The 56,807-nt window shown below is 49.1% G+C and carries 57 protein-coding genes and 1 pseudogene (2 of these 58 only partly in view); 31 read left to right on the top strand and 27 right to left on the bottom strand.

All coding sequences use genetic code 11. The features are described from left to right. The 20 genes from MLE19_RS11580 to MLE19_RS11485 all read left to right on the top strand — a co-directional run. Positions 1–195, top strand: partial view of a lipopolysaccharide biosynthesis protein gene (locus MLE19_RS11580; RefSeq protein ID WP_240718338.1) — the 3' end only. It extends 1,074 nt beyond the left edge of the window; 195 of the gene's 1,269 nt are visible here — the last part of the coding sequence; its start codon lies beyond the left edge, outside the window; the stop codon is at positions 193–195. Next, a complete protein-coding gene (locus MLE19_RS11575) occupies positions 192–1,136 on the top strand; it encodes a glycosyltransferase family 2 protein (protein WP_240718337.1) in 945 nt (314 codons plus the stop codon). The genes MLE19_RS11580 and MLE19_RS11575 overlap by 4 nt, the downstream gene beginning before the upstream one ends. Before the next feature lie 62 nt (positions 1,137–1,198). Then, the gene (locus MLE19_RS11570; protein WP_240718336.1) at positions 1,199–2,122 is read left to right on the top strand and encodes a glycosyltransferase family A protein; all 924 of its coding nucleotides are present in this window, start codon (positions 1,199–1,201) and stop codon (positions 2,120–2,122) included. A gap of 97 nt (positions 2,123–2,219) precedes the next feature. Next, positions 2,220–3,551, top strand: coding sequence for a lipopolysaccharide biosynthesis protein (locus MLE19_RS11565; protein ID WP_240718335.1), 1,332 nt, complete (start codon positions 2,220–2,222; stop codon positions 3,549–3,551). Next, positions 3,538–4,038, top strand: a complete 501-nt coding sequence (locus MLE19_RS11560) for a serine O-acetyltransferase (protein ID WP_240718334.1) — start codon at positions 3,538–3,540, stop codon at positions 4,036–4,038. Before MLE19_RS11565 ends, MLE19_RS11560 begins: the two co-directional genes overlap by 14 nt. Next, positions 4,035–5,288: a UDP-N-acetylglucosamine 1-carboxyvinyltransferase gene (locus MLE19_RS11555; RefSeq protein ID WP_240718333.1), complete on the top strand. Its 1,254-nt coding sequence runs from the start codon at positions 4,035–4,037 to the stop codon at positions 5,286–5,288. Before MLE19_RS11560 ends, MLE19_RS11555 begins: the two co-directional genes overlap by 4 nt. Further along, positions 5,276–6,244 (top strand): UDP-N-acetylmuramate dehydrogenase, encoded by a 969-nt coding sequence (gene murB, locus MLE19_RS11550; protein ID WP_240718332.1) that lies wholly within the window; start codon positions 5,276–5,278, stop codon positions 6,242–6,244. The genes MLE19_RS11555 and murB overlap by 13 nt, the downstream gene beginning before the upstream one ends. A gap of 135 nt (positions 6,245–6,379) precedes the next feature. Beyond that, positions 6,380–7,399, top strand: coding sequence for a glycosyltransferase family 2 protein (locus MLE19_RS11545; protein WP_240718331.1), 1,020 nt, complete (start codon positions 6,380–6,382; stop codon positions 7,397–7,399). 126 nt (positions 7,400–7,525) lie between these two features. Next, the gene (locus MLE19_RS11540) at positions 7,526–8,722 is read left to right on the top strand and encodes a glycosyltransferase (protein ID WP_240718330.1); all 1,197 of its coding nucleotides are present in this window, start codon (positions 7,526–7,528) and stop codon (positions 8,720–8,722) included. An 88-nt stretch (positions 8,723–8,810) separates the two neighbouring features. Continuing rightward, entirely contained in the window at positions 8,811–9,872 is a 1,062-nt protein-coding gene (locus tag MLE19_RS11535) for a glycosyltransferase (RefSeq protein ID WP_240718329.1), read from the top strand. 15 nt (positions 9,873–9,887) lie between these two features. Next, the gene (locus tag MLE19_RS11530; protein WP_240718328.1) at positions 9,888–11,123 is read left to right on the top strand and encodes a glycosyltransferase family 39 protein; all 1,236 of its coding nucleotides are present in this window, start codon (positions 9,888–9,890) and stop codon (positions 11,121–11,123) included. After that, positions 11,124–12,239, top strand: coding sequence for a glycosyltransferase family 4 protein (locus tag MLE19_RS11525; RefSeq protein WP_240718327.1), 1,116 nt, complete (start codon positions 11,124–11,126; stop codon positions 12,237–12,239). It abuts the gene before it with no gap. Continuing rightward, positions 12,236–12,904: a sugar transferase gene (locus MLE19_RS11520; RefSeq protein WP_240718326.1), complete on the top strand. Its 669-nt coding sequence runs from the start codon at positions 12,236–12,238 to the stop codon at positions 12,902–12,904. Before MLE19_RS11525 ends, MLE19_RS11520 begins: the two co-directional genes overlap by 4 nt. Further along, positions 12,901–13,734, top strand: coding sequence for an aldolase/citrate lyase family protein (locus MLE19_RS11515; protein WP_240718325.1), 834 nt, complete (start codon positions 12,901–12,903; stop codon positions 13,732–13,734). Before MLE19_RS11520 ends, MLE19_RS11515 begins: the two co-directional genes overlap by 4 nt. Next, entirely contained in the window at positions 13,734–14,711 is a 978-nt protein-coding gene (locus MLE19_RS11510; RefSeq protein WP_240718324.1) for a D-2-hydroxyacid dehydrogenase, read from the top strand. The genes MLE19_RS11515 and MLE19_RS11510 overlap by 1 nt, the downstream gene beginning before the upstream one ends. 1 nt (position 14,712) lies before the next feature. Then, a complete protein-coding gene (galE, locus tag MLE19_RS11505) occupies positions 14,713–15,771 on the top strand; it encodes a UDP-glucose 4-epimerase GalE (RefSeq protein WP_306420911.1) in 1,059 nt (352 codons plus the stop codon). 2 nt (positions 15,772–15,773) lie between these two features. Further along, a complete protein-coding gene (gene tviB / locus MLE19_RS11500) occupies positions 15,774–17,042 on the top strand; it encodes a Vi polysaccharide biosynthesis UDP-N-acetylglucosamine C-6 dehydrogenase TviB (RefSeq protein WP_240718322.1) in 1,269 nt (422 codons plus the stop codon). 41 nt (positions 17,043–17,083) lie between these two features. After that, positions 17,084–18,115 (top strand): hypothetical protein, encoded by a 1,032-nt coding sequence (locus MLE19_RS11495; RefSeq protein ID WP_240718321.1) that lies wholly within the window; start codon positions 17,084–17,086, stop codon positions 18,113–18,115. Positions 18,116–18,308: 193 nt separating this feature from the next. After that, positions 18,309–18,500, top strand: a complete 192-nt coding sequence (locus MLE19_RS11490; protein ID WP_240718320.1) for a hypothetical protein — start codon at positions 18,309–18,311, stop codon at positions 18,498–18,500. A gap of 254 nt (positions 18,501–18,754) precedes the next feature. Continuing rightward, positions 18,755–19,774 carry a hypothetical protein gene (locus MLE19_RS11485; RefSeq protein WP_240718319.1) on the top strand — a complete coding sequence of 340 codons (1,020 nt, stop codon included), beginning with the start codon at positions 18,755–18,757 and terminating at the stop codon, positions 19,772–19,774. 352 nt (positions 19,775–20,126) lie between these two features. Here MLE19_RS11485 and MLE19_RS11480 read toward each other — a convergent pair whose 3' ends face one another. From MLE19_RS11480 to MLE19_RS11445, 8 genes are all read right to left on the bottom strand, one after another. After that, the gene (locus MLE19_RS11480; RefSeq protein ID WP_240718318.1) at positions 20,127–21,092 is read right to left on the bottom strand and encodes a sulfotransferase; all 966 of its coding nucleotides are present in this window, start codon (positions 21,090–21,092) and stop codon (positions 20,127–20,129) included. A 581-nt stretch (positions 21,093–21,673) separates the two neighbouring features. After that, on the bottom strand, positions 21,674–22,147 hold the full coding sequence (locus tag MLE19_RS11475; RefSeq protein WP_240718317.1) for a lasso peptide biosynthesis B2 protein: 474 nt from the start codon (positions 22,145–22,147) through the stop codon (positions 21,674–21,676). A 10-nt stretch (positions 22,148–22,157) separates the two neighbouring features. Beyond that, complete coding sequence (locus MLE19_RS11470) at positions 22,158–22,481, bottom strand: PqqD family peptide modification chaperone (protein WP_240718316.1); 324 nt, start codon at positions 22,479–22,481, stop codon at positions 22,158–22,160. Between the two features lie 160 nt (positions 22,482–22,641). Continuing rightward, complete coding sequence (locus tag MLE19_RS11465; RefSeq protein WP_240718315.1) at positions 22,642–22,785, bottom strand: hypothetical protein; 144 nt, start codon at positions 22,783–22,785, stop codon at positions 22,642–22,644. Between the two features lie 538 nt (positions 22,786–23,323). Continuing rightward, complete coding sequence (locus MLE19_RS11460; RefSeq protein ID WP_240718314.1) at positions 23,324–23,467, bottom strand: hypothetical protein; 144 nt, start codon at positions 23,465–23,467, stop codon at positions 23,324–23,326. 100 nt (positions 23,468–23,567) lie between these two features. Then, entirely contained in the window at positions 23,568–25,508 is a 1,941-nt protein-coding gene (locus tag MLE19_RS11455) for an asparagine synthetase B family protein (RefSeq protein WP_240718313.1), read from the bottom strand. Then, on the bottom strand, positions 25,505–27,166 hold the full coding sequence (locus MLE19_RS11450; protein WP_240718312.1) for a cobaltochelatase CobT-related protein: 1,662 nt from the start codon (positions 27,164–27,166) through the stop codon (positions 25,505–25,507). The genes MLE19_RS11455 and MLE19_RS11450 overlap by 4 nt, the downstream gene beginning before the upstream one ends. Before the next feature lie 10 nt (positions 27,167–27,176). Beyond that, positions 27,177–28,112, bottom strand: a complete 936-nt coding sequence (locus MLE19_RS11445; protein WP_240718311.1) for an AAA family ATPase — start codon at positions 28,110–28,112, stop codon at positions 27,177–27,179. 416 nt (positions 28,113–28,528) lie between these two features. On the opposite strand from MLE19_RS11445, the gene MLE19_RS11440 reads away from it, so the two are divergent. The 3 genes from MLE19_RS11440 to MLE19_RS11430 are packed head-to-tail and all read left to right on the top strand — an operon-like array spanning position 28,529 to position 32,954. Then, positions 28,529–29,731 (top strand): nucleotidyltransferase domain-containing protein, encoded by a 1,203-nt coding sequence (locus MLE19_RS11440; protein WP_240718310.1) that lies wholly within the window; start codon positions 28,529–28,531, stop codon positions 29,729–29,731. A 31-nt stretch (positions 29,732–29,762) separates the two neighbouring features. Beyond that, a complete protein-coding gene (locus MLE19_RS11435; protein ID WP_240718309.1) occupies positions 29,763–31,583 on the top strand; it encodes an ABC transporter ATP-binding protein in 1,821 nt (606 codons plus the stop codon). After that, positions 31,584–32,954, top strand: a complete 1,371-nt coding sequence (locus MLE19_RS11430; RefSeq protein ID WP_240718308.1) for an O-antigen ligase family protein — start codon at positions 31,584–31,586, stop codon at positions 32,952–32,954. It begins immediately after the preceding gene. A 55-nt stretch (positions 32,955–33,009) separates the two neighbouring features. Here the strand turns inward: MLE19_RS11430 and MLE19_RS11425 are convergent, their stop codons facing one another. Continuing rightward, positions 33,010–34,320, bottom strand: coding sequence for an esterase-like activity of phytase family protein (locus MLE19_RS11425; protein WP_240718307.1), 1,311 nt, complete (start codon positions 34,318–34,320; stop codon positions 33,010–33,012). A gap of 221 nt (positions 34,321–34,541) precedes the next feature. Here MLE19_RS11425 and MLE19_RS11420 point away from each other — a divergent pair, with 221 nt between their 5' ends. Next, on the top strand, positions 34,542–35,123 hold the full coding sequence (locus MLE19_RS11420; RefSeq protein ID WP_240718306.1) for an NADPH-dependent FMN reductase: 582 nt from the start codon (positions 34,542–34,544) through the stop codon (positions 35,121–35,123). An 84-nt stretch (positions 35,124–35,207) separates the two neighbouring features. On the opposite strand, the gene MLE19_RS11415 is transcribed toward MLE19_RS11420, so the two are convergent. From MLE19_RS11415 to MLE19_RS11405, 3 genes are read right to left on the bottom strand one after another with little or no spacing between them, the layout of a single operon-like run. Next, positions 35,208–35,468 (bottom strand): HigA family addiction module antitoxin, encoded by a 261-nt coding sequence (locus tag MLE19_RS11415; RefSeq protein ID WP_240718305.1) that lies wholly within the window; start codon positions 35,466–35,468, stop codon positions 35,208–35,210. A gap of 14 nt (positions 35,469–35,482) precedes the next feature. Next, positions 35,483–35,767 carry a type II toxin-antitoxin system RelE/ParE family toxin gene (locus MLE19_RS11410; protein ID WP_240718304.1) on the bottom strand — a complete coding sequence of 95 codons (285 nt, stop codon included), beginning with the start codon at positions 35,765–35,767 and terminating at the stop codon, positions 35,483–35,485. Positions 35,768–35,826: 59 nt separating this feature from the next. Then, a complete protein-coding gene (locus tag MLE19_RS11405) occupies positions 35,827–37,335 on the bottom strand; it encodes a YifB family Mg chelatase-like AAA ATPase (protein WP_240718303.1) in 1,509 nt (502 codons plus the stop codon). Positions 37,336–37,544: 209 nt separating this feature from the next. On the opposite strand from MLE19_RS11405, the gene MLE19_RS11400 reads away from it, so the two are divergent. After that, the gene (locus MLE19_RS11400; RefSeq protein ID WP_240718302.1) at positions 37,545–37,880 is read left to right on the top strand and encodes a type II toxin-antitoxin system PrlF family antitoxin; all 336 of its coding nucleotides are present in this window, start codon (positions 37,545–37,547) and stop codon (positions 37,878–37,880) included. Further along, a complete protein-coding gene (locus tag MLE19_RS11395) occupies positions 37,877–38,374 on the top strand; it encodes a type II toxin-antitoxin system YhaV family toxin (protein WP_240718301.1) in 498 nt (165 codons plus the stop codon). The genes MLE19_RS11400 and MLE19_RS11395 overlap by 4 nt, the downstream gene beginning before the upstream one ends. A 13-nt stretch (positions 38,375–38,387) precedes the next feature. Here MLE19_RS11395 and MLE19_RS11390 read toward each other — a convergent pair whose 3' ends face one another. The 4 genes from MLE19_RS11390 to MLE19_RS11375 all read right to left on the bottom strand — a co-directional run bounded on the left by MLE19_RS11390 (position 38,388) and on the right by MLE19_RS11375 (position 43,384). Beyond that, entirely contained in the window at positions 38,388–39,272 is an 885-nt protein-coding gene (locus tag MLE19_RS11390) for an ABC transporter substrate-binding protein (protein ID WP_240718300.1), read from the bottom strand. 128 nt (positions 39,273–39,400) lie between these two features. Beyond that, a complete protein-coding gene (locus tag MLE19_RS11385; protein ID WP_276322425.1) occupies positions 39,401–41,521 on the bottom strand; it encodes a TonB-dependent siderophore receptor in 2,121 nt (706 codons plus the stop codon). A gap of 160 nt (positions 41,522–41,681) precedes the next feature. Further along, positions 41,682–42,653, bottom strand: coding sequence for a helix-turn-helix transcriptional regulator (locus MLE19_RS11380; protein ID WP_240718299.1), 972 nt, complete (start codon positions 42,651–42,653; stop codon positions 41,682–41,684). Positions 42,654–43,042: 389 nt separating this feature from the next. Further along, on the bottom strand, positions 43,043–43,384 hold the full coding sequence (locus MLE19_RS11375) for an accessory factor UbiK family protein (protein WP_240718298.1): 342 nt from the start codon (positions 43,382–43,384) through the stop codon (positions 43,043–43,045). Between the two features lie 360 nt (positions 43,385–43,744). Here MLE19_RS11375 and MLE19_RS11370 point away from each other — a divergent pair, with 360 nt between their 5' ends. From MLE19_RS11370 to glnK, 3 genes are all read left to right on the top strand, one after another. Further along, positions 43,745–44,083 carry a P-II family nitrogen regulator gene (locus MLE19_RS11370; protein ID WP_007112359.1) on the top strand — a complete coding sequence of 113 codons (339 nt, stop codon included), beginning with the start codon at positions 43,745–43,747 and terminating at the stop codon, positions 44,081–44,083. 36 nt (positions 44,084–44,119) lie between these two features. Then, complete coding sequence (locus tag MLE19_RS11365; protein ID WP_240718297.1) at positions 44,120–45,367, top strand: ammonium transporter; 1,248 nt, start codon at positions 44,120–44,122, stop codon at positions 45,365–45,367. Between the two features lie 189 nt (positions 45,368–45,556). Next, positions 45,557–45,895 carry a P-II family nitrogen regulator gene (gene glnK / locus MLE19_RS11360; RefSeq protein WP_007112362.1) on the top strand — a complete coding sequence of 113 codons (339 nt, stop codon included), beginning with the start codon at positions 45,557–45,559 and terminating at the stop codon, positions 45,893–45,895. Between the two features lie 195 nt (positions 45,896–46,090). Here glnK and MLE19_RS11355 read toward each other — a convergent pair whose 3' ends face one another. Beyond that, a complete protein-coding gene (locus tag MLE19_RS11355) occupies positions 46,091–46,867 on the bottom strand; it encodes a ferredoxin--NADP reductase (RefSeq protein ID WP_240718296.1) in 777 nt (258 codons plus the stop codon). 180 nt (positions 46,868–47,047) lie between these two features. Between MLE19_RS11355 and MLE19_RS11350 the strand changes: the two genes are divergently transcribed. Further along, a complete protein-coding gene (locus MLE19_RS11350) occupies positions 47,048–47,974 on the top strand; it encodes a LysR family transcriptional regulator (protein WP_240718295.1) in 927 nt (308 codons plus the stop codon). Positions 47,975–48,007: 33 nt separating this feature from the next. Here MLE19_RS11350 and MLE19_RS11345 read toward each other — a convergent pair whose 3' ends face one another. The 5 genes and pseudogenes from MLE19_RS11345 to phnD form a co-directional block, all read right to left on the bottom strand. Then, the gene (locus tag MLE19_RS11345) at positions 48,008–48,436 is read right to left on the bottom strand and encodes a host attachment protein (RefSeq protein WP_240718294.1); all 429 of its coding nucleotides are present in this window, start codon (positions 48,434–48,436) and stop codon (positions 48,008–48,010) included. Positions 48,437–48,528: 92 nt separating this feature from the next. Further along, positions 48,529–49,338, bottom strand: a complete 810-nt coding sequence (gene phnE, locus MLE19_RS11340; RefSeq protein ID WP_240718293.1) for a phosphonate ABC transporter, permease protein PhnE — start codon at positions 49,336–49,338, stop codon at positions 48,529–48,531. Beyond that, positions 49,332–50,144, bottom strand: a complete 813-nt coding sequence (gene phnE, locus MLE19_RS11335; protein ID WP_240718292.1) for a phosphonate ABC transporter, permease protein PhnE — start codon at positions 50,142–50,144, stop codon at positions 49,332–49,334. Before phnE (MLE19_RS11335) ends, phnE (MLE19_RS11340) begins: the two co-directional genes overlap by 7 nt. Further along, complete coding sequence (gene phnC / locus MLE19_RS11330) at positions 50,131–50,928, bottom strand: phosphonate ABC transporter ATP-binding protein (RefSeq protein ID WP_240718291.1); 798 nt, start codon at positions 50,926–50,928, stop codon at positions 50,131–50,133. Before phnC ends, phnE (MLE19_RS11335) begins: the two co-directional genes overlap by 14 nt. Positions 50,929–51,002: 74 nt before the next feature. Then, positions 51,003–51,994, bottom strand: a pseudogene (gene phnD, locus MLE19_RS11325) (phosphate/phosphite/phosphonate ABC transporter substrate-binding protein). Between the two features lie 174 nt (positions 51,995–52,168). Between phnD and MLE19_RS11315 the strand changes: the two are divergent. Beyond that, positions 52,169–52,762, top strand: coding sequence for a histidine phosphatase family protein (locus MLE19_RS11315; RefSeq protein WP_240718289.1), 594 nt, complete (start codon positions 52,169–52,171; stop codon positions 52,760–52,762). Here the strand turns inward: MLE19_RS11315 and MLE19_RS11310 are convergent. The 5 genes from MLE19_RS11310 to MLE19_RS11290 all read right to left on the bottom strand — a co-directional run. Beyond that, positions 52,759–53,157 (bottom strand): RidA family protein, encoded by a 399-nt coding sequence (locus tag MLE19_RS11310; protein WP_240718288.1) that lies wholly within the window; start codon positions 53,155–53,157, stop codon positions 52,759–52,761. The two genes, MLE19_RS11315 and MLE19_RS11310, sit on opposite strands and share 4 nt — an antisense overlap. A 124-nt stretch (positions 53,158–53,281) precedes the next feature. After that, complete coding sequence (locus tag MLE19_RS11305) at positions 53,282–54,046, bottom strand: amino acid ABC transporter ATP-binding protein (protein ID WP_276322424.1); 765 nt, start codon at positions 54,044–54,046, stop codon at positions 53,282–53,284. Positions 54,047–54,099: 53 nt separating this feature from the next. Further along, complete coding sequence (locus MLE19_RS11300) at positions 54,100–55,200, bottom strand: amino acid ABC transporter permease (protein ID WP_240718287.1); 1,101 nt, start codon at positions 55,198–55,200, stop codon at positions 54,100–54,102. A gap of 15 nt (positions 55,201–55,215) precedes the next feature. Continuing rightward, entirely contained in the window at positions 55,216–56,406 is a 1,191-nt protein-coding gene (locus tag MLE19_RS11295; RefSeq protein ID WP_240718286.1) for an amino acid ABC transporter permease, read from the bottom strand. Between the two features lie 99 nt (positions 56,407–56,505). After that, a protein-coding gene (locus tag MLE19_RS11290) for an amino acid ABC transporter substrate-binding protein (RefSeq protein ID WP_240718285.1) crosses the window boundary here: on the bottom strand, positions 56,506–56,807 show its final stretch. 724 nt of this gene lie beyond the right edge of the window; only the last 302 of its 1,026 coding nucleotides appear in the window; its start codon lies beyond the right edge, outside the window — the gene reads right to left on this strand; its stop codon occupies positions 56,506–56,508.

Raw genomic sequence — 56,807 nt, 5'->3', positions numbered from 1 at the left:
CTACTACATGAAATCGTCAGCGCAGTGATTAGGTTTTCTTTACTGTTGATTGGAGTAATGCTCTGGGATAGCGCGACGATAGCCATCGCACTGTTTAGTGTTGCTAACGTTGCGTGCTATGGCGTATTGATTGGCGTGGTATTGCAAGTGGCAAAGCGTTATACGGCACCCGAGCAACAGGCTAAGCATTCATGAGTAAACCAGGTCACAGTGATCAGCCTCTCGTCTCCATTATTATTCCTTGCTATAACTCAGAAGCATACGTGGCGGAAGCAATAGAGAGTGCGTTAGCCCAAACCTACCCTCATTGTGAAGTCGTGGTGATCAATGATGGGTCGCAAGATGTTAGTGGGGAAGTAATCGAGCGCTATCAAGATCGCGTACGCTATATTCAGACAGAGAATTTAGGCGCCTGCCATGCCAGAAATTTAGGGCTAAGAGCAGCCATAGGCGAAAGAGTCCAGTGGTTAGATGCGGACGATGTGTTACGCCCAAACTGTGTTGAGAATAAGCTCTCAATGAGAAATGGAAACACACCCGACGGAAACCACATTATTCCAATTTGCGATGTGGCGGCTATGCCAGGTGGGACATTGCCCGCCATCTGGAATCGCCCACGCTATGATCTTTTCAGCGGACTAGGCTATGGTACCCCACCGACACCGGCGCCACTTCACTACAAGGCTGATTTACTTGCTATTGGTGGCTTTCGTGAAGACCTTCCCTGTGCTCAAGAGTTAGACCTACACCTAAGACTGCTGGCAAAGAGAAAGTGTGAATTCATTTCAACGGGCGACGTGGGCGTAGATATTAGAACCCACGACAATAATCTTAGTCAGCGCGCGGGCGTTAAGATGCATTATACCGTTCTGCGTATTTTAGAGCACATACAAGCTGACCACATGTTATCCGAGAAACATAAATCAGCCATTGCGCATCAGCGCATCAGAATGAGCCAGCAGTTATGGCGAAAAGGCCATAAATTGGAAGCCCTAGAAATTTATCGGCAAGCAGTAACGACCTTACCAAAAGGGATTCAACCGGGCTATTTTGCGAATGTTGAAGGTTGGGTACTGAAAGCAGTGGGGCTGGAGAAATTTGAAGCACTAAGAGGTTTCATAAGCGCTCTCTTATGAAACCACTCCTCAGTCGGTAAACAGCGCTTCATTCATCGTACGGAATCCTATAAGTTTATTACATGATCCCAGAAGTATGCCTACCAATCACCGTTATAGTTCCGACCTACAATGATGGCGGTTACCTTGGCGAAGCGCTGAGCTCAATTCTGTCGCAATCAACACCTCCTGAGATGCTAGTTGTGGTGGATGATGGCTCAGCTACCGCTGATGCTGAAGAGATAGTCACGGTATTAAAAGCGGAAAAAAATATTCATACCCAGATTGTTTATTTAAAGCAATCCAATCAAGGCCCCTCAGCAGCACGAAATGCAGGGCTGAAATTAGCATTAACACCGTATGTCGCTTTCCTTGACGCTGACGATCGAATGTTGGCAAGCAACCTAGCCACCATGTGGCAAGCCCTTAATGAGTTAGCCGATGACTATTTTGGTGTCTATGGAACCTACTGTGACCTTGAAACAGGAAAACCGTATCCCTTTGCCGATCTTGACGGATGTATAGCGCCAGATAAAGTGGGCAAAAAAGGGGGAGTTGCTGGCGGTGTTCATACGTATTTATTCCGCACCTATCATCTGAAAAGCGTTGGCGGTTTCGATGAAAGCCTGGTTAACAATGAAGATTTTGATTTAATTATTCGGCTGTTGCGAACAGGCTTAAAGTGCAAAGGTAAAGTCACCACTTGCTTTGAAAAACGGAATCGAATGGGCTCGCTCTCTCGTCCGTGGGAGCCTTTGCTAGCATATAATAATACCCTTCGTTTCCTGCAAAAAGCAGAGAAGAGTGGTTATTTTACTGATAAAGAACTTGTTCTAAGAAGGCGCAGCACACAGATGAACTATGCCAAGCTTCTAATGAAGCAAGGAAAAGAAAAAGAAGCAGTCAATATATGGCATGAAGTGTTTAAGATAAAGCCTAGTTCAATTCGTGAGTTTTACCATTGGGTGATTTATCAACGACTACGTTTTGGTAAGAAAATTGGCTAATGCTTTTTTAATAGTTAAAATTGGAAGTGCGTAAGTATTACTTTTAAGACTTTTATTTCTAAGAGTTAAGTAACACAACAAGGGAGTTGGTTGTTTAGTGGGAATACTTAAAAAAATATTGCAAAAAGCCTTTGGCGGCTCTGCAAGTAATGTCTTCAAAGGCATGAAAACGCTGGCAATAGGCAGTGGTATTGCCAAAATAATAGGTATTCTAGCAATACCTATTTTGACGCGTCTCTATAGCCCAGAAGACTTTGGTGTGCTGGCTATTTTCACAGCGATTATCACTATGCTGGCCCCCATCATTACGCTTCGCTATGTATTAGCACTGCCCTTACCACGCCACGATGGTATGGCTTTTAATCTATTGATTTTTTCAGCATGTTTAATGTTATTTACTTGCTTGATAGTCACTATATTCCTATGGGTGTTCGGTGGGTTTATATTGCCGATTTTTTCAATGGAAGTACTTATCCCGTGGTGGTGGCTCATATCATTGGGAATATTGGGCACGGTTAGTTACGAGATGCTGACACTGTGGGCAACTCGCAAACGAGACTATCGTGCGATTTCTAAAACAAATATTGGCCAAAGTATTTTGGGTTCTTTTACTAAGCTCTTATTGGGCGTTTTAGGAATTCATCCTTTTGGCCTTTTGATGGGGCAATTAGTTAATCAAAGTGGAGGTTCTGGATCACTTCTTAAAACATATAATAATGATTTTAAGAAGAACTGGCGACATTTGCGTTGGTCACGCATGCGTAAAATGGCATGGGTGCATAGAGGTTTTCCAATTTACAGAGTGCCCTCGCAGTTTTTGTTGATATTCTGTCAGCAAGCCCCGCTGTTTTTCGCAGCAATAGTCTTTAGCTCAGAAGTGACTGGGCAGTTAAGCCTGGCTTTAATGGCGCTAGTTTTACCATTAAGCTTGATCGGTGGGTCGATGGGTAAGGCCCTCTATGCTGAATCAGCAGCGCTAGGAATTAAAGAGGCAGCCAAAATCCATGAAATGGCCAAAGATGTTCAAAAAAAGCTTCTTATAGTTTCAATACCTGCAGGCCTTTTCCTCTTTTTCTTGGGTGAGACTGTCTTTACACTCGCATTTGGCGATGAATGGATACAGGCAGGCCAATTTGCGTCGGTTCTGAGTTTCTATATTGTATTTCAATTCACGTCGGCTCCTTTAATGCAGCTGATGAATTTACTAGCTAACCAAGCTGCTTTTTTATTAATTAATGCTACTCGCGCCGTGTTAATAGTGCTTACCTTTTATTTGGTTTATGTATTTGATTTAAGTCCGCATGAGTTTGTAGTTTCATACTCATTCTTAATGTCTTGCTTTTATATATATATATCTTTCTACATAATGCGAAGCGTTTACAAGGCAGGATTAAAGTCTTCTAAGGATTTAGTCAATGTTGAAAAATAATATTTACGACTTTGTTAGGTTGTTTATTGGCTCGCCATCTGCTCGCTGCAGAGCTCTTGTTAGATTGATGAATGTTTGTCGCGTCGCTAATTATATGAGGGTCGCAAAGTTTTTTTCTAATCGCTTGAAGGCTAAAGGTTTACATATTTCACATAAGTCGAAAATTGATAGAACGTTAAGTTTGCCTCACCCTATCGCTATAGTAATAGGTGAGGGAGTTGTTGTTAAGAAAAACGTAAGCATATATCAAAATGTCACACTAGGTGGTGCAAGATTAGGTGATGCTAAAGATGGCAATTATCCCACGGTCAATGAAGGTGCGGTTATTTTCGCCGGTGCTGTAGTAGTAGGAAACGTAACACTAGGAAAAAATTGCATTATTGGTGCAAATTCAGTAGTGCTTATCGACGTTCCTGATAATGCAGTATGCGCAGGAGTGCCCGCAAAAATTATTTCAGAAAACACGAAAAGGTTAAGTGATATATGAGCAAATTAAGCGTACATCCTGGAAAGCTAAATGGTTCAGTTAAGCTTTCTGGCGCAAAGAACTCAGCGTTACGGTTGCTCGCCGCGAGCTTGCTATCGTCTGATGAAATTACCTTAACGAATTATCCAGCGCCATTGTTAGATGCGCAAGTTCATGTCGATATGCTTAATCATTTGGGTAAGCAGTGTACTTTGAATGGTGAAGACAGCATTACCATCACAGAGGCCGCTGAAATTAAGAGTACCCTTTCCTGGGAAGGTCGCTCTATCCGCAATACGCTGCTGATTTTAGGTGCTCTCACTACGCGTTTAGGCGTTGGTTCAGTGCCGCTGCCTGGCGGATGTAAACTTGGCGAACGTAAGTACGACTTGCACGTTATGCTCTTAGAGCGATTAGGGGCTCGTGTATGGGAAGAGGGTGACTACCTTTGTGCTGAAGCAAAAGGCGGCCTGGTGGGTGCTGATATTTATCTTCCTATGCGCTCTACCGGCGCCACTGAAAACGCGATCTTATGTGGCACTTTAGCCCGTGGCACTACGCGAATTTGGAATCCCCATATTCGGCCAGAAATTCTTGATCTTATTGCGCTACTGCAAAAAATGGGCGCTAAGATCAAGGTGTTTGGCCAAGAGCATATCGAAATTACGGGTGTGGAAGAACTACACGGTGCTGAGCACAGCGTAATTCCCGATAACATGGAAGCAGTTACTTGGTTAGCGGGTGCGGTTATTAGCGGTGGTGATATTGAAATTCACAATTTCCCACACCAGGATTTAGAAGTTGTGTTGGCACACTTGCGTGCAGCCGGCGCGCAACTTTACAAGGGCGATAACTCACTGATTGTACGAGGCGGGCAATGCTACCCAATTGAAATTAGCACTGGCCCTCATCCCGGTATCAACTCTGATGTACAGCCTATCCTTGCCGCATGGGGCGCTAAAGCGCAAGGCGAGTCACGCATTGTGGATCTTCGCTTTCCGGGCCGCTATGCCTACGCAGAGCAAATGGCAAAAATGGGTGTTAAGCATGAAGTACGTGGCGACATGCTGGTTATTCATGGTTCAGGTGGGCAGTTACAGGGTGCTGAAGTTAAAGCACTCGACTTACGGGCTGGAGCTGCGCTGGCCCTTTGCGGGTTGATGGCAGAAGGCGAAACGATTATTACCGATGCATGGCAAATTGAGCGTGGTTATGTCAATTTTGCTGAAAAATTAGCATCTTTAGGTGTGAGTGCCAGATGGGTAGACTGACACAACAAGCGCTGAATGAACTTGAGAGCCTCTGCCCCGGCGGAATAGAACGCGATGTATCATTGGCGAGCATCAGCCAATGGGGAATCGGTGGAACGGCGGACACCGTCATACGTCCATCGACATCGCAACAGTTAGCGGATCTGCGCCGCTGGTTCTACCAACATGATGTCCATCACCTCACTATTGGCTCCACCAGTAATTTACTGTTTGCTGATGAGGGGCTTCGCGCCCCTTGTATACAGTTAGGTAATCGACTTTCACATGTCAGTATCGATAAAAATGTTGTCCATGCACAGGCTGGTGTATGGGTACCTAGCCTTGCGCGGCAACTGATGTTATCGGGCTTAACGGGGGGAGAGCATATTTGTGGCATTCCCGGCACATTAGGCGGGCTAGTGTGTATGAATGGCGGCAGCCAACGTAAAGGTATCGGCAGTCATGTGGAAAGCATTGAGAGTGTTGGTGTCACTGGGGAAGTGGTGCACCGCGCAGCAAGTGACTGTCGCTTTGCTTACCGTAGCTCTGTGTATCAAACCAATAATGAAGTGATTACCTCGGTCAAACTCAAGTTTGATGACGGGCAAGCTAAGCAGATTCGCCAAGAAATGCTCGCTATTTTGGCTGATCGTAGTCGCAAGTTCCCCCGTAAATTGCCTAACTGTGGTTCCGTCTTTAAAAGCAACCCTGCTATGTATGCTGAGGTGGGTGCTCCAGGGACTATTATTGAAAAGCTAGGGTTTAAAGGGTATAGCATTGGGGATGCTTTTGTATCGCCTATGCACGCTAATTTCATTGTTCATAACGGGCAAGGAATGGCGAAAGACGTCTTGTCGTTAATCAATGAAATTAGTGAAAAAGTACTTTTGGAAACGGGTTATAAAATGGAAGTGGAAGTTATCTATGTGACTCCCAATGGTGTTTTTTTACCAGCTGATCAAGCCGATTCTAAGTAAAATATACGTTTTTTGCTGATTTTATCATTGGTAAAGAAAATATAAAGTTTTGAATTGGTGGGTCGGTGTTGTTTATTGTTGCCATTTTTCCGAGTTAAACATTTACAATTTTTTGCTTAAGGGTAGGGGTTATCTATGTCTCTAGAGCTAGAAAAGACAAAAGTATTGATTGTTTGTGCATGGTACAACCGTGCAGATTACATTAAAGATACCCTGGATTCTCTTTTAAACCAAACATTTGATAATTATAAAATTACGGTGGTAAATGATGGTAGTAAAGATCCTAGAGTAAAAGAAATACTAGATAGCTATAATGACCCTAAATTGACCGTTATCCATCAAGAGAACACGGGGTTCGTAGGTGCTATCAGACGTGCTATTGAAAACACTGATTCTGAGTATATTGCAGTTCAAGGCGCTGGCGATGTTTCCTTTCCTGAGCGAATAAAAGCACAGGTTAATCTGTTAGACGCTGATTCCTCGCTGGGTGTAGTAGGCTGTAAACATAAGAATATTGTTTTCGGTGGCCCGAATGATGGTTACGAATCAACGTCTAAAACTATTAAAGAAAGAGCAACATTAGAAACTTTTTTAAAATTAGGAAATCCTTTTAGTCATGGCGACGTCATGTATCGTCGAGAGCTTTATCAAAAAGTTGGGGGCTACCGCGACTTTTTCAAGTTTGCGCAAGACCGTGATTTGTGGATAAGAATGGCCGCATATTGCGACATGGCCGTTGTTGATGAGCTTCTATACGAGCGTCGGGCATTCTATAGCGATGGCGTTTCTACTGATATCGATAAATTAATACTGCAAAAAGCATTTTCTAATTTTGCCATTCAGTGCCACTACAATAGAAAAACTATGGGTAGTGACTTTGTAGAAAAATATGGTCGGCATGGGGGCATGTTTAGAGATAAAAGTAAGCCCACGTCCGTGTTTATTGCAAAGAAATCGTTAGAGTGTCTTTTTAATAAAGACATTGATCGTGCTTTATATTTATCAAGCCTAGCTATTCAAGAATCCGTGAATTTTACCAGCGCCATTGCTCGATCAATGGCAAAGTTGAGTAGTATGAACTCAGTTTTTAGGCAGTTAATTCAATTTCTGTTAGGCCTTCATAGCTCTTCAAGTAAGTGGACTGTTAGAAGGTGAGCTAAAGTCTGATAATAAAAAAAAGCTAATAAATTTTATTTTAAACTAAGTAAATTTTTATCGATCAGGGTATATTAATGATTTGGCTAGTTACTTCCACCCTTAGTGATCATGAGTAAACTATTTATGACGGAAAATAAAAGCTTAATGATTATTACGCCGAAAACATACAGCGGCGGCGCTGAAAACGTAGCTGCTCGCTTGTCATGCTTTTTCGCGGGCTTCATGAATGTGCAAGTAGTTACTTTTGATGCGTCAAAAATAGATTATGATTACGCTGGCAAGTTGATAGATTTAGAGTTGGGAGACAATAAAGGTGCTTTGGGAAAATTAAGTAGTATTATTCAAGCAGCTTTTAGAATAAAGAAAATTAAAAAAGAAACAAAGCCAACGGCTTGTATTAGTTTGATCGGCCACCCAAATATTTCTAATATATTATCTAAAAATGGCGAGCTGTGTGTGGTTTCGGTAAGAACGTATTTGCGAAAATCGCCGTTTGCATTGAAAAGAATTTTCCAAAAGCTTTATATAAGATTTTTATACAATAAAGCGGATAAGGTTGTGGCGATTTGTGAAGGGGTTAAATACGATCTAATTAATTATTATGGCATCGAAGAGGCAAAGATAGACGTTATTTACCCTTATTTTGATACGCAAGAGATTCAAACTTTATCGTGTGATGAGTTAGAAGACGACGTGGCAGAAATTTTTAGTCATCCGGTCATCATTACTGTCGGGCGTATGACATACGATAAAGGGCATTGGCACCTCATAAAAGCATTTAAAGAAATAAAGCAACGTCAGCCGGAGGCGCGCCTAGTTATTCTAGGTAGGGGCGAGTTGGAAGATGATCTTAAATTACTGGCTAAGTCTACGGGCCTAGAAGAGCATATTCATTTTCTAGGGTATCGTTCAAACCCTTATAAATATATACGCGCTGCTACCGTATTTGCCTTTCCTTCGCTTATTGAAGGGTTTGGAAATGCACTGGGTGAGGCCATTGCCTGTGGTACGCCTGTGGTGGCCGCAGATTGTGACGTTGGGCCTAGAGAAATTATTGCCCCCAAGAGTGATTTTACTAAAAAGGCATCTGAGAATGAGATCCATGAATGTGGAATCTTAGTACCGCCATTTGATGAAAAGTTAAATTTAGATGGTAATGATATAAATGCAAATGAAGAGCATCTAGCAGCGGCGATTATTGACGTGTTAACGAATGCTGAGATGCGTGAAAAAATGTCTGAAGGGGCGAAAGTTCGTGCTGCAAGCTTTGACATAAAAAGCGTTACTAAGCAATGGCGGAATCTTCTTGAGCTACATTAACAGTATAATATTGAAATTATAATTATATCAATTATAGCAAAACGAAGTTTATCAAACGGTTAAATAAATTAATGACCAAGGCAAAAGTATGAGAATTTTACATATTATATCTTCAGCTGCTGCTGGAGGGGCTGAAGTATATGCCAGAGATCTTTCAATTGAGATGGCAAAACGTGGGCATGAAGTGTTTATTGTTTTTCTAGATCGTGCCTCGGAAGCAGGTAGGGACTTATCTTTTGAAAGCTCTTTTTTGAATCAGCTCCAAGAACATAATATTGAATTTGGTTTTATTGGTCAGAAAGCAAGAAAAAATCCATTACTAGGTGTTTTATCGCTACGTAATTTAGTTAAAAAATTTAAGCCAGATGTTGTTCACTCACATTTATATTATGGCGCTGTTTTTGCCTTGTTCTTAACGGGTGTGAAAAGAGTTTATACTCATCACAATATTCGCTTGAGAGCTAACAAGCATATTTATAAGTTGCTCGATTTAAGAATGGACGCTTACATAGGTATATGCGATGCCTGTAAGCGATTATTAGAAGGCGTGACGAAAGGACCTGTTCACCATATAGATAATGGTGTAGATGAGTCTAGAATCGTCAAAAAAGTACAATATATAGAGAGTGACCCTGTAAAGCTGGTGTTTGTTGGGCGCCTGTCGGAGCAGAAAAATATTCGCTTATTGTTAGAGGCAGTTGCTCGTGTAAAAGGGCACAATTTCTTGGTTATGATTGCAGGAGAAGGCGCATTTTTGCCTGAACTTAAAGCGTTAGCAGAATCGCTTGATATTACGTCGAAAGTTCGCTTCCTGGGTAATGTTATCGATGTTAAGTCGCTGTTAAATGAGAGTGATGTCTTTGTCATGTCGTCTGCATGGGAAGGACTGCCCATTGCTCAAATTGAAGCAACATTGGCAGGTTTGCCCGTCCTAGTGACCAATGTTGGAGGTTGTTCTGAAATAGTCACCAGCGTCGGAAATGGTGTCGTGGTTGAGGTAGATCTCGAAGAGTATTCGTCAGCACTAGAAACACTTGTTAATGACTACCCACTGCGCTTGCAATTTCACGAAAATGCCATGAAAAATTCCTGGATTTATTCGATTACAACTTCTGTCGACAAGCATTTAGATGTCTATCGGAGTTTATGATGATGGTTGGCCTCAATGACTGCTGATTTTTATGTTTTAATTATTTTCTTGCTGGCTGCGGTTTACTGCATTGGTATCTCTGTAATGTACCGTTGGCTATTGTGGCCATTAGTGCTTGCTTACCTTTTTAGAAGCTTTCTTTTTGTACTTGATTATTTAGCTATTTTTAGACCTCCTGGCGCTGATACCGATGCGTTGCGCTTTACGCGGATGGCATTTGAGTGGTCACTATTAAGTTGGCCAGACTTGTTGTCATTGAATTTATTGTTTAATTCATTATTTTATTCATGGCTCGGCGCCATTATTATGAAGTTGGTGGGCACCTCAGAGCATATTTTGCCGGTTATGAGTTTCTTGTTTGGTTTTGTGGTGGTGGCTACCACGGCTTTAATAGCTTATGACCTTTGGGGCAAGCGAACGGCTACAATCGTAGCTTTGATAATGTCACTTTATCCCTTTGCCGGATTTAACTCAATTTTGGCAATGCGTGAAGAAGTTGCGATTATGTTTTTCATATTGGGTCTATTCTTTTTCCTAAGATGGGTTGGGGGGAAAAGTATTATAGGTTTATTATGGGGTTGTATGTTTTTTGGTATGGCAGTTCTTTTCCATCCTGGGTGGATTGGTGCGTTTATAGGCGTAGGTGGTTATTTAGCTTTCTTTATTTATAAAACATTTAAAAATAAAGACATGTCGAAACTGTCTTTTCAAGATGCCGTTAAGGTGTTGTTGTCCGTAGCAATGCTGGTCATGTCAGTAGGCATGATTGGCTTGAGTGGAGGCATATCATTAGGTAAAGGTGTTGAAATTGGTGGCGATGAAGAGAGTGGAATCGGTGAAGCAATAGAGTCGCGTTTTGAAAGAGAGGCAACAGGTGGCTCTGCTTATCCAGCTTTTATTGCTCAAGGTAATCCCTTTACTCAACCTTGGCTAATACCAGGTCGTGTCATATATTTCCATTTTTCTCCATTTCCTTGGGATATTAGAAGCCCACGTCATCTATTAGGTATGGTTTCATCAGTTCTCTATATATTCTTGGCGTGGCGCCTCTATAAGGGGTGGGGTACGATAAAAAATCGTGAAGAGTGTTTGGCTATGCTGTTCATATTCGGTGCGTTGACGTTTATTTTTGCTATTGGTGTTACCAATATTGGTACCGCTACACGCCATAAAACTAAACTTTTAGGCATCTTTGTTCTTCTTGCAGCTTCTTCTTTTCACACTCTTTCAATTAAATTAAGGAGAGCCTGATTGTTGGACATTCTAATTGTTGCGGGTAACGCTCGTTCGCTGATCGCCAATCGTGGTGATCTTATTCAGGATCTTAAGTCGCAAGGTTTGACTGTGGCAGCAGCGGTGCCCAGTGCAGACTATCTCGCGGAAGTTGAGTCATTAGGTATTCCCATTTATCGATTTGAGATGGGCCGTACGGGTATGAATCCGGTGCATGATTTCAAGACGATTTTGTCGTTACGTAAGCTTATGAAATCATGTAAACCAAAGGCTGTTTTTGGGTACAATATTAAACCCGTTATTTATGGTAGCTTTGCAGCTAAATTAGCTGGCGTGCCACGTATATATTCGATGATTACGGGCTTAGGGCATGTTTTTGCTGGAGGCAATAAGAATAAATATGTCTTAAAAATAGCCTCCTTGCTATATCGAAGCGCCTTGTTTTTTAACACAAAAGTTTTTTTTCAGAACCCAGATGATATCAAAGAATTTAAAGATCGAGGTATTTTGACAGACTCTAATAAGGTCGTTCGGGTATATGGGTCTGGCGTCAATATGGAGCAGTACCCTGCACAGGCATTACCTACTGGAAACGTTACTTTCCTGTATATAGGGCGCCTTCTTTATGAAAAAGGTATTAATGAGTTTTGCGAAGCAGCCGCTCTGATTAAAGCTGACAATCCCCACGCTCGGTTTGTAGCAGTAGGCCCTCATGATCCCACGCTTCCTCACTCATGCAGCAATAGTGACCTAGAGCGTTGGAAGTCTGTCGGCGCCGTAGAATTTATTGGTGGTGTTTCAGGTGTTCGCCCTTGGATAGAGCAAGGCACGGTATTTGTCTTCCCTTCCTATTATCGAGAGGGAACGCCTCGCTGTGTATTGGAAGCGATGAGCATGGGTCGTCCTATTATCACGACGGATTCACCTGGTTGCAGGGAGACGGTTATTAGAGGAGAGAACGGGATATTAGTGCCACCACGTGATCCCAAAGCAGTCGCTGCCGCGATGCAGCGCTTCCTTGATGAACCTTTGCTGGCTGAGCAGATGGGTAAAGCCAGTATACGGTTCGTCGAGGAGTATTATGACGTTCGCAAAGTAAATCGTGTGATCATGGATTCTATGGAGTTGGTATGAATTTTATCGTCAAACGATGTTTCGACTTTGCCGCTAGTCTTATCGCTCTCGTCATATTCTCACCACTGCTTTTGGTCGTTGCTCTGTGGATTAAGCTAGATAGCCAAGGGCCGGTGTTCTTCATGCAACAGCGTGCAGGGCGGGGCGAGCAACCTTTTAAGATATTTAAGTTTCGCACCATGCTGCACCGTGCGCCTAATGAAATTGACCAACATCAAGAGCAGGTGGTAAGTGCTGGCCATGACCCGCGTATTACCCGGGCAGGGCGCTTTATTCGTGCCACCAGCCTCGATGAATTGCCACAACTGATCAACATCTTAATAGGTGATATGAGCGTGGTGGGACCGCGTCCGGTGTTGATGGAGCAAACTGAAGTGGTGCCGCCTAGCTATAAAAAACGCTTTAGTTTGCGTCCAGGATTAACCGGGCTTTCACAGGTGAGGGGGCGACGTAGCCTGGGTTGGCTCCAGCAGCTGGCTTTTGATGCTGAATATGTTGAGAAGCAAAATTTGGCGTTTGATCTCAAAATTTTACTGCTGACCGTTAAAGTGGTGCTGACGGGTAGCGGTATCTACGGTGAAGCAGGATTGAACTGGCGAACATACCGTGATCGTTTGAATGGCCAGCCTCCGCAGGACAGTGACGTTGAAGAGGCAATACGATGAGCCAGCTTAACTTTATGATGATTACCGCGAGCCCTGATGTCGCTGCTTTTATAGAACAGCATGGCGTGGCACGGATCTTCATGGATCAAGAGGTGCTGGGCAAGGCGGAGCGCCAAGGGCATCTGGATACGCATAAAGCGGCCCATACCCTGGAGCAGATCGCTGGCGTTGCCAGCGTGCTTAAGCATGCTGAGTTAATGGTGCGATTGAACCCTCTTCATGTGTCAACGCTTAGCGAAGTGGATGCGGCGATTGAGCATGGCGCCCAGCGTTTGATGCTGCCGATGTTTTCCTCGCGTGACGAGGTGGGGCAGTTTTTGGAACTGGTGAATGGCCGTGTGCCGATTACCTTTCTTGCGGAAACGGCCGCTTCTTTGGTTCGGTTACCCGATTGGCTAGGCTTGCTGACGCCTGGCTATGACGAAGTGCACATTGGCCTCAACGATCTCTCCTTGAGTATGGGCCTTAGCTTTCTGTTTGAACCCATGGCCGCGCGGTTATTAGACCCTGCTGCTGCGGTGCTCAATCAGGCGGGCGTGACCTGGGGTGTGGGTGGTGTTGCGCGGATCGGCCAGGGCGAGCTGCCTGCTGAAACGGTGTTGGGCGAGCACGTTCGTCTGGGTTCGGAGTGGATTATTCTTTCCCGCGCTTTTCACTCGGGGGCAGCCACATCGGCTGCCTTGCTTGAAACTCTCGATTTTCCTGCCGAGATCGAAAAATTACGTCAGGCGGAAACGTATTGGCGTGGCACTGACGAAAGCATGTTGCTCGACAACCAGCGTCAGTTGGCTGAGTGTGCTTACCGACTGGGTAACCGAGGAGCCGCGTGATGTCGCCTCAACCGATCCAGCGAGTGCTCTATCTACAGAAAGCCGAGGTGCTTGATCAGCAGCAGGCGCTTGTTACTCGTGCCTTGGAGGCCGCATTGCCGGATGCGGAAATCTTTTTTGCTGGCAGTGTAGAGGCTGTGCCGAGGCATGCTGAATTCGATGTGGTGATTACTCCTACGTTACCGTGGTTGCCCGCGGCGTTGGCAAAACTTGACGGCTATCGCTGGCTACATTTTCTCTCTGCTGGCGTTGAGAAGATCTGGGAAATGGACTTTGATAAAACCGGCACGCTGATGACCAAGAGCAGCGGCGTGCACGGTGCGCCGATGAGCGAATACGCCATTGGCGCGATGTTGTACTTCACTAAACAGTTTGGTCGCTTTCATGATCAGGCGAAGCAGGCGCTATGGCAGCGCAGCTGGCTTGGGGAGCTGTCCGGCTGTCAATTGACTGTTCTAGGGCTTGGACATATCGGCCAGAGCCTTGCCCGGCGTGCCAAGGCGTTCGATATGCAGGTGGTCGGTACTCAGCGTACGCCGCGTGCTATTGAGGGCGTCGATCGGGTGGTGGCACTTGAGGAGATTGGGGTTGAGCTCGCACGTACGGATTTTCTGGTGGTGTGTTTGCCGCTGACCGATGCCACTCGCGGCGTGGTGAATGATCACTTGTTAGCCCAGCTTAAGCCAGGCGCCGTGTTGGTCGATATTTCACGCGGTGGCGTGGTGAGTGGCGAGGCGTTGCTGCGCGCACTGGACAACGGCACGCTGAAAGGCGCCGCCCTGGATGTGTTTGAGCAGCAACCACTGCCTGCAGAGTCCCCGCTATGGAGACGCAGTGATGTGTTGATCACACCGCATGTCTCCGGCACAACGCCCTTCTATTTAGAGCGTGCGCTGGAGGTGTTTGTTGATAACCTGCGCGCTTATCAGCATGGCCAACCCTTTACCACGGCGGTGAGCATTGATGCAGGATACTAATATGCAGCAAGGCAACATTCTTGTAACGGGTGGGGCTGGATATATCGGCTCGCACACCGCGTTGGCTTTACTTGAGGCAGGTTATGAGGTCGTGGTGCTAGATAACCTGATCAATGCCTCAAAGGAGTCTCTGGTTCGTGTTGAGCAAATTACCGGGCGCTCCTTAACCTTTATTGAGGGCGATGTTCGCGATCGCGCCTGCCTAGACCAGCTGTTTAGCGAACATGCTATTCATGCCGTGATCCATTTCGCCGGGTTGAAGGCGGTCGGCGAGAGCGTTGAGCAACCATTGGCTTATTACGATGCCAACGTCAACGGTTCCGTGACGCTGTGCCAAGCGATGGAGCAGGCTGGCGTTTTCCGCTTGGTGTTCAGTTCGTCCGCCACCGTTTATGGACCCGATGCGCCAGTGCCTTATCAGGAAACCATGCCGCGCGGCCGAACGTCGAATCCTTATGGCGCCTCCAAGTCGATAGTCGAGCAAGTCTTGGAAGACGTGGTAAAGAGTGATGAGCGTTGGTCGGTGGCGCTGCTGCGTTATTTCAACCCTATCGGCGCGCATCCATCAGGTCAGTTGGGAGAGGACCCACAGGGCATTCCCAATAACTTGATGCCCTACATTGCTCAGGTGGCGGTAGGTCGACGCGACGCATTAACCGTCTTCGGCAACGACTATGCCACTGCAGATGGAACCTGTGTCAGAGATTACCTGCATGTCATGGACCTTGCAGAAGGGCATGTCGGCGCGGTGGGCCATCTGAATCAGCCGGGGGTGCATGTCTATAACCTGGGCACTGGCCAGGGGCTTTCAGTGCTTGAGATGGTAAAGGCGTTTGAGCGTGTCAGTGAACGACCTATTCCTTATCAGTTTGCTCCACGTCGCGAGGGTGATTTGGCAGCGTTCTGGGCAGATCCTCACAAGGCCCAGCAGGAGCTTGGTTGGCAGGCACGCCGCAACTTGGATGACATGATGATTGACACTTGGCGTTGGCAACGCCAAAACCCTCACGGTTATCGCACGGATAACAGTGATACGCCCTTAGGGATGTCGCACTCCTGAATATGGGTAACATTTGCGTGGGGGTTATCGGCCTAGGGTACGTAGGACTGCCGCTTGCTGTCGAGTTCGGTAAAGTCATGCCTACAGTGGGCTTCGATATCAACATAAAGCGTATTGCGGAGCTGAATGGTGGTATCGACTCTACCCTGGAAGTTGAGCCGTTGTTATTAGCAGCTTCTAAACAACTTCGTTTTGTCAGTAGCCTTGATGCTTTACGCGCCTGCAATGTGTATATCGTGACCGTACCAACGCCCATAGATAAGAGCCGTCGCCCTGATTTAACACTGTTGATCCAGGCCAGTGAAATGCTTGGAGAGATTATCTCCAAAGGCGATGTGGTGATCTACGAGTCAACGGTTTATCCGGGCGCTACCGAAGAAGAGTGTATTCCCGTTATTGAGCGAATTTCAGGTTTGGCCTATAACCTGGATTTTTTTGCAGGCTACAGCCCTGAACGTATAAATCCAGGTGATAAAGAGCATCGCATAACCAAAATTACCAAAGTGACATCGGGCTCAACTAAAGAGGCAGGAGAATTTGTCGATGCCCTCTACCGCCGCATTATTACGGCAGGTACACACTTAGTAAGCAGTATCCGAGTCGCTGAAGCCGCTAAGGTCATTGAAAACACACAGCGTGATGTGAACATCGCCTTGGTCAATGAATTTGCGGTTATTTTTGAACGGTTAAATATTGATACCGAAGAGGTGCTGCTTGCGGCGGGAACGAAGTGGAACTTTCTGCCCTTTCGCCCGGGGCTCGTTGGGGGGCATTGTATTGGCGTTGATCCTTACTACCTGACGTACAAAGCCCAGCAGGTGGGCTATCATCCGGACGTTATTCTGTCGGGTCGTCGTATTAACGACGGTATGGGGACTTACGTTGCCAGTCAGCTTATTAAGCAAATGATTAAAAAGCGTATTCAAGTAGAAAAAGCGCATGTATTAGTAATGGGGCTTACGTTCAAAGAAAATTGTTCTGATCTGCGCAATACGCGGGTCGTTGATATTCTTACTGAGTTGTCCGAGTACGATGTTACTTCAGATGTTTATGACCCGCATATCAATCAACAAGAGGCTGAGCAGGCTTATGGTGTTTCAGTCACGGCTTCTCCGGGGTTATGTGCTTACGACGCCATTGTATTAGCGGTCGCGCACGATGAATTTAGAGAGCTTTCGATAGCGACTATCCGTAGCTGGGGGAAGCCTGTTCATGTGCTATACGATTTAAAATACGTGTTGCCTAAGAATCAAACCGATCTGCGGCTTTAAGCATCGTGGCCCACTGTTCAACTAACAAGGTAATTGATTGAATGAGTGATATCCGTCGGCCTGCAGCCATAGAGGATCCCTTGAATAGCGATGATGACAGCAGAGGTGATTTGCGTCATGGCTCGCAATGTCACCCCAGCGAGCGGTATTACTACAGTACCTACGGCTTCACTGTTGTTTCGCATATCCCCTTACCGGAACTCACTCCGATAGACTCGTGTGATCAGCCCGATATTGAAATTGTCGCTGGGGATGTTGACCAGACACTGTCAAACGGGCGTCAGGTTAATCGCTGGTTACAAATGGGGGATGATCAGTGCCAGATGTGGATTGAAGGTATTGCAAATTACCGTGTCGAGAGTGGCAAGCGGATCGTTGTTGACCGGCGGGTTAAAGAACCGATGGCTGCAGCAGCTTCCCCGGCAGATGTCCGTGTTTATCTTTTGGGCAGTGCGTTAGGTGTGCTGGCTTATCAGCGCGGCTGGTTGCCATTACATATCAATGCAGTGCAAGCGCCCTCGGGCGCCGTGTGGGCGTTTACCGGGCCGTCTGGCGCGGGTAAATCGACCATGGGCGCATGGCTACATACTCGACTCGGCTGGCCGCAAATCACCGACGATGTGGCCGTGGTAAAGCCCGAGGATCAACTGCCGTTATTATATGCAGGCCCTCGGAAAATAAAGCTTTGGAAAGAAACGATGGAAGCACTGCAAATAGGCATGCAGGGCGCGCAGCGTGATTTAAGCAGGGCTGACAAATTTCATATCCCCTTAAGCAATACGAACGAAGCAACGATTTTAGCCCCCCTGCAGCACCTCGTCATTTTGGAGCGGGGCGCTGAGGGTAGCGAGCCTAGCTTAACGGAAGTGTTCGGTGATGAAGCCGTTGTCATGCTGCTTGATACGCTTTATCGAGCTGAATTCGGCCGTGAATTCATGGCACCCGAAAAAATAGTGCAAATGTGCGAAAAGCTGGCGGCAAAATTACATATCTATCGTTTCGCACGCCCGTGGGGGTTCGATGCCATGGCCGAAAATTTGGCACCAATTTTGAAAAAAGCGAAATTAAGCTAGTGACTTTTGTTGCTCTTATAGTAATATTAGGTATCTGAATGTAACTTTTGTTTTGCAGCGCGCTACGGTAGTGAAGCAAGCTTGCTGTCTGCGAAAGCGCATACAGAGGTCATTATGACAAGCATGGTTTTCTCAGCGCCTATCCTAGGCACCTTGAGCAGACCAAGTAATAAAAAGCAAAAGGAGCATAGGCATGGGAACGACTAAAGTACGTAAAGTTTATGAGCGTCCGGTGTTAGTGGAAATCGGATCAATGGCCGAAAAAACCGAGTTCTTCTTCTCACCTGGTTTCTTCGAAAAGCTGTTTGAATACAAGAAGCACTATTTCCACAAAAAATATGGTAATCATCATCCGAGCTTTCCGGACACACCGGATTTCTCCTAAGCTGTTCGCTGTTCGAAATGCTCGGGCGGAAGAGTTTTTTTGCCTGGGTAGTGCTTAGCGAAACGTCATTCGGCCTGCAGCGTTTATGGAGCTGCAGGCTTTTTGTTGTATGTTGTAAGCCAAAGAAAGCGATGACGAGGGCTGTTTAATACTCGTATATCTTAACCTACATTTTTTAAAGTGCTGATGAATGTTTAGTTGGTGTATCGTTGCCAACAACAGTGTGCTTGTCAGGATTTATCAAGGGAATCACGATGGCTGAGAGACGTGCTACCAGTTCAGCGGACGATAGTCTGTCAGAGCAAAAGGAAAGGCGTGGCAATTTACCTGCCATTAATCAGCGTTACTACTACCTTACCTACGGGCTCAAAATATGCTCTACGCTTGAGCTACCTGAGCTTCCTGAAATTGCCCCATGTGAACATCCGGATGTGTTAGTAACAACACCCGGCGTGGCTGATCGGCTTGAAGAGGGTTCCTATCTCACAAATTGGTTAGAAGTGGGAGATGACCGCTGTCAGATTACTGTAGAAGGCATAGCTCGCTACCGTGTTGAAGAGGGGCAGCGTATATTGCTTGACCGTCGAGTGCCAAGGGGAGTAGATCCTGTCGCTGACCCAGGCGACGTGCGCCTGTTTCTGCTAGGTAGTGCCTTAGGAGCGTTGCTACATCAACGTCATTGGTTACCGCTTCACGTTAGCGCCCTTAATACCCCTGCAGGGGCATGGGCATTTACCGGCCACTCGGGTGCTGGTAAGTCCACCATGAGCGCATGGTTACACTTTTCTCAGCAGTGGCCGTTAATTACCGACGATGTTGCGGTTATTAAACCAGATGACACTGAGCCGCTTCTTCATCCAGGGCCGGCACGAGTAAAGCTTTGGCGGGATGCACTGAAGGCGTTGGGAATTGAAACAGAAGGTCTTGTTAGAGACCTGATGCGCGCCGACAAGTATCATCTCATGATGAACAAAGGCGTACGTTATGATGCCCATCGCTTAAGTGCATTAGTTCAGTTAGAACGTGCCGATGAAGGTGAAGAAGCTAGCCTTCGGAAGTTGTCGGGTATAGAGGCGTTCAAAACCGTAATGGGGGCTATTTACCGCCCTGAACTAGGCGGTGAATTTAATACTGACGAACAGCTGATGCGGGAAAGTATACGCTTGGCGCAGCAAATTAGTGTTTATCGCTTTCGACGCCCTTGGTCATTAGAGGATATGGATAAAAACTTAAAGCCTCTGCTTGATGAAATTAACACTCAGGCAAATAAGTAGCCAGTTTAGAGTAAGAGATTCACTAGCTACACCTAGGCAACCATTGTTTAGACCACTAAGGTCTCTTTACTCTGCCAGGGTAGCAACGGGATGAATTCGTTAGCGTTGAGAGTAGGCTAAGTCGCTAAAACTGTCTACAATTCCTCGGAGAGGCTATTGACCTTGGCTGAAAAGTCAGTTTTTACGCCTCACCAAGAAAGAATAGATGGTATTCTTTTATGGATGATTATCCAGATCATCCTTCTAGGCGCAGAGTTAGTAGCGGCCACTGATTATCGAGATAGCATAAAGCTTACACCGGCGCACTTTCGGTATTACTAACCTTCTCCCTATAATGATCCAGGGTCTTCCACTAGTATCGATATAAATGTTTTCCCATGTTATTTTTGATAAAAGTGGTTTCTTTAGAAAATTCATCGTTTTCATGCATTTTAACTTTTTCAAAAGCTTCAGAAAAATCAAAACAATCAAAAACAGTAGGCCTTTTTTTCAACTCAGCAAACTCCTCTAACTTACATAATGCCGTTTCGAAATCAAAAAAAATATCTTCAAACCATATGTCAGTTACCTTGCTAGGGTCACATTTCTTCAGCATAGCAGACATTCGGTCATACCTAGGTAAGTATTCACTTACGAAATGAGAAGCTGCTTCACTAGGCATCATGGTGTGATATCGCTTTTTTCTTTTTAACAAAAAATCAATAAATTGATCTCTAGGGTCCCGCCTCACCACTACGATTTTAACATCACTCAAAATATCCGATATTATACAACCGTAGCGTTCATCAAATAAAAGTCTTGGTGTGAAAAGTTGGTCGATGACGACTTTTTTATCACTGCTAACACAGCTTTTCAATGAAGCAAAATACGTATCCATCATTTCTTGAATTTTTAGTTGTCTAGTAGATATTTCAAGACTATTCGCTTCATTAAGAAAAAGCTCTAGCTCTTTCAGCATGCTTTTTGTATGTAAAGAAAATCCTGGTAATCGCTTATCATATGATCGTTTCCCACTCCGATATTGATTAACTTTATCAATAATTCTTTGGGGAGCGCCAGGCAGCCTAAGTAAAAGAGAAAAAGCCACACGGCTGGCGGTAGGGATTTTATCTCCAAACCCTATAAGTGACCGTTTTACATTAAAAAACTCCTCTGCTGTTGGAGTCTCGTGCGCATATATTTTGGATGCAATATCATATAGGCCAGACTCACCTATACGCAATTCACCTTCCAATACGTTCACTTCCTCATAAGCAGAGACAATATCGATCCAGGGTGTAGATCCCGTTGATACGGATCCTCCAATTGAAATTATCATTATATACACCTGGTGATTCAAGTTTAAAATTGCTTTTGAATAAGCAAAAGATCTTATAATAAATATGTAATAATTTTATCATAATATATTAAAACAGCAAGTCTGATTAGACTTCAAGAAGATGCCGCCAATTGCGTATCATTAAGAAAAATGCATTGAAGTTAGAGGGTTGCAGTAATTTTATTAACTTTTTAAGTTGATTGGTTAATTCAATGACTATTAAAACAATAAAAATTCAATATAAATTGCTATTTTTTCTAAATCTCAGTAATGACGATTTTGATCTGGCGACCTGTCAATTTTAAGTAACAAGCTCAATATCAAATTCTTGAGGAAAAGTAGTCTTTAGTACCGTTGGTAAGTGCGTAAGGGATCCACTAACTCCTTCTAGGAAGTCATTGTTTCGATCGGTAGCTCCTTAAGCCATCGCTTGAGTAGCAAAGGGCTGAAATCACTAGTGTTGAAAGTAGTCAACGGTGAGCCACGCATGTTTGCTTGTACTCTCTGGTAAGCCAGATTTTCAATTCTGTCTTGATGGGATTTGAGGATTGCGAATCTATCCACTTAAAATATCAAATATATCAATTTCTTATATAGCAGCCGACAATGGTGTAATGCTGAAAGCTCTGCCCACCCGAAACGGGTATGCGGCCAGCTGTTACCCAGGCGTGGGCTTTAAATTGATTCGTTTCAGGGTCTCGGCAAAGGCCAAAGTATAGCGAGTAAGGGATGCGATAAATCCCTAACAGTAGGCGGGCAGTAATAGCTTGAGGGAAACAGTTAGACACCCAGGGGCAGTAGCGTGCAGTTAAGCGTACTACCCGAGCAATACGTAATGCCTGCGTCTCTTGTTTATCTTCCAAAATATGTGAGTAAGCACTTACACCTACCGCCTTGCCAAGGTAGGGAGCAATGCGCCGAAAAGTGAGGGTAACAATCATCAGCCTACTAATGCCAAGCATTAGCCAGACGGGGACGAACCAGCATTTGGTAAAAGCGGGCTTTAGAAAAAAACTGCCCACTTTATGGTTAGGCGATGTTAAGTTGCGGCGCAATTTTTAACCCTTACTTATTAACTGGCTCTATTAGATCGACCTTCATCAGGTCTTGAGCAAAGCGGATAATATCTTGCTGGCAAGTGTCGGTATCAATGTCGTACTCCTGGCAAATGGCATTCACTAGATCATCGATGCTGGCGGGTGTTTCAAGCAGTTCCCAGGCGCGAGCCCCAACACCTGAAATACCATAATAGCGGCCCAACTTTTCATTCATCATGACAAGGTCACCGTCCAAATTGGCGGCAATCATGTCAGGATTACGTTGTAAAAGGGTCGATGTGGAAATATCTGTATTAGAAATCAAGGTGTTAGTGGCGTTTGTAGAGGTCATCTTAAAGGCTTCATTGTGAACACGGAATTGGTTTGGTAATTCTATTACTTAACTATAGATAAAGCTTTTGAATAAATTAACAAAAATATTTTCTTACACGCAATAAAGCGCATGCCACATAAAGTGGCATGCGTCGCACTTACAAACGTAGTGCATCAAATCAAGAGCCTGGAGCCCAGGCAGTGTTATTACGTCCACCCATTTGATCAGCATTGGGTTGATCACCGGCTTCAGTAATGTCTTTCATCGCGCCTAGTTCTTGCAACATAGGGGCTTCATAGGTTTTGCGTTCTGTATTTAGCATGTCGATTCCCTTAGGTTGAGCGATGCCTTCCTGGAGGCAACAAACACACTATAGTAACTGTTACGTTACTCGTCCACCTATATTTGTTACATTTGATTACCGTGGCCTAAAATAATCACCCATTTGAGCGGTTTTGCCTAAAATCCGATATTTAATTAGCCATTATTTCTGTTAAGTGACTGATTATATTTGCTTTATTTTAATTTGCTTCTTAGTAAATTTTTTTTAAAAAAAGCCATTTTTTCACTCTTGATGCACTATATTGATTCAAGTGAGCATAAAAAATGAACCACATGAAGGCAGGGGGCCCCTAAATTACGTATCAATGGTGTTTTTTTGTAATCATATGTTTTGTAAAATTTAATTAATAATTAACCTGTTGGTAAGTGCATGATTTTACTTTTTTCAATGAAGCTACTTGAGTGAAAGTAGCTGCTGTAGCTCAGCTGATCATGGATCATATAGGCTTGATAAATAAAAAAAACCGCATGCCACGTAATGTGACATGCGGTGTATTACTTACAGCTCACTGACTAAATCAGGAGCCTACATCAAACGCAGTGCCGTCTTGGCCCTGGAATGTGTCGCTAAAAGCCTGACTACCATTTTCGGTAATCTCTTTCATTGCGCCTAGCTCTTGAAGCGAAGGCGTTTCGTAGGTCTTGCGATCCATATGTAACATATAGCTCTCCTTTAACAACAGAAATGTTGCCTCAAATGCGACAACACAACCACTATAGTAAGTTGGCTGTTACACGTCTATTATATTTGGTTGCGTTGGTTTACTCATTTTGTTCGTCAGCGTAGCGCACGAAGCGTCCTACCGACAAACCACGCAGCATTCTTGTTCGGTAGCGTAGTTCGGCCTCCTTGCCATCTAATGCGCCATGAGAGGGCCATTCGTCTAACGCTTTCTCCAGGCTTTCGATATCTAGGTAGTCGCCAGCGCTACCGTGCGCTTTAAGCTTTTCGATCTCCTCACGAATTTGCGGTAATGCGGTATCTAACTGTTCGTACCAATCCGCTGACTGTAAGCCGCGGGTTTTTACATCAAGAATTTCCGGCGGAAGTACATCTTTCATAAGACGCATCAGTAGCCATTTAAATTGCCCGCCCCCTACGTATTGAGATTCAGGGATGGCTAAACAAAACTCAATCAAGCGCACGTCGGCAGTAGGGTCGCGCATTTCAATACCAAAGGTGTTCGCAAGAGCGTTGTAATCACCATTTTCCATCATGTTGATCGATTGAATGCGCTGTTGGCGGCCTTGCCAAGCGGGCTGAAAGCTGGTGTCAACGCCAGCTTGCTTAGCTCGCTGTTGCGTACCCAGCTGCTTAGACCAAGCTGGGCGAATGGCTGAATATTTCGTTAACGACAATATCCTGCCACGTGCTGCTTCGCGCAGTCGCCATATAACATTAGGCCATAATGGGGCCAGGCACGGTCTCAGCAAGTTTCGCCATTTCAGCGAAGGCTGATGCTGGATTAGCCCTTTGCATACTCTATAAAGTGTTATCCACCGCCCCTTGCGCAATAGCCACGCCAAGTATGGGTAGCCTTCGTAAGAGATGCTGAAGTTACCCATGGAGCCTGTTAATAGTACTTTGATGCCGCGCTGGGCGGCATTTTTGCGAATCGCTATCCACCAGCCCATATTGCATATATTGAAGGGAGGACGATCTAGCAGCTCAACAACTTCCTGCAATTGATCAAGCGGCGTTGTCTCCCCAGTGCGGATCAACGTGTGCTCAATGTTGCTAAACCGTTTTACCAAAGCGCTGGCGCCAACGGACTCATCCGCGTGGCGCCCGCGTATCACTGGCCCGTCAAACCCTTCCCGTGGCACGGCGGTAAAGGCTGTTATTGATTGGTTGCGTTTGGCCAGTAATTTAGCCGCAGTGGCTGTCACTGTAGAGCTATCTAAACCTGAGCTGAGTTCTGCACCTATCGGCCCATTTGCTCGCAAGCGCCGATTAACCGCCTGTTCGAGCTGCTCTCGAAGCGCATCAACATACGCTTCGTCACTATCAAGCTTGAGCTCGTAGTCAGGGTCGAAGCGATGATAAAAATGCGTATTGACTTGCCCATTTTCAAACAAAGCTACCTGACCGGCTTCAACACGATAAACATCTTTATATAACGTCTCAGGCCCTGACGAAGGAATCAGGCATAAATAGTCGTGCAACTGCTCTTCGCTGATGGCTTTAGTAAGGCCGGGTATCGCAAACAGTGCCTTGGGCATTGTCGCAAACGCTAACAGGCTGCTTTGCTGATGCCAGTAAAGGGGACGCATACCCAAAGGGTCGCGGGCTAGCCATAGGCGCTGACGCTGCGGCTCCCAACATGCCAATGCGAAATCACCAAGTAAATGCTTAGGAGTTTCTGTGTCCCAGCGCAGGCAGGCTTGATAAACCAGCTCGCTATCGGCCATTAAGGCTGCTTGGGTCGTATCGATGCTGAGCTTTTCACACAGCTCATCGCGGTTATCTATCCGGCCATCAAACACCATGGCCAGTTTATCTGCCGCGCGCCAAAGGGGCTGTTGGTCTAGGCTGTCTTCTGGCGTAGTGCGTAACAAGGCGCGTGAGAGACCTGCGTTCTGCTGGTGCCAGCTATGCTGGGCATCGCGTCCGTAAGGCGTTAGCAGCGTCTGCATACGTTGCAGGGTACTGCGATCAATGGCACTCGCATCAAGTTGAATAAGCCCTGCAATAGCGCTCATGGTAAAGCCTCATTGGTTTGCGCTGGCACAAGCAGGTCGCCCAGCTTTTCAAATAACGTTTCTGCTACTGCTTCGGGGCTTCTAACGGTGACGGCGTTGTTATAAAAACGAGCTACATCTTGGCCTGTCCCAATCGCCGCCAGGCTGATAGGACTTTTCTCAATATCATTAATGATCAAGCGCAGGTGGCGCTCCAAAAAATCACGACCATTAGCCTGGGTGGTGGCTTTGTCGTAGGGCGCACCATCCGAGATAACGATCATGATTTTGCGCGGCTGGGGCTGGCGGCTGAGCCGATTGGCCGCCCAGTGTAATGCCTCACCATCAATATTTTCATGGCCAGGCATCTGTCGTAACAGCAAGCCTAAGTTATGTTTAGTTCGTCGCCATGGCTGCTCAGGGATTTTATAAATAATATGTTGTAGTGCATTCAGGCGTCCTGGCTGCTCAGGCTTCCCGAGCTCTTGCCAGCGTCTAAAAACCGGATTGTCGGCGGTGTAACGCGTAGTGAAGCCCAGGACTTCGCAGCGTATCTTACAGTTTTCTAATGTATGCACCGCTAGTTCAATGGCGATAGCCGCCATTTGCCGACGCTTTATGTCCATAGAGCCAGACTGATCGACCAAAAGTGTCACGCTGGCTTCTGGCATAAGCGCTTCTTTTTCTATACGGAAAACGCGCTGGATAGGCTTGTCGTCGAGTAACCTCGCTAAACGCCGGTTGTCTAACCTGCCATCTTCTTGATCGAATAACCAGCGGCGCTGACTGGCGGCTAACAGGCGTCTTTGCAGGCGATGAGCAAGCTGCTTGATACGTCGCTGGTCAAGCTGGTGGAGTTCTTTTAGCGCCTCTATATCATCAGGCTTTAACCAATAGCTGGCAGGCTGCACGGTATCCCAGTGGCGAGAGAAAACCGCGTAATTCTGTTTTTGGTCGTCTCGTTCAGAGAGTTCGTCTGCCAAGCCAGATTCCGTTAACTCTTCACTAGCAGACTCATCTTCCTCTGCCTCATTTTGATCATCTAAATCTTGACTGGTGTTGACCTGCGGTGGAGATGTTAGAGGCAGCGTATAAAAACGGGCAAGTTGTTGAACGATGGGCAGCACACTAGAAGCGAACTCGCTGCTTTCCTGAAGGTGATGAGACGCTATTTGCAGTCCATTTTTTAGCTCATCGTCACTTAGAGTAGGCATGGGGAGGGCAGCGGGTTGTTGTCCCCTTATCTGACGCAATGCCCGCTTTAATAAACTTTTGGGCGCAGGCTGTGGCTGCGCTGAAAGTAGAATCTCGTTATCAGCAGGCATTCCTAGGAAAATAAGGCGCGCAGCCTGATAAAGCGCAGCCATTTCTTTATTGGCAGGGGCCGTGGTGACAGGGTTCGCTAAATTGTGTGCTATACCAGGTAATTCTTGTATAGCAATGGTTTCCACTCTGGCACGCTCAAGCAAGCTGTACCAGCTTTGCTCATTATCGGTAAATCTGGTTTGTTGCTTTGCATCATGCCAGCGACGCCATGCAGCAAGTGCATCTGCTGCTCCACGGTGTTTTAGTGAAGCTGGCTGAGTGCTTGTCAAAAGGGAAGGGGTAATACGCCCAGAAGAATAGGTGCGCGTCCACGCCTCTAAAAGCGCTTGCTCATGACTGGTGCGCAACGGCATTACTTGGCCCTCATATCAGCTCAACATCAAAACAGCGTTGATAAATTTCAGAAACCAGTGAGCGCTCGACTTCATCGCAACGGTTGAAAAAGCTAAGACGCATCGCTTCATGGGGGTCATTGAGCAGTAAGCTATTCTCTCCCCAAGAAATCAATGTACGTAGCGATATAAGGGTGGTGACATCGCCTTGTGCAAATGCTTGGCGAAGAAGACCCGCGCAGGTAACCATGCGTTGAACTTGTTCGGAGGGTAATTCACTGAGCTTTCTTTGTAGCAGGTGCATTTCAGCTTCTTCTGACATATAACCAAGCTCGGTGGTCACGTGCCAACGGTCAAGCTGGGCTTGGTTAAGAGCCTGGGTACCTACATAAAGCCCTGAAGCATCTCCCTGGCCCGCAGTATTCGCCGTCGCAAAAAGTCGGAAAGAAGGATGGGGAGTAATCACTTGATTTTGATCAAGTAAAGTTAATTTACCTTGTGTTTCAAGTACGCGCTGAATCACAAACATGACGTCAGGGCGTCCTGCATCATATTCATCGAGAATAAGTGCGATGGGGCGCTGCATGGCCCAGACCAACATGCCGGGCACAAATTCTGTAACTTGTTTTCCGTCACGAATGACCACCATATCGCGACCTATCAAGTCGGCTCGGGTAATATGACCATCTAGGTTTATGCGTATGCATGGCCAATTTAGGTGAGCAGCAACCTGTTCGATATGCGACGACTTACCGCTGCCATGCGGGCCATACACATAGACGCGCCGATTTTGCGCAAAACCCATCAAAATGGCCCGCGTTGCACTCTCAACAAAATGAAAGTGGGGATCTATCTCTGGTACGTGCTCTTCAGCCTTTGAAAAATAGGGAATTTCCCAGGGCATTTGTACGTTAAAGACATCGTTAGCATTGCAGTGTGAGTCGGGTTGAGGCGTAGAGGTGGTCATAGCGTCGAATTGTCATCCTTTATGTGTTCTGATCATCTAGCGGACGTAGTTCAATGCGTAAAATTGACCTTGAACAGCGTCCATTTTGATGAAGATACAGCCTGAATCATTGAAATGTTAATTCTGTTTACATAAGGTAACATTAAATGTAAAGATAATAGTCAAATTTGATGAGTTGTCGCACCATACATATAATTAAATCGAGATAAGCTTGCATCACTAACGCCTCACTTTTGAGAGAAATGCCCTGTAAGTTGTTGTTTTTGGGTAGGGGTGACAGTGATCCCGCAAGCAGATACCCAAACAGTATAGGTTTTGATTGGTTTACAAATTGTCTGGTTCAAACGTTTTTAATTGATATTGATAATCGTTCATGAGCCGGTGGCCCCTTCCCAAGGCAGGAATAATTGAAGAATATGGATGAGCGTATGATGCCTGATTGTCCTGTCCAACACATGGCAGATCCTAACTTTCAGCTACTTTTGTTGTTATCGCGGCTAGATTTGAGTCAAGAACAGATTCAGGTGGCCAGCGAGCTCATCCCTCTCGTGCATGACTGGGAAGGGTTTATTTATCAGGCATCAGAGCGCTTTGTATTACCTGTTGTGCACGGGCATCTTAGCCGGTGGTGGAAAGATCAAATTCCGGTCGACTATCTCGATATAATGAAGCTCTACTCATTACGTGCCTTACAGCATAATTTGAATATTACATCGGAATTTAAAAATATAGTAAGGGATGTGCTATCGCCGCTAGGCATCCCACACCTCTGTTTCAAAGGGCCTACGCTAGCGTTTCAATTCTACAATGAGCCTGCACAGCGGCTATGCCGAGATGTGGATATCCTGGTTTCCAAAAATGATCTGCCGCGCATTTTGCAATATGCATTGAATAACGGATACCAGCCCCATGATCCAAAAGAATTGACAGCTAATGATGAAAGCGTTGCTTTCGTAGCACATCATCAAAAAGTCGTTACATTACTCTCACCACGTAACGTTGCTGTGGAATTTCATACTAAGATCGATAATACCGGATCCGTGTTTGATGCATCGCAAATGATAGCAAAGCGTCAACCTATCACCATCAATAATATTAATACCTTTGTGATGCCTGTCAGTGAGCTGTTTGTTTATCTATGCTGGCACCATACCAAGCACTATTGGTCTCGGCTGCATTGGTTAGTTGATATCACTGCGATGCAAGCCCATAAGGATTTTAATATTGAAGAGGTAATGGCATGTGCTGATCGGCATGCATTAAGCAGTACGGTAAGGTCATGTTTGGAAATGGTAGACTTTTTTAGTGCACCTACCATAAACGATATTGAAAATTTATCGCCTAATACCCGTGAGTTGGTGCGCACCGCTATCTTGGCAATGCATGGTGATATTGAGTTCGAACACTCCTTGAGCCGTACAAAGCCGACACCTGATTTTTCTTTTACCTGGCAAACCAATAGCGCTCATATCTGGCAATGGCGATTAACAGGCTGGAAGCGAATATTTCGTCCGACCTACGAAAATTATGCAGCTTGGCCACTTTCCCCGCGGTGGCAATGGGTATATCGCTGCATCCGTCCTTTTCATGAAGCTTATTCGCGTTTAGCTCAAAAATGAAACAACTAATTAATAGTGTGGGGCAAATTGAATGACTTCAGTTAATAAGCTTTTTGCGTCTTTTTCTTCGCTGATGCGTATTCTTTCTATCTCTTGGAAAAGTAGCAGAAAATGGACGTTGTTAAGTACTTTTTTTATAGCACTTGAAATCATTTCCGGACTTGGTGTGCTTTATCTTTTAAAGCAGATGGTCGACGTGGTAACCGAGGTGCTTGCTGAGCCAACGGCTGCAGACAATGTGGGTGAAGTATTACACTATGTGGTGCTAACAGGCTTGGGAACGCTTGCCTATGTCGTGGCAAGAGCGTTAGCCGGATTCGCCCGTGAAACTCAGGGAATGTTAGTCGCTGACCATGTCGACAATATGGTGCAAGAGACGGCAATCAGTGTCGATCTCGCTTTTTATGAAAGCCCGCTTTATCACGATACGCTGGAGCGGGCCCGCCAATCTGGAAGCCAGCGACCTGCTCAAGTTGCCAGCAATTTAATGTTACTGGGCAAGAATATTTTAATGTTGGCGGCCATCGTTGTAATGATTGCCACCATTAACTGGCTTTTATTGCCGATAATTCTATTTGCCATCGTTCCTGCATTAATTGCACGGATTTATTTTACGCGCATTCTTTACGATTGGCAGCGTAGAAGAACTCAAATGGAGCGTCGGGCAGGGTATTTAGATTGGTTAATGACCTCGGATATTCATGCGAAAGAACTTCGTCTTAATCAGTTAGGCAATTTTCTAAGGTTTAAATACAAACATATTCGCGACGATATTCGCGGTGAAAAACTTGCCATCAGCCGCAAGCGTACCATGGTGGAATCCATCGTTGCGGTAGTTGCATCGATGATATTTTTTACCTCGCTGGGCTACTTGGCTTGGCAGACCGCTCAAGGGCAAAATAGTGTTGGCGAACTAGTACTGTTTTTATTGATTTTTCAGCGCGCCCAAACAATGGGGCAAGAGCTTGTTCAGCAACTTTCCAAGCTTTATGAAGATCATTTATATATGGGCATGCTGTTTGAGTTTATGGATATGCAGCATACCGTTCCAAGGTCAACACAGCCTGTCAAAATTGTACACTCTGAAAAAGCTAACTTAAAACTAGAAAATGTATGCTTTGCCTATCCGGGAACTCATAAAAACGTAATTAAAAACGTGAATATGGAGATTAAACCAGGCCAGATTGTGGCGTTGGTTGGTGCTAACGGCTCTGGTAAAACATCGTTAATTAAATTAATGACGCGTTTGTATGATCCTACTGAAGGCAGTATTCAGATTAACGGAATCGATGCTCAGAACTGTGATATCGATGAGTATCGGCAGCTTTTCAGCGTGATATTTCAAGATTATTCGCATTATGCGGAATCTGTTCACGAGAACATTCGCTTTGGTCATATAAATGGTAGCGACGCAGCACAAACTGTCCCATGGGCTGCTGAAAACGCAGGTGCTGCTGCCTTTATTGAAGAGTTGGACGACAAGTACGACACCATGCTGACTCGCCTATTCGACAATGGCAAAGAGCTGAGTGTCGGACAATGGCAAAAAATTGCACTTGCCCGCGCCTTTATGCTTAAGTCTAATATTGTTATTTTGGATGAGCCTACCAGCGCGATGGATCCTGTCGCGGAATCGGAGCTGTTTGAAAACTTCCGGGAGCGTATTAGCCACCGTTCCGCCTTGGTTATTAGTCACAGATTGTCAACAATTCGATTGGCTGACTACATCTATGTGATGGACGATGGGGAGATCAAAGAGTCTGGTACCCATGAATCGTTGTTTGAGCTAGGTGGGATCTATCACGACTTGTTCAGTCGCCAAGCTAAATATTATCAACATGATCTTATTTGAATGAATACTATACAGACCGTACGGCAAGGATGGGCCGGCAGGACGCTTTCGTTAGTTAATGGCATTATTGTTTTTGGTTTTGCGGCAACGCTTGTGCTTATTCCGGTTTCATATTGGTGGTTTGGGGTTGCTGCCCTAGTGTCTTCGCTACTGACGTGTGGCGCTCTTATTAGCTATAGATATTTTCCACGGATATACACGTCGGATGACTACAAGTTGGCAGGCGCACTTGTGTTTTTTGGTAGTGTTTGGTGGTGGAGTGTATTGGATGGCAACAGCTTGCCCTTGGTGGATTATGAGGGATTCCATCGTCTCCACCTTTGGCCTTTTATAGCAGCGTTTGTTTTGCTAGCACTGCGTGTTTTCCCTCCTTCACCTCATTGGCTTTGGGTAGGTGTGTGCTGTGGAGCAGTAGGCACCGGCATAATTGCGATATATGAGAGAGTCTTTATTGGCTTAGAGAGAGCTGATAATGGTATTAACGCCATTCCCTTTGGTAATTTGTCACTCCTTATGGGTGTGCTTTCGTTAGTCGCAGGTATTTATTATTTCCAAAAACAGCGACAACTTTATTATTGGCTGTTGGTTTTAGCTATTAGTGCTGCTTTTATGGGGTTTTTAGCTTCTTTATTATCAGGTACCCGAGGTGGTTGGGTGTCGATTCCTTTTTTGGCTGCTTTGCTATTGCCAGCAACGAAGCATTTGATAAGTTATAAAGTTCGCAATATAGCTATTCTATTTATAGTGTTAATAATCGTCGCTATCATCGCCTACCCCCCGACAGGCGTATGGTTACGCTTAGTAGCTATATTTGACGATATTTATCAATACCTTATAACAGATAGTGCTAATTCCTCTTTAGGTGTTCGCTTCGAACTTTGGCGGGCCGGGTGGTATATGTTCAAAGAGAACCCAGTACTGGGTGTGGGAGAAGGAGGCGTACAGGTTTGGCTAGATGCATTAACAGCTAAAGGCACTCTTTATGAAAGAATCGCTGATTATCCGCAGCTACATAGCGATATGATTGATACCCTTGCCCGTAGGGGTGGGGTAGGGTTGATCAGTTTGTTACTGGTCTATATAGCTTTTGCAGCGGCATTTACTAAAAAACTGCTACAGGCCGAGGATAATATACGAGTGCGTCTTTTGGCGGTAAGCGGGACGATGGTTGTCATTGCGTTTTTTGATTTTGGTCTTACACAAGCAATGTTTAGAGACTTAAGAGCGTTTAGCGGCTTTTTAGGCTTTAGTGTCGCCATATGGGGCTGCTTAGGTTATCAGTTGCAGGCACAACCATTACCATCCACGTCATTATCGGCTAAACCGTCATCAGAGAGTGATCGTTTTCCTGAAATTAAGCCCACTGAATAAATCCTCATAAGGATTTATTCAGTGACTTGCCGCTCTGCCCAGATGCTTTTCTTAGTTATTGGGCGTTCAAGAACTCCTCCACATTGAGCAGTATTAGCTCATTATCATCGGCGTGACCCTCCTGACGACCAATTGAGAAAGGGTAGTTATTGTCATTGGCGACCACGATGGTGTTCTCATCAACGAGATCTACGTTCTCGATGGTCACAAACGGAAAATTAAAGGTGCCGTTGAGTGTGCCCCGCGGTGCAAGGCCGTCTGGATCCTGGATATCCATAAGGTCTATATAGGCGATTTTCTCAAGTACACCCTGTTCATTTGTACGCTCGAGGTCGATGAGATAGATGCGTTTGAACTCGGCGGGATTGTCTGCCCACTCTTCTCGCGGGTCTCCCTGACGGCTATCGCGCTCAATGATTAGGGCGCGAGTCCCCCCAATAAGATTGAAATCGCCAATAGCATGGTCTGCAGACTCGAGAGGGTAATAGCGGGTTGTGTCACCCCATTCGGCGGTTTCAGCATTGAGCTCGAACATTCTTAACACGGGGGTACCATCAATGCTTTCTGGGGCGTTGGCGGTGCTGTCCCAGATCGGCTTTTCCAGCAACGGATAGAGGGTGGCCTGGTCTTCGGCGAGAGCCATGCCTTCATAGCCGCCGGAGCGAAACACCACCACATCATCAGCGAGGGGCGCGCCGGGGTTCGGGGTAAGGGCTAAGGCATTGTCGGGGGAGCGCAATAGTATACCGCCAGGGTCTGTGGCCAGCACTTGAAGTACTTCGCCCTTATTATCGACTTGAATAATCCAAGGGCCGAACTCATCCCCAATCCAATAGGTATCGCCCACGGGCTGTATCGATTCAGGGTCAAAATCAGCGCCGGTTAAAAAACGACCTGGGGTGGCTTCATTCATAATCGGGAAGGGTACCTTACGGTTTGGATCCGAGAGTTGAACGGTTTCCTCAATGGCGACGCGTCCAGTGTCCCAGTCGGGCTTTATGATGTTAAACATCAGAATGACGTCGGAGGAGTTCGCTTTGGAACCGAAACCGTTATCGGTCAGCACCAGAAAGCGCCCATCGCCAAGCGAGCGAATGCCTGAAAATCCCTGTAGCGGCTGGCTGGGGAAGGGTAGTGCCAAGCCCGTGGCTTGCACGTTAGTGTACAGCTGCTCAACGCGCCCCTCTTGACCGGTAAAACGGCCTGATACGTTGTAGTGCCCAGCGGCACCAGCAGGAGGCGCTACAAAGGTGCTGCCGGGTAGTTGGGCATGACCCGTCAAGGTGGCGGTAAATAACTGCTGAGCGTCTGCTGCACTGGTAAACGCAAAGGCGAGTAGAGCAGTGGCGAGTATCGGTTTCATCATCGCTATTTCACCATTTAAGAGAGTGGAAGATTAGAACAGTTTCAGCGATCGCTAATTTTCCTCGGCGATAGTGATAATTGAATGACAAACAGCAAACGTTTTAATGTCAGCAAGCTTGCACGTCGAACTCAGCCGCTGAGTAGCAAAAAACACCTTGTTTAACAGGCGTAAATGCTAAATGGTGGGGTTGTTCAAATACGTTATTGAGAGAGGAGATGGTTATGGCGTCATCAACCCAAAAAGTACTGGTATTTGCGGGCAGTGCCCGAGAAGCGTCACTGAACAAGCAGCTAGCCAAGCTTGGCGCGAAGCGCATTGAGGCGCTTGGTGGGGAAGCAACCTTTATAGATCTGAAGGATTACCCCTGCCCTCTGTTTGATGAAGATATCGAAACCCAAGGTATGCCCGAGAATGTAGTAAAACTGCGCGAGATATTGGCAGAGCACCAGGGGGTGCTGATCGCCTCGCCGGAGTACAACGGTTTTATTACACCACTGCTGAAAAACACCCTGGATTGGCTCTCCAGACCCTACCAAGAGACGCCAGGACTTGGACTATTTGCCGGAAAGTGGGCCGCGTTGGTGGGAGCATCACCCGGTGGGCTAGGCGGTATCCGCGCGCTGCCGCTAGGTCAGCAGTTGCTTGCCAATCTTGGTTTAATCGTATTGCCCCAGCCGCTATCGCTGCCGAAGGCAGGCAGCGCGTTTAACGATTCAGGCGCATTAAATGACGCTGCTACCGGCCAGAAGCTCGACGCCCTCTGCCAACGGCTTGTCGATGTAATGGCGAATAACCACCCTTAGGCCCCTTTCAACATCCGATCCAACTGCCGGTAACCAATCGCCTCAATGAGGTGCGGTTAGTGGAGTTGCCACCAAGTGACTTGATCATGCCACTTGGTGGCGGCGGGCTTCTTCTAAATCGTAGATATTTTGCAAACGTAGCCAGTAACCTTCGCTCGTGTCGAAGATCTTGGATAATCGTAAATCAGTATCTGCAGTAATCGCTCGCCGACCCAGGGTGATTTCACCAATGCGGGTCGCTGGGACACCCATCTGCTTAGCCAGCGCATTTTTACTCAGCGCCATTGGCTGCATGAAATCTTCGTACAAAATTTCACCGGGGTGAATGTTAGGAAGTTTGGCCATTTTGTCACCTCTCTTTATGAGTGGTAATCGACTATTTCGACATCGAAAGTGTCGCTATTATGGAAGCGAAAACATAGATGCCATTGGTCATTGATGCGAATGCTGTACTGGCCTTCGCGGTCACCTCGCAAAGCTTCCAAACGGTTACCAGGCGGAATACGTAAGTCATCAATTGTGGCGGCAGCATCAAGCTGACGTAATTTCTTGAGCGCATTACGCTGCATATCTTGCGGCAGCTTGTGCGATGAGTTGCCTCCCGAAATCAAAGCGGCTTGCCGATCTTTGAAGCTTTTTATCATGCCCAATATCCTGCTGGCACTTGAATTTAGTATAACGCATCGCGTTATACTTTCCAGCGTTAAGCCCCCTTCAGCATCCTATCCAACTGCCGATAGCCAATCGCTTCAATAAGGTGCGGCTGGGTGGGCTTGGGCTCTCCCTGTAAGTCGGCGAGCGTTAGCGCTACCCGCAGTACGCGGTGGTAGGCACGGGCAGAGAGTTTGAGCTTCTCAAGTACGCCCGCCAGCCAGGCGCGCTCTTCATCATTAAGCGCGCAGGCGGCTTCCAGGGCTTTGCCACTAAGTTGGCTGTTGAGCGCGCCGCGTGCCATTTGACGCTCCCGGGCGGCCATTACCCGCTCACGCACGGCTTCCGAAGATTCGCCTTGGGTCTGCGCGGTGAGCTGTTCTGGCGGCAGGGCAGGCACTTCCACCTGGAGATCAATACGGTCTAACAGCGGCCCAGAAAGCCGCGCTTGGTAACGCTGGATTTGGCTGGCGGTGCACTGGCAGCGCTGGCGCGGGTCTCCCAAGTGGCCGCAGGGGCAGGGATTCATGGCGGCTACCAATTGAAACCGAGCCGGATAACGGCGCTCATGGCTGGCGCGGGCTAAATGGATCTCTCCCGTTTCTAGCGGTTGGCGAAGTACCTCTAGCACATGGCGGGAAAACTCCGGTAACTCGTCTAAAAACAGCACACCATGATGAGCAAGGGATATCTCGCCGGGTTTAGGTTTTGAGCCGCCGCCGACCAGCGCCGCTGCGCTAGCACTGTGATGGGGCTGGCGAAATGGCCTTTTGCCCCAGTCCGCTTCCAGCGGTAGCCCGCACACCGAGCGCACGGCAGCGACTTCCAGGGCATCCTCTTCGGATAGCGGCGGCAGAATGCCTGGCAGGCGGCTGGCCAGCATGGTTTTGCCCGTGCCGGGTGGACCGGCGAATAGGAGATTATGGCCACCAGCAGCAGCGACTTCCAGCGCGCGGCGAGCCTGCTGCTGGCCGCGTACGTCGGTAAGGTCATCTACCGGGGCAGTGGTTTTCACTGAGGCGCTGAGCTTGTGCGGGGGAATTTTCTCTTGATCGAGTAAGTGCGCCACTACCTGCCAGAGGGTGTCGGCCGGCAACACCGGTAAATCACCTGCCAGTGCCGCTTCATCGGCGCAGTTGCGGGGTATGATCAGCGCTTTTTTCGCTCGTCGAGTGGCCAACGCAAAAGGCAGTATTCCCGGTACAGCGCGCAGCTTGCCATCCAACGCCAGCTCGCCCGCACACTCCATGCCTTCCAATGCTTCTACCGGAATTTGCCCAGAGGCGGCCAAAATGCCTAATGCAATAGGCAGATCAAAGCGGCCACCCTCTTTAGGCAGATCGGCGGGGGCGAGGTTTAAGGTAATACGGCGGGTGTTAGGGAAATCAAAGCCTGCATTGACCAATGCACTGCGCACCCGTTCGCGGCTCTCTTTAACGGCGGTTTCGGGTAAGCCCACTAATGTCAGGCCCGGTAAGCCATTAGCCAGGTGAACTTCCACATGCACCGCCGGTGCGTCTAATCCTACCCCTGCGCGCGTGGCGACAATGGCTAGCGTCATCCCCTTCCCTCGCTGCTTTTAGATAAAACTCTAACCCGAATGTAAGCGAAATCTACATTACCTTAAGTACTTAACCTATCGTAATTAAGAACGCTTTGGTAGAGCTTAAGAAACCGGTTTAAAGAAGCTGAGGGTAACTTGACGAGGTAATGCGCTTGCATTAACTTTGTATGCATTACCTTTGCATTGCTATCAATCGGGGAGCGACAGTGAGCACGCTTATCGAAGACGATTCAACTCTGACAGATCGCTATCAAACGACTGTTCCGGCATCGATTCGCCGGGCGCTAAAGCTGAAACGCCGAGACCGTATCCATTATACCGTGCGTCCAGATGGTGAAGTGGTGCTGTCCCGGGTAAGTGATGAGGCCAAAAACGACCCTGTGATGGTCAACTTCCTTAATTTTCTGGAGCGCGATCTTCTGGCGCATCCAGAAAATATTCGCCCGGTGACCGCCAGTAGCTTTGCCGAGGCCGAACGGCTTACCGCAGGTATTGAGGTAGACCTCGAAGAGGCGCTCGAAGAGGATGATGACGACGAATGAAGCCTCTTGAGGTTAATGGATGGACGATTTATGCCCATCCGTTGTTCTTGGAACAAGTCGAAGCACTCACCTTGAAGGTGAAACATCTTCAATCGAAAGATCCTGCTGGTTATCGCAACAAGGCGGCCACCAAGCGCCTAGCCGCGATTATGAAGCTGGCCTTGAATGATATCCCCCAGGATCCATCCGGCAATCACTACCGCCAAGGAAACACGCTCGGCGCAGAGTATACGCATTGGCAACGAGCAAAATTCTACCAGCAGTACCGTCTGTTCTTTCGCTACGATGCTGCGAGCAAAATCATTATTTACGCGTGGGTCAATGATGACGCCACAAAGCGCGCTTACGACAGTAAGCATGATGCGTACACTGTCTTCCAGAAAATGCTCAGCAATGGTAATCCGCCGGACAGCTGGAAAGCCTTACAGGAAGCCTCAATGAGTAAATTTGAACGCATCAATACGCTCTTTGCGGGTGATGGTAACGAAAGCTAATGGCGGCACTTGGTTAGTCGCTAACCGCTGGCGCTGCCTCTAGCGCTCCCGTAAGTGCCCGGGCAAAACGCTGGGCGGAGGGAAGTGCGCCGAAGCTCCATACCGGCGGTAGGCGCAACAGCCTGTCGTTCTTAACGCTGGGAAGCTGCTGCCACAGGCCGCTTTTTGCTAACTGCTCTTCTACCCCCGCGGGCAGCGGGTCGATGATCACCAGCATTGCCTCGGGGTGGCGTGCTAGCGCTTCTACGCCCACCAGGGCAAACCCCCAGGCATTGGTCGCTTGATCCCAGGCGTTGGGCAACTCAAGCTGCTCCAGCACGGCGTTGTATAAGCTGTTTTCCCCGAACACCCTTACGTGGCGGGCATCCATAAACTGAATCATCAGTAGCGGTGGGGTTTCTGATTGGAGGGGGCGGGATTCGCGCAGGCTAGCCATCAAGTCTTGAGTTTGGGCGATCAGCGCTTCTGCCTGGGGCTGGTGCTCGGTTAACTCGCCTAGCTGGCGAGTCAGGGTTTGCATCTCCTGCCAGGTATCGGTGCCAGGGGAGTAGAGTGAGAACGATGTGACCGGCGCAATTTTCTCCAAGCGTGGCGTTAAACCCGCGAACATAGGCGAAATAAGCGTCTGTTCTGGCGGCACCTGGGCCAGCAGTTCCATATTGGGCTGCGTGCGCAGTCCCATATCGGAGGCGCTATCGGGAATATGTGGTTCGCCTACCCAGGCGTGGTAGTCACTCTGCTGGGCGACGCTGCTGACCGGTGCGTCAATGGCCAGCAAGGTTTCGGCAATGGTCCAGTCGACCGTTGCCCACTGGGCCTGGGCAGTTGAAAAGGTCATTAAGCAAACGGCGAACAGCCAGCAGCGTGCGAGTATTGAGAGCGCGGTGGTGTGGCGCATGGTGTTGAGAGGCCATCCGAAAAATAAGAGATGTATTTAAACGATAATATTTATTATTTGCAAACCTGTATTCAGGAAAAAATACACCCAGGCACGCTGGCCTGGGCGGGATTAAACACGCAAGGCATTTAGAACCGATAGTGAACGCTGGCGGTCAGGCTGCGCTCGGCACCGAAGTAGCAGTACTCCAGGGAGTTACAGGAAGCCACATATTCTTTATCCAGTAGATTGTTCACATTTAAGCGTGTTTCGACACCTTCAAGGCCGACATGGCTTAAGTCGTAGCCAATAGTGGCATCCAAAAGGGTGTAGTCGGGCACGGTTTCGGTATTGGCCCGGTCAGCGGCGATATCCGCGTAGTGACGTACGCCAACGCCCATATCCACACCGCTCAGCCAGCCTTCGTTGGCTTTGTAATGACCCCACAGTTGCACCTGATGCCTGGGTGAGTAAATCACGTTATTGCCCTGGTTGCCGTCGTCGCTTTTAGCGTAGGTGATATCGGTGAAGCTGTAGCCTGCCTGAAGCGAGAGGGTGTCGGTCAGTTGGGTTTGCGCTTCCAATTCCAGCCCCTGGGATTCAATCTCCCCCACGGCGCGGTATGGGTCGGTGGGCTGCTCTTTGGTAGCAACATTCTCCTGGGTGATGTGGAACAGCGCCGCGCTGTACTGGATGGCGCTGCCGTTAGGTTGGAGTTTGACGCCGGTTTCCCACTGCTCGCCCTCCATCGGTTGAAGCAGATCACCATTCTCATCCACAAAGCTGGTGGGGGTGAACGCAGTGGAGTAGCTCAGGTAGGGGGCGATGCCGTTATCGAACAGGTAGACCACCCCGGCACGGCCACTGTACTGGGTGTTGCTGAGGGAGCTGGTATCGCCGCTATCGCGATTGGCATTATCGATCTTCACCCAGTCGTAGCGGCCGCCGAGGGTGACACGCCAGTTATAGAGGGCGATCTGATCTTGCAGATAAACCCCGGTCTGATCGATCTCATGGCGTTCGCGTAGCGGGGCGTAAAATTCGATGGGATCGCTACCATAAACCGGGTCAAACGCATTGAGTGGCGGGAAATATCCCGAAGGCCACGACACCTCGTTTTCCCGCTGCTGGTAATCCACTCCAAACAGCAGGGTGTGATCCATAAAGCCGCTGTTAATGTTGGCTTCTAACTGGTTATCGAGCGTCCAGGCTTCTAGCGACTCATCGCTGCCGGAGTAGTAGCGGGTGAGTTCGTCAGATTCCGGTGACGTCCAGCCAAAGCCGTAGACCTGGTTGAGTACCACATCGGAATTGAGGTAGCGCATCAGTTGGCGGCCGGTCACCTGGTCGTTGAAGCGGTGCTCAAGTGCGTAGCCGACCATGCGCTGGGTGCGTTCAAAAGTGTCGTAATCCTCTTCACCATCAAAGAAGTTATTGCTGATATTGCGGCCATTATGGGCGACTACGGCGCCTTCATAGGGCACGCCGGAGTGGTAGCCGCCTTCCGGCTCATCCTGAAGATACGCGTCTACGGTTAAACTGGTTTTGTCGGTGATATCCCAGGTGAGCCGCGGCGCAATGGCGTAGCGCTGCTCTTCTGCCGGGCCAAACTGGGTGTCTGTGGCGCTGGCTATGCCGGTCAGCCGAAAGGCCACCCGCTGCTCTTCGCCAATCGGCCCGGTGAGGTCAAAAGCGGCGCTGCGCTGGTTGTTGTTACCGACCCGAAAACGCAACTCTCCGCCCTGTTCAAACTCTGGCCGCTTGCTGTTCAAAGCCACCACGCCTCCCGGGGAGGCGTGGCCGTAGAGCACCGAGGCGGGCCCACGGACCACTTCAATGCTATCTAGAAACCACGGATCGATGCGCATACTGCTATGGGAGTTGGCATCGCCCATCACCTTTAAGCCATCTAAAAAGGTGTTGCTCAAACTGCCGTCAGAAAAGCCGCGCAGTACCAAGTAATCGAAGCGGTTAGAGGCGCCTACCTGATTGCTATAGACGCCTGGTGTGTAGTCGGTGGCCCGCTGAACGGTATCCACACCGCGGTTATCCATCTGCTCCCGGGAAATCGTGGAAACACTTTGAGGTGTTTCGATAAAGGGCGTTTCTACCTTGGTAGCGGCTTGCTGAGCAGTCACCGTGACAGTGCCCAGCTCAGCGCTCTCTTGTCCATAAAGGGGGGATGCCGATAATACGGCGATGATGGCCACGCTGAGCGGGGGGCGTGACCAAGAGTGCATAGGTAGAAAGCGGTGATAGGAGGAGTACATGGAGTGGGCACCTGCGCAAAAAAATCGATTAACTAGATTGTTAATGAGAATTATTGCGCTTAATGGCGCTTAAAAGGTATGCGCGATGACAAAGCAGCTATGCGTAGTGCCAAGAAAGCATTTAACCAGGAACTTACGGTGTTAAGGGCTATGCAACAACTTAGCTGCGGTTGAACACTTCATGAGGTGCAATACCAAAGGCTCGTTTAAAGGCAGTGGCGAAATTAGTGGCGTGGCGGTAACCACAGGCATGGGCGGCTTGCTGCACGCTATAGCCGCGCTCTAAGTCACGATACGCCTGCGCTAGGCGGCTCTGACGTAGGTGATCAAACAGCGAATAGCCATAATAGGCACGAAACTTCTGGCGCAGGCTGCTCGGGCTCATCGCGACATCACGGGCTAAGTCGTTTAGGCAGTAGCGCTGGGTTGGATCATCGGCAATACGCTGATGCAGCCGAGTTAGACAGCCGCGGTCACGCGGGGTTAAGCGAGTCTCGGTTCGGTGGTTGGCGCAGTGCTCTTCCAACGGTGATAACGGGCTTTGCGGCAAGCCATGGCCGAGTAGTTGGAGCGCTAGCCCTTGCCATACCAGGGGTTGGTGGCAGGCGCTCGGTGGTTGGTCGATAGTGGCGCGCAGGATCGCAATAAGCGGCTCAGGTAGTCGCCAGCGATGCAGCAAAGCTTCTTTCGGTGCTAAGGGGAGGTCGTGGGGCGCTGTGGCAAGTACGGCTAGGTTAACCGTGCGCAGGCGCGGCTGTGCTGGCTGATAGACAGTGAGCGAGTGCTGGGGGGTGAAGTGGGCGCAAAGCCCATCACCTGCTGCAAATGCCAAACATTGATTACCTACCGTGGCGTTAATATGACCCTCTAGCACCACGCTAATAAACCAGGGCACCGTTTGGCGAGAAGCCGACCAGTAGGTGCGTTCAACCTGTAGATCCGAGAGCGTTAAATGCAGTGATGTAGAAAGACTAACATCGTGAACACGGCCCTGGGCAACGGGGGCAACGCCTTCGGATCTGCCTTCAATTCGATACTCAATACCAAAGCGCAATCCCAGCTGCGCCAACGATTGAGGTGTAAGAATATGCTGTGTTTGGCCTGCTGGCGGATGAGCAGCGAGTGTGTTCATGGGTTCATAACGCTATCGTCTTCAATCAAATGCATCAAATTGGCGCACCGAGGGGTGCCGTAACTCATCAATGAGAGAAGTTCTGCGCTAGCAAATACCACTTAACAGCGATGTTGGCAGCGGCTTGACCTATATTGGTGCTTCGGCTCGATTGGTTTCGCTAGGTAGCGTGTTAGTTAGGATGAGCGGAGCGCGGATGGTGTTGTGATAAGAGGAAGGTAACACTGACGTAAAAAATGTCAATGATATTGATTCTTGTTTGTTTTTGGTTTCTCCCAACGAGTGTCCACATGTCTCGTTCGAGTAACGCCTTGAGTGGTCGGCAATAGACGATAGCTCCCTATTGCCGATACTCGTGCTAAGTACCTGAGTTAGTAATGATCTAGCTGCTAGCTCGGTTTGCTGTCTTCACTAGCATCACTTTTTGGCTCAGTGGTAGGAATCGGCGGTACTTCTGCTTCAAGCGGTGTTGTAGCGGCGGCAGTGGAGGCTTCAACCGTGGCTTCAAGGTTAGCCACTTGGCGCTCAAGCGCTTCTACCCGTGAACGCGTGCGCTGCAATACGTCCATCAAAATATCGAAATCCTCTCTAGAGACAAGCTCCAGACGATCAAAGGCACCGCGCACAACTTGCTGCACACCCTTTTGGATATCCTCAGGTGCCTGTGAGGCGTTTTGCAAACGGTCACCAATCTGCTGGGCCAATCGGCTGATACGGTCTTGAGGCGCCATAGCTGCTCTCTCCTTCATAACTCATTAAATGTACGCATATTAAAAACGGCTTACCTGTAAGGATACGCAACAGTTGGCAAATTCGCATGTGCCGCGTGTATTTCCTGTTATGTAGCGTGTTTGCATCGAAATAGAGCAGGCAACATTTTCTTACGCTCTTTTTTGGTGCAATAGCGGTGATATGGAGATGCGTTTGTTGACCTGCCGTGCTTTAAGGGTCGTCGCTGGTTGGCTAATTGGCTGACTTTTAAGCAAAAAAAATCAGCTGGCACAGTATGCGCATTATCGGTTCAGGTGCTTATTTCTGGCGGCTGTGCCGCTACCAATCTAGCAGGACTTATCCAGCAGGGGAGATCCGGGATGAAACTCATCACCGCTATCATCAAGCCATTCAAGCTCGACGACGTTCGTGAGGCACTAGCTGACAACGGCGTACAGGGCATTACGGTTACTGAAGTTAAAGGTTTTGGCCGTCAGAAAGGGCATACAGAGCTGTATCGTGGCGCGGAATACGTTGTCGACTTTCTACCCAAGGTAAAAGTTGAAGTGGCGGTCGACGATGCTCGTTTAGAAAGCGTGCTGGATGCGATCTGTAGCGCAGCCAATAGCGGCAAGATCGGTGACGGCAAAGTGTTTGTTACGCCACTGGAAGACGTGATCCGTATCCGTACCGGCGAACGCGGCGCTGACGCCGTCTAATCACGGCTAAACCAGACATTAAACGGGGAACATACAATGAATGAGTTTACAGAGTTGAGCTACGCGCTCGATACGTTCTACTTCCTGATTTGCGGCGTGCTCGTGATGTGGATGGCCGCTGGCTTCTCCATGTTAGAAGCAGGCCTGGTGCGCTCTAAAAACACCGCTGAAATTCTAACCAAAAACGTTGCGCTGTTTGCCATTGCCTGCACCATGTACCTGTTGGTGGGCTACTACATCATGTACTCCAGCAGCGCTGGTGGTTTCCTACCTAACCTGGGCTTTTTGATTGGCGCTGAAAACAGCGTTGATGCAGTGACCGCCGGTGGCGATGACGCGCCTTACTACTCCATGCGTTCTGACTTCTTCTTCCAGGTCGTGTTCGTCGCCACCGCCATGTCGATTGTGTCGGGTGCCGTGGCTGAGCGTATGAAACTATGGGCCTTCCTGGCGTTTGCCGTAGTGATGACCGCATTTATCTATCCGGTATCTGGTTACTGGACCTGGGGCGGCGGCTGGTTGTCTGAAGTGGGTTACTCTGACTATGCGGGCTCAGGCATTGTGCACCTTGCCGGTGCAGCTGCAGCCCTCGCTGGTGTCATCGTACTGGGGCCGCGTAAAGGCAAATATGGCAAAGATGGCTCTATCCATGCCATTCCAGGGGCCAACATGCCGCTGGCGACGTTGGGTACCTTCATCCTGTGGATGGGCTGGTTCGGCTTCAACGGTGGTTCCGAGCTCAAGCTTGCGGCCGTCGATTCTGCTAACAACGTGGCGCAAGTGTTTGTAAATACCAACGCTGCCGCGGCAGGTGGTGTGATTGCAGCGCTAATTTTGGCCAAACTGTGGTTCCGTAAGGCAGACCTAACCATGGCGTTGAACGGTGCGTTGGCGGGCTTGGTCGCCATTACCGCTGATCCGCTTTCACCTTCTGCACTAGGCGCGACCATTATCGGCGCCATTGGCGGCATCATTGTCGTCGCTGCCATCGTCACGCTTGATAAAGTGAAACTGGATGATCCAGTCGGTGCGATCTCGGTTCACGGTGTTGTCGGTATCTGGGGCGTGCTGGCGGTGCCATTGAATAATGGCGATGCATCCTTCGGTGCTCAAATCATCGGTATTGCAGGTATCTTCGGTTGGGTCTTCCTGGCAAGCCTGGTGGTATGGCTAATTCTGAAAGCCATCATGGGTATCCGCGTTAGCGAAGAAGAAGAGTATGAAGGCGTCGATATCGCTGAGTGTGGCCTTGAAGCCTATCCCGAGTTTGGTATCAAGAAATAAACAGCGGTATTAAAAAGTAGTTTGATGCTGGTCAAATAAGTTGGTGTACTCCTTATAGCCTCCCCTAAGTGGGAGGCTTTTTTATTCTCTGCCAATAGCGGTGTATGCTGGTGGATAGCGGTTATCGGTTGCGCCCCTTGCAGCCGTTCAGCCCGACCCATTATGGCCACCCAGTTAGAGGATATCGCAATGAAATTGATCACAGCTATTATCAAGCCGTTTAAGCTCGACGATGTGCGCGAGTCGCTTTCTGACATCGGCGTACAGGGTATTACGGTGACGGAAGTGAAAGGCTTTGGGCGCCAGAAAGGGCATACCGAGTTGTATCGCGGCGCTGAGTATGTGGTGGACTTCCTGCCCAAGGTGAAGCTGGAAGTCGCTGTGGACGACGACATGGCCGAGCAGGTGATCGATGCCATCACCCAGGTGGCGAATACGGGTAAAATCGGCGACGGCAAAATTTTTGTCATGCCGTTGGAGCAGGTGATTCGTATCCGTACCGGCGAAACAGGCAAAGACGCCGTTTAAATGGGTGAACTGTGAATTGTAAGTAGTGAGTGGTAAGCGATTGATAAATTGTAAGAAAAAAAGTAGTACATAGCACAAAGCCCCTGTGGAGAATCTCCAGCAGGGGCTTTGTATTAGTGATGCGATCATTCTAGCGGCTAAACTTTTTTCTATTTACCACTCACTAATTACGATTCACTACTTACCATTGACGCCTTACTTCTCGACAAACGCACGTTCAATGACGTAATCACCGGGCTCGCCCATGCGGGGTGAGATATTAAGGCCCAATTCGTCAAGCAGCGCGCTGGTATCGTCCAACATGGCAGGGCTACCGCAGATCATGGCACGATCCTGGCGTGGGTCGATAGGCGGCAAACCGGTATCTTCAAACAGCTTACCCGTCCGGATATGGTCGGTTAGGCGACCCATGGTGTGGAACTCTTGACGGGTAACGGTGGGGTAGTACACCAGTTTGGCGGCAATATCGTCACCCAAGTACTCATGGGCGGGCAGCTCTTTGGTGATGAAATCGGCGTACGCCAGTTCAGAGACTTCGCGCACACCATGAACCAGCACGATTTTCTCGTAGCGCTCGTAAACATCGGGGTCTTGAATCAAGCTCATAAATGGCGCTAAGCCAGTGCCCGTAGAGAGCATGTAAAGGTTGCGGCCAGGCAGCAGGTCGTCGGTGACCAGCGTGCCGGTTGGCTTGCGGCTGACCATGATCTGGTCACCCACTTTCAAGTGCTGAAGGCGCGAGGTAAGTGGGCCGTCAGGCACCTTGATGCTGAAAAACTCAAGATGGTCTTCGTAGTTAGGGCTGGCAATGGAGTAAGCGCGCATCAGCGGTTTGCCATTCACTTCCAAACCAATCATGACGAACTGACCGGTTTTGAAGCGCAGGCTGCGCTCGCGGGTGGTGCGAAAGCTGAACAGGGTATCGTTCCAGTGGTGAACGCTAAGCACTTCTTCTAAAGCAAACTTACTCATGCCAGTTTCTCCATTAGCCGATGCTGGCGCTTGATCGCATCGGTCATATTCTTAAAAAGAATAAAAATGATTAAATATGTTGCCAGCAAGTCTAAGCAAAGGGTGGTATATCTGTTAAGCGAATTATATTGATAACGGTTATCTGAAAAATAGATATAGATCAAATACAGGCCAGATTATATGCACTACACCTTGCGGCAGTTGGAAGTCTTTGTGGCGGTCGCTCAGCACGAGAGCGTATCCCATGCGGCGCGGGCGCTCTCCATGTCTCAGTCAGCGACTAGTACCGCGCTTGCCGAGCTTGAACGGCAGTTCGACTGCCAGCTATTGGATCGTATCGGCAAGCGCTTAAAGCTCAACGCACTGGGGTTTCAGCTGTTGCCCAAAGCCGTCGCACTGCTTGACCGAGGAGAAGAGATCGAAGAGCTCCTACGCGGCCAGCAGGGGGTGGGAACGCTGGATGTAGGTGCAACGCTAACCATCGGAAACTACCTGGCCACGCTGCTCATCAGCGACTTTATGCAGCGCTACCCAGGCAGCCGCGTGCGCCTAGCAGTGCGTAATACGCGCCATATTATCGAAGGCGTTCGCCAGCACTCGCTGGATTTAGGACTGATTGAGGGGCAGTGCGACGATGAGATGATCATCAGTCAGCCCTGGGTGGAAGATGAGCTGTGTGTGTTTTGCTCGCCGCGCCACCCGCTGGCAGGTCGCGAGCACCTTGAGCTTGAGCAGTTGCTGCGTGAAGACTGGATCATGCGCGAAGAGGGTTCTGGCACGCGTATGACCCTAGAGCACGCCGCACGCCACCGCCGCAGTCGGTTTAACACTCTGCTGGAGCTGGAACATACCGAAGGTATTAAGCGCGCCGTAGAGTCAGGCTTGGGGATTGGCTGTGTTTCGCGCCTGGCGCTGCGCGATGCCTTCCGGCGCGGCAGCTTGGTGCCGCTGCCCACGCCGGAGTTGGATCTGAAGCGTCAGTTCACGTTTATCTGGCACCGGCACAAATACCTCACCACCGGCGTGCGCGAGTTCCTGCGCCTGTGCCGTGAAATGACCGCCGGGGCTAAACGCAGCGACGATATTGCACTGCCGCCGATTCCTTAATGAACGGGGTAAGCAAAGTTGCTACCAACACGTTTAACGTAAGTCGCTCACAGCAGTCTGAATATCTGCCAGCGAGGCTTTACTTAGGTCTTTCGAGAGTGAGTGAATCACCAGCTTCTGTGTTGGGCCATCGAGTTTGTCGCGTAGTAGGCCCAAAAATTTGGGTGGTGCCACCATAATGAGCTTTTCCATACTGTTGCCGACTCGCGCGTTATAAAGGCGCTGTGCGACCTCTTTCGCAAACAGCTCGTTCTCATGCTTGGTCGCTGTTCCCTCTTCGCCCGCCGAGCGAGAGGTAGAGGACATCGACTCATGCACATCGCCCCGACCGTCGGTGACCAGGTCACCCTCGTGTAGACGTCCTTCAGCGTGAACCATGCTCTCCTTTTCCGCCAACGTTAAGGCATCTCGGGTAAAAATACGTGCGCGAGCGGCATCGGCTACCACGATATAGGTTGTCATCGCTGTGCATACTCCATGTCGTTGATGGTCTTCTAACCATGGCAAGCGTTTGGCATTAGGTCAAACGCTTGCCTTGGCTTAAGCAACTTGGGTTACAGCACCTTGCTACGCAGCAAGCTGGTGACCGCTTCACCAATCAGCACCAGCACAATAATGGCAATCATGATGGTGGCCACGGTTGGCCAGGCAAAGGTGTCAATCGCACCTTGCAGGATGACCCCAATGCCACCAGCGCCCACCAGCCCCAGCACGGTCGATTCGCGGATATTGATATCCCAGCGGAGGATCACGATGGCAAAAAAGGCCGGCATCACTTGAGGCACGATCGCATAGGCGATCACTTTGGCTTTGGAGGCGCCGGTAGCTTCCATGGCCTCTACGGGGCGCCGGTCAATCTCCTCAATAGCTTCACCCATCAGTTTGCCGATAAAGCCAATGGAGCGAAATACGATGGCGAGTATGCCCGCCAACACCCCTGGCCCAAAAATCGCCACGAACAGCAGTGCCCAAATAATCGTATTCACCGAGCGGCTAGAGACCAGAATGAAACGGCCCAGCCATAAGCAGGCGCGGTTAGGCGTGGTGTTCTGGGCCGCAATATAGGCCACCGGTAGTGCCAGGAAGATGGTTAAGAAAGTGGCTAGTGTAGCGATATGCACGGTCTCGATTAGCGCCGCGATAATGCCGTTGAGCCCTTCCGCACTGGGCGGCCACATGCGTGCCCCAAGCCCGGAGATCTGGTTGGGAGCATCCCATACCCAGGGCCAGAAAATATCAATATCGCGTACCGCCCAAACCACTACCATCAAGGTCGCTAGCAGAACGGCGTAACGAATAAGACGCTGTTTGCGGTCGTAGCGTTGCCAAATACGATCGGCAAGCTGCTGTGCGTGATCTACCATATTTTTTTCCTTACCCAGCCGCTGACACCTTCACTGAGCAAAATGACCGCGATGATAATGAGCAGAATCGCAAAGGCGAAGTCGTAATCGTAGCGTCCAAAGGCGTTCATTAGCGTGCCGCCAATACCGCCCGCACCGACAATTCCAACTACTGCAGAAGCGCGCAGGTTGCTGTCCAGTTGGTACATGGAAAGCCCCACTTGGCGTGGCAGTATCTGGGGGAAAACGGCATAAAATAGAATCGCCACATATCCCGCGCCAGCGGCTTTCATGGCCTCTACTTGGCCCCAATCAATCTCTTCTATCTCTTCGGCCAGCAGTTTGCCTACAAAGCCAATCGAGTAGAGGGTTAGGGTCAAAATGCCCGCCAGCGGGCCGAACCCCACCGCGGCAACAAACAGAATCGCCACGATCACCGGGTGAAAGCTGCGCGATACAATAATCACCGCTCGTCCGATGATATAAATCGGCATCGGAGCAATATTGCGAGCTGCCATGACGGCAAAAGGAATCGAAAGAAAGACCCCTAGCAGAGTGGCCAAGATGGCGATTTGAAAGCTCTCTTTAAAGCCTGTTAGGAGCAGCTCGTAGCGCTCTAAGTTGGGCGGGAAGCCGCCGCTAAAAATACGCGCTGCGCGGGGCAAGCCTTCAGAGATACGCGCCCAGTTGAACGGCAGCGAGCCGAATGCCCAGACTAAATAGACGGCCGCGACGATGATTAGCCCATAGCGCAGCAGCGGGTTAGCGATGAACGGCGGTTTTCTCCAGGTGCGGGGCGCTGTTGAAGGAGCGTCAGACGAAGTCATGGGAGCGCTCCTCCACAGGCGGTTCGGTAATCGCATCGTCCGGCGCTTCAATGCCGCCGTAGATGGCGTCTAACGCGTCTTTGTTGAAATCAGCAGGCAACCCATCAAAGATCATCTTGCCGTGGCGTAGGCCCACAATGCGCTCGGTGTAGGTTTTGGCCTGGGCAACGTTGTGGATATTAATCAGCACCGGCAGCGACAGCTCGCTGGCTAGGCTTTGCAGCAGAATCATAATCTGCTCAGAAGTACGCGGATCAAGCGAGGCGGTGGGCTCATCGGCAAGCAGCACCTCAGGCTCTTGCATTAAGGCGCGGACAACGCCTACGCGCTGACGCTCGCCACCGGAAAGTTCATCAGCACGCTTGTTGGCGTAATGAGCGATTCCCACCCGCTCCATCAACACAAACGCACGCTCAATGTCGTCCTGGGGGTAGCGGCGGGAGATGGCTTGGTAGAGATTGACGTAACCCAGCCGTCCGGCCAGAACGTTCTCCATCACGGTTAAGCGATCCAGCAGATTAAAGCCCTGGAATACCATGCCGATCTTGCGCCGCGCGCGACGCAATTCAGCACCCTTCAGGTTCACCAACTCATTGCCGTTGAGTTTGATAGAGCCCGAGGTCGGCTCGACCAAGCGATTAATACATCTCAGCATGGTGCTTTTGCCCGCACCCGAGGCGCCTACGATAGAAACAACGCTGTTTCCCTCTACCTTGAGGTCAAGCCCTTTCAGCACGGCTTCATCGTGGCCATAGCGTTTGACCAGATTGGTAATTTCCAGCATGTGCTCGCTTCCATCGTCGAGAAAATAACCGCACCGCCAGCGGCGGTGCTGCACTTATTACTTGAAATCAGGTTTTACTCTTCCAAGTTTTCGGGCGTGTAGCTCACGTTATTGGCCGCTTGGATGGTACGAATCACCTGCCAGTTGTCCTTATAAGTGATGGGGATGAATTTCTCGACACCTTCAAACTCTTCGCCTAGCTCGGTGCCCACAAAATCAAAGGTGAAAAAGGCTTCTTCGATTTTTTCGACCAGATCTGGGTGTAAGTTGTGCGCGTAGTTGTACGAGGTGGTGGGGAAGCGGTCAGATTCGTAGATCAGGCGCACGTCCTCTTCATCGTAAAGCCCACGTGCCGCCATCCGCTCGACGACTTCAGAGGCCACAGGGGCCGCATCGTAATCTTGGGCTACAACGCCGAGCATGGATTGGTCGTGGCTGCCCGAATAGACCACTTCGTAATCCTCATCGGGCGTAATGCCGAGCTCAGGTAGCAGTGCGCGGGGCGCTAAGTTACCCGAGTTAGAGGTGGGGGAGGTGTGGGCGACACGCTTGCCTTTGAGATCCTCAACTTCATGAATATCAGAGTCAACGTGGGTAAACAGCTGCAGGGTGTAACCAAATTGGCCATCATCCGAGCCCATTAACGCAAACGGCACGGCACCGGCCAAATTCACCGCAAACGGCGTTGGTCCTGTAGAGAATCCGGCAATATGTAAGCGCCCGCTGCGCATGGCTTCAACTTGAGCAGCATTGGACTGCACCGCGAAGAAGCGCACATCCCGTTCGGTGACCTCAGCCAAGTGATCAATGAACGGCTGCCAGATGTCCGAATAAATAGCCGGGTCTTCTACGGGGGTGTAAGCAAAAATCAGCGTATCCGGATTAGCCCACTCTGATCATCGGCAGGGCGGTCGGCGACCATATCGCCATTTTCATCGCAATAAATAGTATCTAAATCTCCGCGCTCACACTCAGCGAAAGCGGGCGTTGTGAACAGGGCAAGCGGTAAGAGTGATGCTGCGGTAAGCATCGCAAGCGGGCGCTTGCGAAAGAGCGAATGTGCCATGGTAAGCCTCGTTTTGTGCGTTATTGTTGTGTTCTTGCTATGGATAGAGCTGTGTTCTCTTCACTGCGCTTTGCCACTATCGAAAACGTAAAATGTTTCGTAAGTGGACATTCCGCGTGAAGAATGGTTATTTTCGAAAGCAGACACCTTCAATCTAGGGTTTGTGACAAACTTATGTCAAATACTTTACAGCCTCTCTCCGACCATTGGCGCAATCGCTATTTATTAATGCGCCACGGTCATAGCCAGGCCAATCAGCAGGGCGTGATCGTAAGCTCGCCAGAGCGGGGAATAGAAAACTTCGGCCTTTCCGAATATGGCGAGCAACAGCTTGCTCAGTTAGTGGCCGATTGGCAGTGGCCTGTGCCGACCCGCGTGGTGCATTCTGACTTCTTACGGACCACCCAAACCGCCGCCCGTGTAGCTGCAAAGTTTGGGTTAGTGCCCAGCGTGGATACGCGCTTGCGAGAGCGCAATTTTGGCGAACTGGAGGGGCGTGGAGACGAGCATTATCCCAGTATTTGGGCACTAGATGCTCAAAGTGCCGATCATCAGCACCATGGGGTGGAGGCGGTGAGCGCGGTGGCCCAACGAATGCAGGCCGTAATAGCTGATTGGGAACAACAGGAAAGCGGCGCAACCATCCTGATCGTCAGTCATGGTGACCCGCTGCAGATTCTGCTCACGATGCTGGCTAACAAACCGCTTACCCAGCATCGTGAGCAGCAGGCTTTACTTCCCGCTAGCATTACGCAAATAGGCGGTTAAGCGCTGCCTTCTGCGGGCGGAATCCAGGCAATCATATCGACTTCCACATCAGCGCCGCCTGCCAAACCGGTCACACCAATGCAGGTGCGGGTGGGCAGTGGCTGAGGAAAGTAGCTTGCGTAGACCTTATTGACCTCGTCAAAGTGACCCATATTGGTAATAAACACACGGGACTGCACCACATACTCAAAGGCGCTGCCGACTTCTTCCAGCACAATCGCCAGGTTCTGCATCACCCGATGAGTCTGTTCGGTGAAGGTACCCAATAACATTTCGTTGGTTTCCGGCACCGTCGGCATTTGCCCAGTGATAAATACCAGATCGCCTACGCGGCAGGCGTGGGAAAATGGCGCGATAGGCTGTGGCGCGCGATCGATAAACAGCTTTTCAATCATGCTTTTATCCTTAGTTAACTGCTGTTTTTGCTGGCTTGTTTTACGTCTGTTAACCATCATGGGCCTCAAATGAGGCCCATGATGACGTACTTATCAACAGCTGCTTTGTCGTTTGGGCTGTGGATTAATGGCCCAGAATCTGGCTTAGGAACAGCTGGGTGCGTTCAGACTGCGGGTTGTTGAAGAACGGCTCCGGTGCGTTCTCTTCAATGATCTGCCCTTGGTCCATAAAGATTACCCGGTCAGCCACTTTTTTGGCGAAGCCCATTTCGTGGGTGACGCAGATCATCGTCATGCCCTCTTCCGCCAGCTCCACCATAACGTCCAGCACTTCCTTGATCATCTCAGGGTCGAGGGCGGAGGTGGGCTCATCAAACAGCATGACATCGGGGTGCATGCAGAGTGAGCGGGCAATCGCCACGCGCTGCTGCTGGCCGCCCGAAAGCTGCCCTGGATACTTCGTCGCCTGCTCGGCAATGCGCACCCGTTCTAGATACTCCATAGCCAGCGCTTCGGCCTCTTTGCGCGGCTTTTTCTGCACCCACATCGGCGCGATGCAGCAGTTTTCCAGTACCGACAAATGCGGGAATAGATTGAAGTGCTGAAACACCATGCCGACGCTGCGGCGAATCTGCTCAATACGCTTTACATCTTGGGTGAGGGGTATACCGCCCACCACAATTTCACCCTTTTGGTGCTCTTCAAGGTGGTTGATGCAGCGAATCAGCGTTGACTTACCGGAGCCTGACGGGCCGCACACCACAATGCGCTCGCCACGCTTTACTTCAAGGTAGATATCACGCAGTACGTGAAAATCGCCGTACCACTTGTTGACGTTGCGCATCTCAACCATCAGTTCAGACGCGTTGTTAGTGGCTGCTTGTGTCATGTTGAAATCCTACTCAAAATCGAAAGAAAGCGGCATTAAGCGTTTGGATAAGCCTACTGCTTATGACCAGTATTTAGCTTGCGTTCCAGGTACTGGCTGTAGCGCGACATGCTGAAGCAGAAGATCCAGAACACGAACGCGGCGAATACATACCCCTCGATTGAGAAGCCCAGCCAGCGGGAGTCGGAAAGCGCCGCTTGCACAATGCCCAACAGGTCAAACAGCCCGATGATCATCACCAGGGTGGTGTCTTTAAACAGCGAGATAAACGTATTGACGATACCTGGGATCATCATTTTCAACGCCTGAGGCATCACGATGAGCCCCATGCGTTTCCAGTACGTCATCCCCAGCGCCGCAGCAGCCTCATCCTGCCCTTTGGGGATAGCCTGCAAGCCACCGCGAATTACCTCCGCCATATAGGCACTTTGGAACAGCGTAAGGCCGATCAGCGCGCGTACCAGACGATCCACGCTGAGTTCTGAAGGTAGAAACAGCGGCAGCATCACCGATGCCATAAACAGAATGGTGATCAGTGGAACGCCGCGCCAGAACTCGATAAAAATCACACAGAAGGTTTTAACGATGGGCATGTTCGAGCGTCGCCCGAGCGCCAGCACAATACCAATCGGCAGTGCCCCTACCATGCCGACCGTGGCCAGCAGCAGGGTTAGCATCAAGCCACCCCAGCGGTGGGTAGAAACACGCGGCAGATCAAAGTAGCCGCCGTGTAGCAACACATAAGAGATCACCGGGAAGATCAGCAGCGCAAACAGCGCCATCCAACGCTTAAACGGCAGGCGAGGGATCACCATCCAGGCAATAATGCCCGCGAACATGGCAAACACGATGTTAGCGCGCCAATACTCTTCGCTGGGGTAGAGGCCATACATAAACTGGGAAAAACGCGCGTTAACGAATACCCAGCAGGCCCCTACGCGTGAGCAGTCTTCACGGCTATCGCCTATCCAGTCGGCATCAATGAACGCCCATTGAACCGTTGGCACCACCAGTAGATACAGCACGTACAAGCCCAACAGCGTAAAAATGCTATTAATCGGGCCGTTGAACAGATTGCCACGTAGCCAAGCAATCGGACCAATCGTGCCTTTCGGAGCCGGCTGCTGAGGTATGGTTTCTTTATTGTGAATCATGGGGTCGCCTCCGGCCTAGCGTTCGACCAGCGCAACGCGAGCGTTGAACCAGTTCATGAACATGGACACCAGCAAGCTGATGATTAGATAAACCGCCATGGTCATGGCAATGACTTCGATTGCTTGACCGGTCTGATTGAGCGTGGTGCCGGCAAAAACCGACACCAAGTCGGGGTAGCCGATGGCGGTGGCCAGGGACGAGTTTTTAATCAGGTTAAGGTATTGACTGGTGAGTGGCGGAATAATGACGCGCATGGCTTGTGGAATCACCACTAGGCGAAGCACAAGCTTGCGAGGAAGGCTAAGCGCTTGAGCAGCTTCCGTTTGACCATGGGGAATGGCCTGAATGCCTGAGCGGACAATTTCGGCAATAAATGACGCTGTGTAAATGGACAACGCCAGCCACAGGGCCAAAAACTCGGGAATGATGGTAATACCGCCGCCGAAGTTAAAGCCGCGCAGTACCGGCATCTCCCAGGTAATCGGTACGCCGGTGGCCACCAGTACCAGCAATGGCAGACCAAAAATAATCACCAGCGACATCCAGAAAACCGGTAAGCGCTTGCCGGTGGCTTCATGGCGGCGCTTATTCCAGACAATCAGCGCAATGCTGGCAATGATCGCCACTACAAAAGTAACAGGAATCAATCCAAAGCCTGACTCAAACAGCGGCTGAGGTAAGTACAGCCCACGCACATTGAGGAAAATGGCTTCGCCAAACGCCATGCTCTCTCGTGCGCTGGGTAACGTCCGCAGTACCGCGAAATACCAGAAGAAAATCTGCAGCAACAGCGGGATATTACGAAAGGTTTCGATATAGGCGTTGGCTAATTTAGCAATCAGCCAATTGGGCGATAGCCGCGCGATACCGACGATAAAACCAATAATTGAGGCGGCAATTACCCCCAAGCCCCCGACCAGCAGCGTATTGAGCAAACCGATCACGAAGGTGCGGCCGTAGGTGCTCTGGGAGGAGTACTCAATTAATGTTTGACCAATACCAAAGCCGGCTGTGTTGCCCAGGAAGCCGAAGCCTGTGGTGATGCCGCGGGCACTCAGGTTGGCTTGGGTATTGCCGATAATATAGATCAGGAAAGCCGCTACAACGGCGACCAAAATGAGCTGAAAAATAAGTGCGCGCTTAGCGCGATCTCGCCAAAACGGCGGCTTGTGGCCGGCGGGGCGAACGTTGGGTCTTACAGACATGGATGGCGTCTCCGCTACACGGAAGGTCAATCAAATGGCCCGCCTATGCCCTTAAAACAGATAGCTAAAAGGGTGGCGGGCCGGGGTCAAGCGAGACGCTTAGCGAATCGGGGGAGCGTACTGGAAGCCACCGTCGTTCCACAGGGCGTTAACACCGCGCTCAATCTCAAGCGGTGAATCCATACCTACGTTACGTTCGAAGCTTTCAGCATAGTTACCGACTTGGCTAATAATGTTGTAAGCCCAGTCAGCTTCAAGGTTCATGCCTTCACCGTAGTTGCCGTCTTGGCCTAGCAGACGAGCAACATCAGGGTTTTCGGAGTTCAGCATCTCTTCAGCATTTTCGCTGGTTACGCCGTACTCTTCGGCGTTAATCATGGCGAACAGCGACCATTTCACGA

The organism is Vreelandella neptunia (assembly GCF_022489065.1).
Lineage (GTDB): Bacteria > Pseudomonadota > Gammaproteobacteria > Pseudomonadales > Halomonadaceae > Vreelandella > Vreelandella neptunia_A.
This window is presented reverse-complemented; position numbering and strand designations above follow the sequence as displayed.

Coding starts and splice junctions, on each gene's coding strand:
- MLE19_RS11380 (WP_240718299.1), bottom strand. CDS start 42,653: ATGAACACACTCGCTGCTCATCCGCCAGCAGGCCAAACACAGCATATT.
- MLE19_RS11300 (WP_240718287.1), bottom strand. CDS start 55,200: ATGATTCACAATAAAGAAACCATACCTCAGCAGCCGGCTCCGAAAGGC.
- MLE19_RS11460 (WP_240718314.1), bottom strand. CDS start 23,467: ATGTTACATATGGATCGCAAGACCTACGAAACGCCTTCGCTTCAAGAG.
- murB (WP_240718332.1), top strand. CDS start 5,276: ATGGGTAGACTGACACAACAAGCGCTGAATGAACTTGAGAGCCTCTGC.
- MLE19_RS11425 (WP_240718307.1), bottom strand. CDS start 34,320: ATGATGAAACCGATACTCGCCACTGCTCTACTCGCCTTTGCGTTTACC.
- MLE19_RS11355 (WP_240718296.1), bottom strand. CDS start 46,867: ATGAGTAAGTTTGCTTTAGAAGAAGTGCTTAGCGTTCACCACTGGAAC.
- MLE19_RS11435 (WP_240718309.1), top strand. CDS start 29,763: ATGACTTCAGTTAATAAGCTTTTTGCGTCTTTTTCTTCGCTGATGCGT.
- phnE (WP_240718292.1), bottom strand. CDS start 50,144: ATGACTTCGTCTGACGCTCCTTCAACAGCGCCCCGCACCTGGAGAAAA.
- MLE19_RS11370 (WP_007112359.1), top strand. CDS start 43,745: ATGAAACTCATCACCGCTATCATCAAGCCATTCAAGCTCGACGACGTT.
- MLE19_RS11310 (WP_240718288.1), bottom strand. CDS start 53,157: ATGATTGAAAAGCTGTTTATCGATCGCGCGCCACAGCCTATCGCGCCA.
- MLE19_RS11440 (WP_240718310.1), top strand. CDS start 28,529: ATGGATGAGCGTATGATGCCTGATTGTCCTGTCCAACACATGGCAGAT.
- MLE19_RS11390 (WP_240718300.1), bottom strand. CDS start 39,272: ATGCGCCACACCACCGCGCTCTCAATACTCGCACGCTGCTGGCTGTTC.
- MLE19_RS11555 (WP_240718333.1), top strand. CDS start 4,035: ATGAGCAAATTAAGCGTACATCCTGGAAAGCTAAATGGTTCAGTTAAG.
- MLE19_RS11420 (WP_240718306.1), top strand. CDS start 34,542: ATGGCGTCATCAACCCAAAAAGTACTGGTATTTGCGGGCAGTGCCCGA.
- MLE19_RS11465 (WP_240718315.1), bottom strand. CDS start 22,785: ATGCTAAATACAGAACGCAAAACCTATGAAGCCCCTATGTTGCAAGAA.
- MLE19_RS11530 (WP_240718328.1), top strand. CDS start 9,888: ATGACTGCTGATTTTTATGTTTTAATTATTTTCTTGCTGGCTGCGGTT.
- MLE19_RS11490 (WP_240718320.1), top strand. CDS start 18,309: ATGGGAACGACTAAAGTACGTAAAGTTTATGAGCGTCCGGTGTTAGTG.
- galE (WP_306420911.1), top strand. CDS start 14,713: ATGCAGCAAGGCAACATTCTTGTAACGGGTGGGGCTGGATATATCGGC.
- MLE19_RS11350 (WP_240718295.1), top strand. CDS start 47,048: ATGCACTACACCTTGCGGCAGTTGGAAGTCTTTGTGGCGGTCGCTCAG.
- MLE19_RS11415 (WP_240718305.1), bottom strand. CDS start 35,468: ATGGCCAAACTTCCTAACATTCACCCCGGTGAAATTTTGTACGAAGAT.
- MLE19_RS11385 (WP_276322425.1), bottom strand. CDS start 41,521: ATGTACTCCTCCTATCACCGCTTTCTACCTATGCACTCTTGGTCACGC.
- MLE19_RS11480 (WP_240718318.1), bottom strand. CDS start 21,092: ATGATAATTTCAATTGGAGGATCCGTATCAACGGGATCTACACCCTGG.
- MLE19_RS11575 (WP_240718337.1), top strand. CDS start 192: ATGAGTAAACCAGGTCACAGTGATCAGCCTCTCGTCTCCATTATTATT.
- MLE19_RS11455 (WP_240718313.1), bottom strand. CDS start 25,508: ATGAGCGCTATTGCAGGGCTTATTCAACTTGATGCGAGTGCCATTGAT.
- MLE19_RS11375 (WP_240718298.1), bottom strand. CDS start 43,384: ATGGCGCCTCAAGACCGTATCAGCCGATTGGCCCAGCAGATTGGTGAC.
- MLE19_RS11405 (WP_240718303.1), bottom strand. CDS start 37,335: ATGACGCTAGCCATTGTCGCCACGCGCGCAGGGGTAGGATTAGACGCA.
- glnK (WP_007112362.1), top strand. CDS start 45,557: ATGAAATTGATCACAGCTATTATCAAGCCGTTTAAGCTCGACGATGTG.
- MLE19_RS11470 (WP_240718316.1), bottom strand. CDS start 22,481: ATGACCTCTACAAACGCCACTAACACCTTGATTTCTAATACAGATATT.
- MLE19_RS11410 (WP_240718304.1), bottom strand. CDS start 35,767: ATGATAAAAAGCTTCAAAGATCGGCAAGCCGCTTTGATTTCGGGAGGC.
- MLE19_RS11345 (WP_240718294.1), bottom strand. CDS start 48,436: ATGACAACCTATATCGTGGTAGCCGATGCCGCTCGCGCACGTATTTTT.
- MLE19_RS11520 (WP_240718326.1), top strand. CDS start 12,236: ATGAATTTTATCGTCAAACGATGTTTCGACTTTGCCGCTAGTCTTATC.
- MLE19_RS11515 (WP_240718325.1), top strand. CDS start 12,901: ATGAGCCAGCTTAACTTTATGATGATTACCGCGAGCCCTGATGTCGCT.
- MLE19_RS11305 (WP_276322424.1), bottom strand. CDS start 54,046: ATGACACAAGCAGCCACTAACAACGCGTCTGAACTGATGGTTGAGATG.
- MLE19_RS11495 (WP_240718321.1), top strand. CDS start 17,084: ATGAGTGATATCCGTCGGCCTGCAGCCATAGAGGATCCCTTGAATAGC.
- MLE19_RS11570 (WP_240718336.1), top strand. CDS start 1,199: ATGATCCCAGAAGTATGCCTACCAATCACCGTTATAGTTCCGACCTAC.
- MLE19_RS11445 (WP_240718311.1), bottom strand. CDS start 28,112: ATGACCACCTCTACGCCTCAACCCGACTCACACTGCAATGCTAACGAT.
- phnC (WP_240718291.1), bottom strand. CDS start 50,928: ATGCTGGAAATTACCAATCTGGTCAAACGCTATGGCCACGATGAAGCC.
- tviB (WP_240718322.1), top strand. CDS start 15,774: ATGGGTAACATTTGCGTGGGGGTTATCGGCCTAGGGTACGTAGGACTG.
- MLE19_RS11485 (WP_240718319.1), top strand. CDS start 18,755: ATGGCTGAGAGACGTGCTACCAGTTCAGCGGACGATAGTCTGTCAGAG.
- MLE19_RS11560 (WP_240718334.1), top strand. CDS start 3,538: ATGTTGAAAAATAATATTTACGACTTTGTTAGGTTGTTTATTGGCTCG.
- MLE19_RS11545 (WP_240718331.1), top strand. CDS start 6,380: ATGTCTCTAGAGCTAGAAAAGACAAAAGTATTGATTGTTTGTGCATGG.
- MLE19_RS11295 (WP_240718286.1), bottom strand. CDS start 56,406: ATGTCTGTAAGACCCAACGTTCGCCCCGCCGGCCACAAGCCGCCGTTT.
- MLE19_RS11450 (WP_240718312.1), bottom strand. CDS start 27,166: ATGCCGTTGCGCACCAGTCATGAGCAAGCGCTTTTAGAGGCGTGGACG.
- MLE19_RS11395 (WP_240718301.1), top strand. CDS start 37,877: ATGAAGCCTCTTGAGGTTAATGGATGGACGATTTATGCCCATCCGTTG.
- MLE19_RS11365 (WP_240718297.1), top strand. CDS start 44,120: ATGAATGAGTTTACAGAGTTGAGCTACGCGCTCGATACGTTCTACTTC.
- MLE19_RS11540 (WP_240718330.1), top strand. CDS start 7,526: ATGACGGAAAATAAAAGCTTAATGATTATTACGCCGAAAACATACAGC.
- phnE (WP_240718293.1), bottom strand. CDS start 49,338: ATGGTAGATCACGCACAGCAGCTTGCCGATCGTATTTGGCAACGCTAC.
- MLE19_RS11430 (WP_240718308.1), top strand. CDS start 31,584: ATGAATACTATACAGACCGTACGGCAAGGATGGGCCGGCAGGACGCTT.
- MLE19_RS11510 (WP_240718324.1), top strand. CDS start 13,734: ATGTCGCCTCAACCGATCCAGCGAGTGCTCTATCTACAGAAAGCCGAG.
- MLE19_RS11535 (WP_240718329.1), top strand. CDS start 8,811: ATGAGAATTTTACATATTATATCTTCAGCTGCTGCTGGAGGGGCTGAA.
- MLE19_RS11315 (WP_240718289.1), top strand. CDS start 52,169: ATGTCAAATACTTTACAGCCTCTCTCCGACCATTGGCGCAATCGCTAT.